Here is a 56,906-nt window from a genome sequence, read left to right as displayed (position 1 = left end):
GTTCGGCCACCATAACGCGGCGCATGTCCGGCGCCGGCGGGTTTTCGCCGGGCGCCGCGGCGTTTTACATCTGGCCGATCCGGGTTAAACCATTTGCCGGCTGAGTGCGACCAAGGCTTGGTGCGACGAGAGCTTGGTGCGATCAAGGAGCGGTCGCACAGACTGATCCCGTGGAGGGGTGCCCGAGTGGCTAAAGGGGACGGACTGTAAATCCGTTGGCTATGCCTACGCTGGTTCGAATCCAGCCCCCTCCACCAGCCTTCCAACTTCCAGCGCACAGAATTCTTGACCGGGCGGGACTTTGTACCGTCAGGCCCGCAGCGGCCTGGCGATGGCCGATGCTTCGATATAACGCGCGTGCCGGCGCGGCCGTCCATGGCCCGTATCGTCCGCGGCGGCTCTCACGGCAGGCTGCCGGTGACCGAGAGCCGAATTGTGCCCCGTCCGCCTGCATCGTCGGCGAAGGAAGCGAGGATTGCCGCGCACCTCGTCTATTGGCTGGTTGGCCGGAATCCAGCAATCTTGCCCCGCTGCAGCAGGGGGGCGCGCATGGATGCACAATCGGAGGTCCAGAAAAAATCACTCGCAATGCCGTTCGCATGGGTTGCGATCACCGGCGCCGCGTTTGCGACATCGATTTTCATGTATTTCCGCCACTCGCGACGGATGTCCGATGCTAAAGTCGACGCTCTTGTATCGGGCTTCAAGCTGGAGATGATCCAAAAGTCGCAAGACTTGATGTTCAGCACCAAATATTACACCGCGGGCATGGTTGTGGCGGGGGTTCTGCTTGCCTTGGCGCTTTTGTACCTGGCAGCGTCGCTTCATCGGGGGAGGGTCAGCGTGAGCAAATTGCTCGTCGCGGCATTTGGCATCTGGGTCTGGACTGGCTCCCTCGCGCTCGCTCAGGAGGAGGGACCGTATCCGGACACAACGGGCGCGAAATGCGTGGTTCTTGATATGACCGAGCGTCCGCCGACATACATAGGGCACGAACTCGGAAAAAAGATCGAACTCGGGCCAGAAGCCTTCTGGAAAAACGGTACGGTCACTTGCAACGAAAAGGGGACCTGGACCTTGACATGGCCCCAGCAGGACGGGCCGAGACCAGGCTGCGTCGTGTATTACCGGAAGCCACCACTCCATGCCTGGTTTGACCACACCGCGGCCGGTGTGAACTATCGCTCGCTCGCCTACGCATTTCGTTGTCAGCGAAACGGGCGATGGACCTTTGGGAAGGTCAGATGAAACAGGCAAGGCGGCGTTCGCTAGGGCACGGGAAGCAAGCGGACGGAGGAGGATATTCCTGTAAAGGGAACCGCTTCCACCAGCCTTCGCTCGCTTCAGCCTTCGCTCGCTTTGCGAGTTGCGGCTCGCCGGCCTGACCTGACCCCGGCCACACGCCTGTCCGCCGCAATCCGGTGTACACTCACCCCGAGCAACCATCAGGGGACCATCATGCAAACCTCCCGTCGCGATGTTCTGACCGCCATTTCCGGCCTCGCTGCCGCCCAGGCCCTTGCGGTTCTTCCATCCACGAGGTCCGCCGTGGCGCGGCAATCGTCATCTGGCGCGCCGCAGAGCGCGGCCGCAATCGTCGCCGCCATCCGGGAGAAGCGCATGACCGCGACCGATGCGGTGAAGGCGGCGCTTGCCCGCGCCGAGCAGATGAAACACCTCGATGCGTTCATCACCCTCAATGCCGATGGCGCGCTGGCTGCTGCGAAAAAGATCGACGACGCGGTCGCCGCCGGCCGGCCGTTGCCGCCGCTCGCCGGACTGCCGATTGTGGTGAAAGACAACATCAACACCGCCGATCTGCCGACCACCGGCGGCACCGAAGCGCTGCGCAACGCGCGGCCGAAGACAAACGCGCCCTCGCTGCAGAAGCTGATCGACGCCGGCGCCATCGTGCTCGGCAAGACCAACCTGCACGAACTCGCCTTCGGCATCACCTCGACCAACGCCGCTTCGTTCGCCGGACATGTGAAGAACCCGTACGACACAAGCCGCATCCCCGGCGGGTCTTCGGGCGGCACCGCCGCCGCGATCGCCGCCGGCATCGCACCCGCAGGTCTCGGCAGCGACACCGGCGGCTCGACCCGAATCCCAGCGGCGCTGACCGGCACCGTGGGATTGCGTCCTTCCGTCGGCAATGGCGGCGCGGAGCGGCGCTATCACGACACCCATGCGGTGGTGCCGATCAGCCGCACCCGCGATACGGTCGGACCGATGGGGCGGACGGTGGCCGACGTGGCGCTGCTCGATGCCGTGATTACCGGCACCCCGGTTGCGACCGCCGGATCGCTCAAGGGCAAGCGGTTCGGCATCCCGGCGTCGTTCTGGACCGGGCTCGATCCGGCGCTGGAGGCGGCAGCGAAGGCGGCGCGCGCCAGGCTGGAAGGCGCGGGCGTGGTTCTTGTCGATGCCGATTTGCCGGGGCTGGCCGACCTGAACGCCAAGGTGTCGTTCCCGGTCGCGCTGCATGAGCCGGTCGAGGATATCCCGGCCTATCTGAAAGCCTCCGGTATCGACGGCGTGTCGCTGGCCGACATCGCCGGCAAGATCAAAAGCCCGGACGTGCAGGGCGCGTTCGGCGCGATCCTGAAGGATGCTTTCGGCAAGGATTATCCGGATGCGATGAAGGTGCACCGGCCGGCCCTGCAGAAGCTCTACGCGGATTATTTCAAGGCCAACAATCTCGATGCCATGCTGTTTCCGACCACACCCGCACCGGCCGTGCCGATCGACGCGGAGAAGGGCTCGGGCGAGATGTCGATTGCCGGCGGCAAGCCGGCGCCGACCTTTTTCACCATGATCCGCAACACCGATCCCGGGAGCAATGCCGGCATTCCGGGGCTGTCGCTGTTTGCCGGGATGACGCCCGGCGGGCTGCCGGTCGGGATCGAGATCGACGGGCCGCTGGGAAGGGATCGGGACTTGCTTGCGCTCGGACTTGCGATCGAACAGGTCCTGGGGACGGCGCCGCTTCCAAAGGCGAAGTGAGCCGAGGCCGTCATTCCGCATCCGTCCTTCCGCCGCGGGGCGCAAAGCCAAGAAGGGTGGAGGCTGGGGCCGGTCCTGCGGCCTGTCGGCCGCTTTTCGGGCGCGGCGCTTCATGCGGTCTCGGAAACGACGCCGGGTCTTGTTTCCGGCGCCATTTTGTGAAACCAAGCGGGCCGCCGGACCGGCACGACGCGTTTCAAGCGCGGGTGTAGCTCAATGGTAGAGCAACAGCCTTCCAAGCTGATGACGAGGGTTCGATTCCCTTCACCCGCTCCAAAGCAAAATCAATAACTTGCGCTAGATTTGACCGAGCGCACTTCCCAGAAAAAGCCACCTGGGAAGCGGGCGTGGCCACCACGAAGAAAAAGCTCGCCAGCGAACCGTCAAGTCCTGAGGGCCAGTGCGGATAGACCGGGGGTGGCTATGCTATTCTCAGCCGATGACCAGCCAATAAATCCACTGGAGGGAAGTATGTTCTTTTCGGTCATTCGATATCTTGTGGCGGGCTCGGTCTGCATTATGTGCCTGCTTTCCACGGCCGTGGCGGCGCCGGCTGCTGACTGTGTAAAAAAGCACGCTGGCAGGTGGCAGATCACCGTGAGAGCGACGGGTCAAACCTATCCGGCCGACCTCTTCCCAAACGGCACCGGCGTCTCGCACTGTCCGGGCTGTGCGCCAGGTACATGGACATGCAGCGGCAATACGAGCACGGTTTTTGTTAACGGAATTACTGTTGTAACCACTCTTTCGCCCGATGGGCGCACAGGAACCAGCAGTTGCTGTACAAGCACGCGCATTGGCCAAGGTCCGAAGGTTGCCTCGCCGTCGAAGCAGATTGCCGCGAAGTCATCGCAGCCTGCCGAAGCAGGCCTGATCGAGGGTCCCAGTAGTCGAGGGATAATTCAAAACCCACGCAGACCGCTCGCGCTCGAACTCATCCCTCTACTTGTAGAAATGAACAAGGCATCGCTGGAAGAATGGAAACGAGACCATGCTCGTGATGCGCAGATTCAAGCGCTTATGGTACGATTGAACAATCTCAGAGACACAATGAGCAAAGCGGCTGAAGAAGGCAGATGGAACGTTGTTCAACGAACGATGCCTGTAGCGAAGAGGATTGTTGCCGAAGTTAGAGCGCTAAAGGCTCAAACGCGCTAACACGCCAGACAGCATTGAAGCACGAGGCGCGGACCAACACGAGGACCGCCGCGCCGATAAGTGTCAACGCCCCCGATATGCTCAAGGCGGCGGGTGTCCTTTGCGCATCACATCAACGATGTGCCGCGGGTGTCGGCTGGCGGGCTTGCCAGAGATCGGGATAGCTCATGATAGGTGCCCCGCCAACACAGCGGCAATTCAGCCAAGCAACGTCGCACCGGGCCCGCCGATCGGTTCAAACCAAACCTCGAACAAATGCGCTTTTATCTGGTTTGAGAATGCTTGAACGCATCGCAACACTGCCGCGCAACCCTCTACGGAGCGTAGGTAAGGACCAGAAGGGCCGCGGTGAAGGCCCCGACTGGTGCAGTCTGAATGCTCCAGGTCAGCGCGGCCGGTCTACACGACTTCGCTGCGGCGGCGTTTTCCTTTCGACGGGGTCTTGGACTTCTTGATGAAACTGATTTCCCCGTTGCCCTCCAGGCACGCGGTCTGGACGTCATCGATGGTTGCGATGCCCTGCTGGCGCGCCTGGCTTCTCAATTCATCCGCCGAGATCAGCTCCTGCCGCATGTTGCGGCGTAACATTTTCCCGTCTCTTATCAAGGGCAGCGGAGACGGCTTCACGAGCCAGGCAAAAAATCGGAAGCGGTAGGCGAGCCAGTCGAGCACGAAGTCCCAGAACACGATCGTCAGCACCAGTGTCATACCCTCGGGGATCGACTTGTATTCCCGGGAAAAGGCGTTCTGCGCGGCGTCCGCAATGATGACGATCACCAGGATGTCGGTCAGGCCGATCGCAGAGGATTGCCGGCCGATCATGAACCGGAAGATGACGAAGAGGCCGAGATACATCAGCGTGCCGCGAAGGATCATTTCGGCAATCGAATGCGTCGGCACGAACAATTCGTGCCAGTCGATGGTGAACAATGCCTGCGGCATCCCGCGTCCTGACCGCTTGAGACGATGGCGAATTAACGGAGGACCGTGCTTTGAAGTTCCAGACGCGGAGGTCCCGGGAAGCGCGTCGATTGCTGCTGCTGAGCGTGCGCGACGTGCTCCGTGGAGGGGCAGGCCGGCAATAGCAGTACGGTGCTGCCGGCCCATAGGATGGCGACCGCCGATAACGCCAGCAGCAGCAGCATGACCCGTCGCAGGAAGACGTGGGAATTCGGCCCGCGACCCAGAAGATCGCTTCGTCGCTGGCACCGGATCGCGAGGACCCCGATGGCCGCGAGCGCAACGATCGTGGCGGTTACGATCACCGGAAGCACCCCGGCGCCCGCGGCCTTTGCACAGATCACGGTCGTCGAACCGTAAATGACGAGCAGATGCGCTGCCCATATCAGCGGTCCCGCCAGCACCAGCAGCATCAGCGGAACAAGTGATTGCGAATTCTGCGGCGTGGCTTTGCTTGTGGTCATCGCGCTCATCCCATCACGCGCGGAAATCCGTGCACCAGGATCAGCCCAAGAAGCCCCTGGGCGGCTGCGTAGCATGCCAGCAGAGCCGTGTTGTCGAAGGTCACGCGCCGCTCTCGATCAAGCTTGCCGGCGACGTATCGCGCGGCCGTGAACATCGACATGATCAGCACCGCCAAGGCGACCTGGCCGGTCAGTACGCTCGCCATGTAGACCGATGCGGCATAGGAGCTGTCGGTCGGGCGCAGGCCCGCCTGCCAGTGCGCCGTCACTTCGGCGGCAATTCCGCCCACGAGGCATATCGTTCCGACCGCCAGCAGGATCATCGCGCTGATGCCACGCCGTGAAGGGCGAGGGAGCACGCGGCCGGCGCCGACGAAGGCGGTGATGCTGATGAGCAGCAGCAGACCGGAAATGACCGGCCACGTCGTTGCGGGGAGCCGCGCTGCCCCGTCGATCCAGGCCTGCGGGGACACGGTCCACAAATAGAGATAGGAAAACACATAAGACAGGAAGAGCGAGCCCGCGACCAGCATCAGCACGACCATTGCCCACCACGAATGCGATGCGGGACCGGTGGCGTAGACCGGAAGCTTGATGTTGCCGCCGATCGCGACGGGTCCGCGACCCGGACCTGGATCGAGCGACCAGGTCCAGACGAGGCAGGCAGCGATCGCGATCACTCCGCAGATCACCGCCGTCACCACCAGCTTGACGGTCAGCAGCAGGAAGAACGCGGCGGTGAACACCGCGGCGATGAAGTGGGTCCAGCTCGGCCCCGGCATCTGGATGATGTATTCCGGCTTCGCGTCGATCGGCGAAGTCACAATCGTTTCCCGCCCGCCGGTAGGCGCGTTCGGCAGATAGTAGTGTCCGGCTTCGACATCGGCCGCGAGATTGGGCTGGTCCCAGAGCGGCTCGCGGCTGGTGACGTGCGGGATGCTGCGTGTCGAGTAGACGTCGTTTGGCAGCCATTCCAGCGTTCCCGCGCCCCAGGGATTTCCGGCGCCGGCACCGGGCCGGAACCGGACGGCCAGGTCGATCAGAAACAGCAGCACGCCGGCGGCGAACGTGAAGGCACCCACGGTCGATATGGTGTTCAGCAGGTCCCAGCCGAGCATGCTCGGATAGGTCCAGACCCGTCTCGGCATGCCCATCAGCCCGGTCAGATGCATGGGGAAAAACGTGACGTTGAAGCCGACGAACATCAGCCAGAACACCCAGCGACCCAGCCGCTCCGACAGCGCGTTGCGGCTCACCATCGGCGCCCAGTAATAGAATGTCGCGAAGAGCGGAAACACCATGCCGCCGATCAGCACATAGTGGAAATGGGCGACCACGAAATAGGTGTCGTGAACCTGAAGATCGAAGGGCACCATGGCGACCATGACGCCGGTCAGGCCGCCGAGCGTGAAGATGAAAAGAAATCCCAGCACGAAAAGCGAAGGCGTGTTGATCCGGAACCGTTCCCGTCCGGCCGCGATCGTGGCGATCCAGGCGAACACCTGGATTCCGGATGGAATGGCAACGGCCATGCTGGCCGCCGAGAAAAAGCTGAGGCTGAGCGCAGGAATTCCGGTGGTGAACATGTGGTGCACCCAAAGCCCGAAGCTGAAAAACCCGGTGGCGATGAGCGCGACGACAATCAGGTGATATCCGACCAGCGGCGTGCGAGCCATGGTCGGAATCATCATCGAGACGAGTCCCGCGGCGGGCAGGAAGATGATGTAGACCTCCGGATGGCCGAAGAACCAGAACAGATGCTGCCACAGCAGAGAATCGCCGCCCTTGGCCGCGGTGAAGAACGGCCAGCCGAACGCCCGTTCGATCTCGAGAAGCATGGTCGCGAGGATGACCGCCGGAAACGCGAAGATGATCATCCCGGCAAAGATCAGCATGGTCCAGGCGAAGATCGGCATCTTGCCGAGCGACATGCCGGGCGGGCGCGTCCGCAGGATGCCGACGACGATTTCGATCGCGCCTGCGATGGCTGATATCTCGATGAAGCCGATGCCGAGCAGCCAGAAATCCGCATTGTTTCCCGGCGAATATTCGGTCAGCGTCAGCGGCGGATACATGAACCAGCCGCCCTTGGGCGCCATGTCGTAGAAGATCGTCGAGAAGAACACGAGTCCTCCGACGATGTAGGCCCAGATTGCGAATGCACTCAGCCTGGGAAACGGCAGATCGCGTGCCGCCAGCATCTGTGGAAGGAGCAACACCCCGAGCGCTTCGATCGCGGGCACCGCGAACAGAAACATCATCGTGGTGCCGTGGACGGTGAATATCTGATTGTAGAGTTCCTGGGTCAGGAACCGGTTGTCTCCGACCGCGAGCTGCGTGCGCATCAGCAGTCCGAGCACGCCGGCCAGCAGAAAGAACAGAAAGGCGGCGCCGATATAGATCAGGCCAACGACCGTGTTGTTCACGGCGGTGAGCTGCCGCAAACCTGTCGGCGTCGCCCAGATGCGCTTCAGTTCTTCGACCTCGCCTTGTGGACGCGGGTCGGGGTTCGGCAGGCCGGTTGGCGCGCGCTCGTTTGTCATGACGCGTCCCGCAAGGTGTAAAGCAGGACAAGTCCGCCGAAATACACGGCCAGAACGAGCGCCGAATCGACGCCCATGCGGAAAATGGTCCGGTCGCGGCGCTCGGCCAGCCCGATCACGAAAAGCGTCGTCACCGCAATGCCGAGCAGCGCTGCCACTGCCGAGAACCTGCCGGCGCTGTTGAGCACCGGCTCGCCGGCCGACACCGCATCGACCGCAAACAGCAGGCCGACATCAAACAGATTGGTTCCAAGAATGTCCGAAATCGCCATCGTGTAGAGGCCAAGCCGGACCGCCGACAGGACGGTGCTGATTTCGGGCAAGGACGTGGAGATGGCGACCAGCACGGCGCCCACGAAGCTCTGACCGAGGCCGGTCTGTTCAGCGATGATCTCGGCGGTGCTCGAAATGATATAGCCGGCGATCAGGATTGCCGCGGCGGCGACCGTCGTCTTGACGAGCACCGATGTCAGCGACTGCTGGGACTTGCGGGGGGCGCTGTCGGTGTTCTTGCTCGATCGTGACGTCTGTTTCAGATTGCTCGCAAGCCAGGGCTGGCGGCCTTCCGAGCGGGACAGCATGTACAGGCTCCCTATCGTCAGAGCGAGGATCGCCCAGCTCCAGGCGCCGACGCCGAAAATCGCCATATCGCCCACGAGAATTGCGGTTGGCACCAGTGTCAGCAACAATACGTTGAGCGATCCCTGCAGGATAACGACCGGGTCGGGCACGACCGAGGTCAGGGCACGCCGTCCGATGGCGAAGTCCGCGACTGCGAGGATGGCGACCTGCATGGTGACGCCCCCGAGGATGTTGTTGACCGCAAGCGCCGCACTTCCCGAAGCGGCCGCACTGAGACTCACCGCGAGTTCAGGCAGAGAGGTCACGCCGCCAAGCAGGAGAAGGCCGAGCAGCGCGTGCCCCAGTCCGGTATGGACGCTGATCTCGTCCGCGTAGCGCGCGATCCTGGTGCCTGCGATCCAGACCACGATGGCAGCGCCAATGAAGAGCCCGATATTTCCCGAAAGGTGGAGCTGCGCGAAGTCGATCATGGCTATTTCAATGCCGCGAGATAGCGGGCCAGGGACCTGAGTTCAGCCTCGCTGAAGATGCCAAACGGAGGCATCCGGTTGGTCGGCTTGATGTGCTGGTTGTCCGCGATCCAGCGCATGAACGCCTGCTCGTCGTTTGGCAGGGCGGCGGCGGCGAGCGACAGCCGACTGCCGACATGGGTCAGATCGGGTCCGATCCGACCCACTGCGGCGGTGCCGCGGATGGCGTGGCAGCCGCCGCAGCCATGCGAGAGGAAAAGCATCTGGCCGCCAGCTTGCTCCGTCTGGCTGGCGGCGTCGCTCGCCTCTTTCGCCAGCCAGGTGTCGAACTCCGCGGCCGGCAATGCGACGACGTAGAAGCTCATCAGGGCGTGGGCTCCCCCGCAATATTCAGCGCATTGTCCGCGGCTGACGCCGGCCTGTTTCGCGACCAGCGTCATCACATTGGTCCGGCCCGGAATCATGTCGAGCTTGCCGGCCAGCCTGGGTACCCAGAAACTGTGAATGACGTCGGCCGATGTCAGTGCGATGCGCACGGGCCGGCCGACCGGAATGCGCAATTCGTTGGCGCTTTCGATGCGCGTTCCGTCCGGGGCCGTGTAGGTGACGCGCCACCACCATTGCTCGCCGCGAATCGATACCTCGAGTGCGGGCTGATTTGCGGACGTGTTCGCCGCCGCACTCATCAGCATCACTCCGTAGCCGAGCAGAGCGGTCAGCGTGACGATCGGGAAGATGATGCCGCCGCCGACAACGAGCGCTTCGGTGCTGAGCCATCGCGGCCGTATTGCGATCGCAAGCCAGGTCAGAATGATCACGACCACCATGATGACCGAACCGCCGATGGTCAGGACCCAGAACAACGTCCACACGCGCTCCGACTCCACCCCATCCGGGGAAAGGACGGACTGCACCCCGTCGCAGCCGGAAAGCGCGACCGCCGAGAGTCCTGCGAGCAGCAGAGGCCAACTCGATGTCAAGCGAGCGCGCGGTTTCATGGACGTTGTCCCACGCGGGTGGTCGCGTCTCCGGCTGTCCTGGGCGCGCCGAGACTCTCGAAGAAGGCTGCGACATCGTCGATCTGTTGCCGGCTCAGCCGCTTTGCGATCGGCGCCATGATGGCGCCGGGCGCGCTGGTTGCGCGCAAGCCCTGTTGCCATACCAGCAGCTGGTTGACCGTGTAGCGTGCGTGCTGACCGGCCAGGAGCGGGAAGGTCGGGCTGCTGCCTGCATGGCATGCGAGACAAGCAGGAATGCCTGTCTCGGGCACGCCCAGCGTAGCGATCGCCTGACCGCGCGTGATTTGCTCGGGCGTTGCAATGGTTTCGCCTGCAAGCGCCGGAGAAAGTCCGGCATAATATTTCGACAGCAAGGATATGGCGTCGGCGTCCAGCTCGGCAGCGACCGGCTGCATGATGCCGCTTTCGCGATCGCCGTCCGCATACTGGCGCAGGGCGCTCTCGAGATAGGCCGCGGGCTGGCCGGCGATGATCGGGACGAGACTGCTGATGGGCGGTGATGTTTCGGAACCGTGGCACCGCGCACAGGCCGAGATTGCCTGACTGCCGCTGCCGACACGGGCACGCTCTTCGGCCCTGCGATTTCCGACCCGGTCCTGAGAGCGGGTGAGCTTGCGATAATCTTGCGCGCCCAGCTTTGGCAATGCGCGCAGAAACGCGACAACGGCCCAGACTTCGTCATCTCTCTTGAGAGCCACCCATGCCGGCATTCCGGTATACTTGATGCCGTTCCTGACGATCCAGAACAGCTCCTTGTCGGACCAGTCCTGAACGACGCGCGACAGCTCGGGCGGTGGCGGCAGCATGTGATAGACGATCGGGTTGCTGCGTTTGCCCGGCCCGCCATGGCAAGGCACACAGCCGCCGTGAAAATGACCGGCGCCGAGTCTGACGAGATTGTCGTCGCTCAGGCGGGGAGGCGAGCCTACCAACAGGCTATGCGTTGCAACCGATCGATGCATGCCGACCTTCAGAAGCCAACTTGTCCACGGGAAATGACCCCTGCTTGCCGCCACGCTGTACAGTCCTGAAACGGTCAGAAGCGCCGCCGCGAGCAGCAGCACAGTGATGGTCAGGGTGATCCAGATCAAAGCCTGCCGCGTTTCCCTTCGTGCGAACATCCTGCCGATCACGGCGCCGCTCGTTCGCTGAGTTGCGCGTCATCCGTTTCAAGCTTCCGCAGCGCTCTGGACGCCAGGACGATCCCCGCCAGAACGTAGCTGAACGGACAGGCAATGAGCATCATCAGTCCGGCGAGTTGCTGATCCTGCGATGCAGAGATCGCGGGATCGGCTCCGGTCGAGCAAATCTGCATTCCGGAATACAGCGCCCTGGGCGAAAAAACGAACAGCGCACCCAGCAGGCAGAACAGCTTTCCGGTCATCAACAGCGCGAACGAGCCGCGCCAGAATTCGCGCGGCGGCTGCGAAAGCACGGCGAGCCAGAACCAGAGGGCCACGAAAAAAAGCACGGCCTGCGCGAGAAAAAACGCGTGCGCGGAGAGTAGAGCGGCAGTGAGAAGCGCAGGCGAGTGAAGCGCCCATAGCGCGATGATCTGAACAAGGGTCGCAGCAAGCAGGGTTCTGCCAGCGACTGCGCCCAGCGTCGGTATGACCCCGAATCCGAGCAGGCCAAGCGCTCCCACCGGCGCAAGGACATTCATCACCACGATATGAAATGTCATGTGCGTGGCGAGTGATTCATGCGCATCCGCTGTGTCGGGAAACAGCGATAGTGACGTGGCCAGTGTCAGCACGAGCAACGGACGAGGCAGTCGGGTGCTGGAAACGCGCTCCGTCCGGGTCATGTCCATCCCCAAGAGAGCTGATGCCTCCGCAATGGCGGGCATCACCACACGACAATGAAATAAACGACGATCGCTCACGGCGAGTGACAGGCACCTGATCGAAGGAACGCCGGGGTTCCATGATCGTTCCCGGCAGGAGCATTGGCCGCACGCCTGGTCGCGCTTTCGGACGATTTCGGCGCGGTCCGGTCACGTCGCCAGCATGAAGCCGGCCGGAGCGCCTTCGGTTTTCGGGAAGGCATCAGGGAACAATTTGGCGCCACGCTGCTTTGGTTTAAACCGGGCTTGAGCCGTCTCCGACGCCAAACTGCGTTCAGTCGCATGTGATGTTGGAAAAACAGCCGTCTGGCGAGGCGCATTCACTTAGTCATTGGAGAAATCGTTGGACATCAAGAATTTGGAAAAGCGCGTCGTGGTGAGTTCGCGCTTTCTTTCCATTGTCGCTGTGCTGGGGACGCTGGCGGGCTCCATGTTGATGTTCGTTCTCGGCGCCATCAATATCTATGCCGCCTTCCGATTTGGATTTACAGACGAACACGGTGACGACGTGTTTGGCACGAGGGCCGTCATCAACGTCATTGAAGGCCTGGACCGCTTTCTCATTGCGATCGTTCTTCTGTACTTTTCGTATGGGGTGTATTCGCTGTTCATCCATCCCGAAGAGGGCGAAGAAGAGCTGTCCTTGCCGGGATGGCTTCGGGTAACACAGATCGGTCAACTCAAGCAGGTCGTCGCGGAGTTGATCGTCATCATCCTTTTCGTCTTGTTCCTTCGGCAGGCTCTTGAGACCTTTTCTGCTCCGAATGACTCCCTGACGATGAACGCCCTCGTCAGCTTGATGGTCTTGCCCGTGAGCACGCTGTTGCTGGCACTGGCTCTGAGATTGCTCGAACTGCATCCAAAAACGGGTCAGCAAAGCGCGTCGAAAATGCCGTCCGACAGCGACAAGCGCTGATCGCCTGGGCCTCCATCGTCACATTCGTCTCGACCGCTGCACCGATTCATTTCAACAGGAAGAGATATGTGACGGCCATCGCAATGACGGCCATCGTGATCGAGACCCATAATATTCGGCGGATTGCGCCACCTTTCACGATCCGTGCGCCGCGGGCCTCGTTGGCGCTCAAAGCGTCATCCGCGTCGCTTGAATGAGGATCCTGCACCTGCACTGGCCTCTCTGACCCATCGCAATCTTCGTTTCGCGTTAAAACCGGAATGGATCGTAACGCGGGGGTTCCACAATTGTTCCCAGCTCAGAATGTGATCCGAACTCCTGTCTCCGTCACCCGCCACGATCCTGTGGCCGGCGGGATATGCCGGACCCGCTATTGTCCCGCGAGCCCGACAGTAGCTTCACCAGCCATCCTGTGGTGCGGAAATGGTCGCCCGCGATCAGGAGAGTGGCGGTAAGCGGCACAGCGAGCACTGCGCCCGCGATTCCCCAAATCCAGGTCCATATCGCGATCGCGATGACGATGACGACGGCGGGCAGCGCGAGACGGTGGCCTTGCAGGGCGGGATACAGGAAGTTGCTGATCGCGATTTGCAGAATGGAAAATCCTGCAAACACGACGAGGGTGGTGGTCAGACTTTGGAACTGGATCGCCGCGTAAAGCGTGGGCGGCAATATTCCTATGATGTTTCCAACCACGGGTATGAAATTCAGCAGGAAATTCAGCAGCCCCCAGACGAGCGCCAGTTCGAGTCCGATCGTGAAGGCCCATAAGGCCGAGGCCAGGCCGGTGATCAGGCTGGTCAGGGCTGTGATGCCGACATATTGCCGAACCTTGATCGCAATCTCATCGATCGTGTCGATCAGTTCGCGCCGCTCGGCCGCGTTCAACGCCCGGCTCAGGTTGGCCCGCAATACCGGCACCGCGGGCAGTCCGAGGACGACGAGGATGGCAATGAATCCCAGATAGACCAGAACGGTGTAGACGTTGGACAGCAGCATCTGCCCAAAGTCGATCAGCCGATTGTAGCCCTCGAGCGCACCAAGCGTGTCGATACCCCATTGGCCGGCCCAGTCGGTCAAGGCCGAGTAGAATTGTTTGAACTGCTCCTGGTTGCTGGCGAATGCACGCACGATCTGGGCTGCGGAAAAGTAGACCGCGGCCATAAAGCCGCTGAAGACAAGAAGCAGAACAAGCAGCGTACCGATATAGCTCAGAGCTGAAGACATCGCCCTGTCCAGCCATTGCTTGAGCGGCCAAACGGCCGCGATGGTGACGGCCGCCGCAGCGAGCGGCATGGTGACGGAGTAGCTCGCGCGCAATCCGGAAATCACCAATATCGCGGTGATCGCAGCCAGCAGCTGGGTTCGCGCATCTGCATGCGGGCGAAGCGGGCTCATCTTGTACGCCTGTCGGATGCAGTCGTCCTGTTCCCGGAAACGTCGGAGTCGGATTCCGAGAGTCGGCGGAAGACGACGGCATTAAGCTCCGCGCCGAAGAGAACGGCGATGATCGAAATCCACACCCAGATCATGAACCCGACCACGGCGCTGAGCGATCCATAAAGTCGATCGAAGCTGCCGAAGGTGGTGACCATCCACTCGAACAGGATCGAAAATGATAACCACAAGAAGGCCGCGGCAATGCTTCCGGCAGATACCCACCGCCAGCGAGGCGACGTTTGCGTCGAACCAAAGCGGTAGATCACCGCCAGCAACAGGCCGATCACCACCAGCAGGACCGGCCATCGCAGCAGCCTCAGGAAAATCACCGAGGTCGCGTCCAGGTCCAAGGCATCGAGGGCCAAGGGCAGTACAAGAATCAGCGCAGAGGCGCCGACGAAAAATAGCAGAATGCCGATTGTGAAAGCCAACGACAGTGCGGTTCGTGTCACGAAGCCGTAGCTCTCCTCGGTATCGTCGATCGTATGGAGTGCGACGATGAGTGACGGCATACCCTTGTTGGCGCTCCAGAGGAGCATGCCGAACCCGAGTATGGTGGCCCAGTCAAAGGGGGCTTGCGTCGCTTGTTGCCGTTGCGCGATTTGCTTGATCTGGATGGAAATGAACTGGATGACCTGATCGGGAAGGATGGCCGGCAGCACCGAGAGTATTGGGGTGCCCTGACCTGGATTGGAAAAGACGCTGTACACCGACAGCGTCGCCGCCAGTCCCGGAAACATCGCAAGCAGCATGAAGAAGGCGACGCCCGCTGAAATCAGGGTGACATGATCGCGGCGCGCGCAAGCAATCGCGCGCCACAATATGTCGAATGAAGCGCCGAAATTCATTTGCCTTCCTTTTCAGGAGCGCCCGGGCTGGAAAAAAGTAGGCGCTGGTCAAGAATGGAAGTATCGGCCGGCGCCGCCCAATCTATGGACAAGGGCTGATACGAGAGCTTGTTCCATATTCAGCTCGAGAAGGGGGTGCTCGCGCCGGATGGGAGGCATCATGGATGCGACATATGGTCCGTTGCTCCGCTGGAACTGATGGAAATTCCTTCGGTTTGCCTCGTGCGAGACCGGAGGCCGGCGATCACTGAAATGGACCTTGATCTTCTTCGTGATCTCGATCGTTGCCGGCGTTTTCGGTTTCGCGGGCATCGCCGCCGGTGCCGCAACGATTGCAAAATGGCTCGCGTTGGCCGTCGATGCCTTGTTCTTCATTCTCGGCGTCCTGGCCGGGGAGGCCGCGTTCTAGAGTCGAACCAGGCAGAAACGCGTGGACTATTTCGAAATTTTTCCCCATGCGCTGGCGCTTGCTGCAGCATACGCGCTGGCCTTTCCCATCGGATGGGATCGCGAGAATGAAGCGCGCAGCGCCGGCTTGAGGACATTTCCTCTGGTAGCGGTAGCCAGTTGCGGGTTCATCCAGGCGTCCGAATCGATGCTGTCGCATTCGCCGGACGCGATCGCGCGTGTCGTCGAAGGCCTGATAACCGGAATTGGATTCATCGGTGGAGGCGCCATTTTGAAACACGGCAGTTCCGTGCATGGAACGGCGACCGCGGCGAGCATCTGGGCAACGGGTGCGATCGGAACGGCTGTGGGACTGGGCAGCTATGATGTGGCCGTTGTCGTCGCGGTATTCACGTTTCTCACTCTAAGACTTCTTCCACTTCTGAAGGAGTGATGAGGGTCGCCCGCAGGCGACGGATCCCGATCAGGGAAGCACAAAGACGAGTAACGCGGTTCAGGACGCCGCAGCCAGCCATTTTCGAACGAGTTCGCGGTCGGTCATGAGCCGCGCATGCAACTCCTCGAATTGTCGCAACAGCCCGATCACCGCCGTGGCATCCTGACCGTCGCGCAGCAGGTCTGCGACCAGCTCGCGCTGCTTGGCCAGATCCTCCTCGACGAGCGCGATATGGCGCTCGAGCTTCTCCGACTGGCCAAGGATTGTCGCGCGGTCCATGCCATCGACTCTATCAGCATGCGCCCGCCGCGAAACCCCCTGGGTCCAGGTCAGCAAAGGTTCCGCCGGCGGAGGTTGGCGGTGTGCGGGCCGCGATGAAAAAGGCCCCGGCGAAGGCCCCGGGGCCGAATCCCCGGGGAAGTCCGCTTGACGGACGCTCACGCGCCAGTTCCACCGCCGAAGCGTCAGCGCGACGCCGTCGGTGCCGGTACCGTACGCGGCGTGCCGGGCGAGGGCGCGGGGATGCGCGGATCCAGATTGAGCATCGGCACCGCGCCGCCCGGCAGCATCGTCACCGGCAGCTTGCCGTCCCATTTCTCGGCCTGAACCAGGTTGACGAGATTGGGATTGTCTCCGAGTGCGGCGCCCCGCGCTCGGATCGCGGCCGCTTCGGCCTCGCCGCGCAGCCGGATCGCCTCGGCCTCGGCCTGCGCGCGCTGGCGCACCGCATTGGCTTCCGCCGTCGCCTTGGTGACCACGATTTCGGCCTGCACCTTCTCGCGCTCGGCATTCTGCCGAAGCCGCTGAACCTCGACTTCGGCCAGCATGCGCTGCTCGATCGACTTCTCGTATTCGTTGCTGAAATCGAGATTCTCTATCTGCACGGATTCGATCACCACCGGTCCCTCGGCATGCTTGAGCACGGCGGCCATCACCTCGGCATTCAGACGGCCGCGTTCCTGAATCGCGGTCACGGCATTGAACTGGCCAAAAACGATCTTCGATTGCGACTGTACCGTGGGAAGAAGAATGCGGTCGGCATAGCCACGCACGCTGCCGAACTGCGAATACAGATCGTCGACCTTGTCCTCGGTGGCGCGGAAATTGACCGAGATCAGGAGGTCGGCCGGCTGCTGGTCGCGGCTGTAGGAATTGACCTTGTCGAATTGCACGCGCTGGGTTTCCAGCGAGATTTTCACGATTGAGTCGATGAAGGGAATCTTGAAGCCCAGCCCCGGCGTCGCGGTGCCGATCAGCTTGCCGTTGCGCAGGATGACGCCGCGCTCGCGCTGATCGATGGTGTACCAGCTTCCGAGCACGATGGAGAGGCCGAGAAGAACCAGAAGGCCGACCCCCAGCATGACGACGATGCTGCGGCCGCGGCCACCGCCGCTGCTTCCCGTCGCGGAGGATGTCATCTGCGAAAGCACTTTGTTCATGATCCTGTTCTCCCTTCTGCTGGCGCTGCGCAAGACCCGGCGTACGCGGGTTGCCGCGCTGACACCGATCCTTTGTCTTGGTCGCAGGTGAGCGCCGTGCGGTTCAATCAACGCACGGCGCAGGCAGATTGGCAGGATTCGGCCAAGCACGCACGACACAAGCTCGTGCCGGCATGGCCTCCGACCCGCGAAAACCGCGGGACGGATGGGTTCGAGAGGTTGTTGGCCGTAAATGGGCGGTCCGGATCACCGCTTCTTGGTGACGACACCCCAGACCAGCAGCAGGATGATCGCGCCGACGATGGCGCCGATCAGGCCCGCGCCTTCGCCTGCCGTATACCAGCCGATCGCCTGGCCGAGATAGGTGGCGAGGAAGGCGCCGACGATGCCGAGAATGGTAGTGAGAATGAAGCCTTTGGGTTCGTTGTCGCCTGGCATGAGGAATTTCGCGATCACGCCCGCGATGAAGCCGATGATGATGGTCCAGATGATGCCCATGCGCCGCCCTTCCTTCACTTGAGGCCGTGCCAAAACGCACGACCTCGATCCGGGTTCCATCATAACGGCAAGATGCGGTGATTGTCATTCCGGCGGCACCCCGTCCGCCGCCTCGAATCACCGTGAGACGGCCTCACGCCCTGCGGATCGCGAAACTGTCCACATATTCGTTCGGCCTGGACGGATCGAACGCCTTTCCCATCACCGTGAAGCCCTTGGTCGGGGAGGCGGGGACCGGAATTCCGGCATCCTTCATCGCCTTGCCCGCCTCGGTGGTGAGGAAGACCTTCTTGGCGATCCCGGCATAGTCCACGTCGCCCTTGACCTGTCCCCAGCGCTTCATCTGGGTCAGGATCCAGATCGCGAAGCTTTCATACGGGAACGGATCGAAGGTGACGCGGTTCGGATCCTTCTTCACGCCGCCGAGGCCGTCGGCATAAGTGCCGGTCAGCACCTGATCGAGCACGGTGACCGGCGCGTTGATGTAGTTTGCGGGCGCGATCGCCTCCGCGATCTGCTTGCGATGTTCGGGCTTCGACGAATAGGCGCTCGCCTCCATGATCGCGCGGAGCAATGCCGCGTAGGTGTTCGGCATTTCGGTCGCGAAGTCGGCGCGGGCCGAGAACGAGCAGCAGGGATGGCCGTCCCAGAGTTCTCGCGAGATCAGATGGATGAAGCCTGTTCCGTCGAACACCGCGCGCTGCACGATATTGTCCGGCGCGAGGAAACCGTCGACATTGCCGGCGCGCAGATTCGCGACCATTTCCGGTGGCGGCACCACGCGCAGTTGCACGTCCTGGTCCGGATCGATGCCGTTCTCGGCGAGGTAATAGCGCAACAGATAATTGTGGTTCGAATAGTCGAACGGGATCGCGAATTTCATTCCCTTCCAGGTCTTCGGATCGCGCCGGTCCTTGTGCGCCATGGCGAGGCAGATCGCCTGGCCGTTGATGTTCTCGATCGCGGGCACCGTGAAGGGGACGGTGGTCGAGCCGAGCCCCATCGAGATCGCAATCGGCATCGGTGCCAGCATGTGGGCGGCGTCGTATTCCCGGTTGATGGTCTTGTCGCGAACCACCGCCCAGCCGGCGGTCTTGACCACGTCGACATCGAGCTTCTGTTTCGCATAGAAGCCGAGCGGATGTGCCATGATGATCGGGGTGGCGCAGGTGATCGGGATGAAGCCGACCGCGAGCTTGGTCTTCTCGAGCGGGCCCGATTGCGCGAAGGCATCTGTCGCTGTCGCGATCGGGAAAATCTGCGACAGCGCTGCGGTGACGGTTGCGCTGCCGACGGCTGTCAGCAGTGAACGGCGCGTCATGGCATCCGGGAAGGCGGCGCGCAGCACCGCGGTCTCGACCCGGCCGCGCAAGCCGCTGTCACTCAAGCCGTCGCAGATGAAACTCGCATCGTGGTTATCGCCGCAGGCGCAGGCGCCCATGCGGGTCGAGGTATTGTCGGTCATGGATTTGCCTTGCGTGAGAGGAGACGGCGCGGCCGTCTGGCCGCGCCGGTCGGCGCGATTTCTCAGGCGGCCTTGCCCTGCATGGCTTTCGCGGCTGCCGGGTGGCCTTCCTCGATGGGCAACGAAGGATCGCGCGACCATTCGTTCCAGGAGCCGAAATACATCCGCACGTCCTTCACGCCGGCATTCTTGAGCGCGAGGAAGGTGTTGGACGCCCGCGCGCCCTTGAAGCAATAGAGATAGACCGGCGTTTCGGGCGTAATGCCGACCGTGGCGCATTCGGCCAAAATCTCTTCCGACGACTTGAATCGTGGCCCCTCGGCGGTCGGCTTCATCATGCGATACCATTCGAGCCAGACCGCGCCCGGGATGCGGCCCTTGCGCGGGCAGAAATCCTTGCCGTAGGGCGACGAACTTTCGCCGATCCATTCGTCGACGTCGCGCACGTCAAGCAGCGCGATCGGCTTGCCGAGCGCCGCCAGCATGGTCTTGTAATCAATGACGATTTCGCCGGCTTCGGGGACGATTTCGAACGACGAGGGTGTGGGTGAGGGGACTTCGGTCGTCACCGGCAGGCCCTGCATGGTCCAGGCGTCGAAGCCGCCGTGCAGCACCTTAATGCTCGGATAACCCAGCATGCTCAGCAGGAAATAGCCGCGGCAGGACTGCCCGAAGCCCGAGTTCATCGATTGCTCGTAGATGACAGCGGTCTCCTTGCCGGACAGGCCGGCGGCGCCGAAGGCGTCCGCGAATTTCGATTTCAGTTCCGCCATGCCCTCGGGCGTCGAGGTCGCGAGATAGGTGAAGATGTCGTGGACATTGACCGCGCCGGGAATATGGCCCGCGGCATAGGCGTCGGGGTTTCTGGTGTCGATCACGACGACAGGCTCACTCGCCATCATCGTCTTGAGGTCTTCCGCAGTAATCAAAGCCGCAGTCATGACGAACCTCCGTTGATGTTCTCTTCCGCAATGATCCCGGGCGTCCTCACCATTCTTATTGCGCGCCGTCGGCGAGCATTTTTTTCAACTGCTTGGTCGCCGGCGTGACGATGGCGACGAAATAGGCCTCGCGCAGGCGCCGCTGCGCGCGATGCGACTTCAGGTAGCCGCGCGCCCCGGCATGCAGCATCGCCGCATGTGCGGTCGCGACCGATGCCTCACCGAGTTGCAGACGAATTCTGACCACGCGTTCCCAGAATGCGGGGCTGGGGTCGTAGGGGGTGGCGGCGAGCGCCATCACTTCCTGCTCGGCTTCGGCGAGCAGGCGCTCGAAGTCTTCCGGCTGATGGTCGAGGAAGCGGTTGACATGCCCGAGCATCGGGCGAAGCTCTTTCATGATTGCGATGCAGTCGCGCATCACGCCGAGCCCCATGCCTGCCTGCAGCAGTACGAAGCCCGCGCGGATGCGCTTGACGAAGGGCATCGCGTTCTCGGCCAGGATCAGCCGGTCCGGCACGAAGGCGCTGCGGATTTGCACGGCGTAGGTGCCGGTGCCGTCCATCGCCAGGAAAGGCGGGCAGGGATGCAAGGTGATCTTCGGGTTGCCGCAATCGGCGAGGAACATCACGCGCTCACCAACTCCATTTGAATCCTGCGCATCCTCGCGTTCGAAGATGGTACCGAAAATGTGGCCAGGCCCGAGATTGGAAACCCAGGGCAGGGCGCCCTTCACGACATATCCTCCCTCGACCTTGCGGCCCTTCAGCTTGATGGTCTCGATCCCGAAGAAGGTCTTCATCGGGTTCGACAGGCCGGTGCCGCCGAGTTGTGTGCCGCTTGATACCGGGCCGAGCCATTGCGCCTTCAGCGCCGCATTCTGCGAATTGCCGACATACCAGGCGAGCGTGTCCTGGCACCACGCCATGAAGGCGGTGGCGCCGCAGGTCTCGCCGATCACCGACATTGCTGCGATTGCGGGCCGCAAATCGGCGTCGCCGTTCACCGGCATGTGGGAGGCGAACGCACCCCCGGAGCCGAAAGCGTGCAACGCCTCCTCGGGATAGAGTTCGCCCTTGTCGATGGCGTCGATGTGAGGGGCGAGCTTCACCTTCGCCACGGCGCGGACGCGCTCGCACAGATCCTCCGTCTCAGTCCGGGTCTCCAGCGCAAGCGCGGCCTGTGTCATGGCAAAGACCTTCCTTTCATGGGGAACACGATCAGCGGCTCACTTCGAGCCCGACCGGACGCGTGAAGGTGTTGGCGACCGGCGACCATTTCTTCACATGCGTAATCAGCGCATCGATTTCCTCGGGTGCGACGCCGTCGCATTCCATGTCGACCTTCACCCGCACATCGGTGAAGCCGACCGGCTTTTCGCTGACGTCTCCCGTGCCCCAGACCGCACTGATGTTGAGATCGCCTTCCAGCTCGAGCTCGAGCTTGCGAACGATCCAGCCGCGGTGCACGGCATTGGCGTGCAGGCCGACAGCAAGGCAGGAGCCGAGTGCGGCAAGCGAGGCTTCGGACGGGTTTGGCGCGGTGTCGTCGCCCAGCAGCGCCGGCGGTTCATCCACGATATAGGGCGGCAGATTTCGGATGAAGTTGAGGTGCCGGAACTTGCCTTCGGCGACGGTCTTGCACTTCAGTGTCTTGATGACCTTGGGGTTTGCCTTTCCGCTTTCGATCAGCTTTTCAAGTCCGCCCTTGTCGATCGGGGCGAGACATCCGGTGAGCACGACTTTTTCCGCGGCGACGGCCATGCGTTTCTCCAGGTTTCAGGTTCGGTTAGGCTACTAACCGGTCTGTTGCATTGCAGGGACCGTGCCAGCCGGCGTGGATACGGATTCGCAAGCAATCTCAATGAGCCGGCGCTCGGCGGCCGGCCTGGCCAGCCCGACGGATGCTCATTGCGGGGGCACAGGGACAGGAATTGAGCGCGGCGGCGCATGCTTTCGATGCAGCAGGCGGCGAGGCCAGATCGCTTTGCGTGCCGCGGATCGAACGCCCCATGCGCGGCCTCATGCAGAAACCCGCAAGCGAAGCAATTCCGTTCGGCGCGATCCTGCGCTAAGGAATGAATCATGAGTGGAAAGGGCGCTGCAGCCGAACTGGACCCGCGCGCGGCCAATGACGCCGAGAGCGCGCGCAAGCGGCTGCTCGATGCGGCGACCGAATTATTCTGCCGTTATGGAATCAATGCGACCGGTGTCGACGCGGTGATCGACGAGGCCAAGACCGCGAAGACCACGCTCTATCGCATCTTCGGTTCGAAGGAAGGACTGATCGAGGCGGTTCTGGAGAATGAGGGGCAGCGCTGGCGCGACTGGTTCATCGGCGGGATCGAAGCCGGACATGCGTCGCCCCGCACCAAGCTGTTGCGCATCTTTCCGTTGCTCAGGGAATGGTTTTCGGAGGAGCGCTTCTACGGCTGCCCCTTCATCAACGCCATCGGCGAGCACGACAAGTCGGACGAGCGCCTTCGCGCCATCACGATCCGGCACAAGACGGTGGTACTGGCGCGGATCGAGCGGGTCGCGGCGGAAGCGGCCTTGCCGAATCCGGCTGCGCTCGCGCACCAGATCGGGCTTCTGATCGACGGCGCCATCATCGCAGCGATGGTCACACGCAATCCGAAGGTGGCGGACGACGCTGGTTCGGTGCTGCGGGTGCTGATCGGGAACGACCAACCGCGCAAGGCGGCGCCGAGACGGCGCGCCGCGACCGCAGTCTAGTTGCCCTGCAGCGAGCGCATATAGGCGACCAGCGAACGCGCCTCGTGCTCTTTCATGACGAAGGCGGGCATTTGCGGATGTCCCGCCAGGACGCCGCCCTGCAGGCGATCGACCAGGTCATCGAGGTCGACCTGCGGCTCAAGACGGCGAAAAGCCGGGGCGCCCGAGATCGGACTTCGCTCGCCGCGGTCGATTGCGTGACACGCCGCGCAAAGCCGCTGAGCGAGGTCACGGCCCTCTTCGACCGACCCCGCGCCCAAGGCAGGCGGAGCCGCGAGCGACAGGCACAACAGGGCGGCTGTGACGGCTGCCGCACCGACTCGTGGTTCATACGTCAAAGAACACCGTCTCCTTCTCGCCCTGCAGGACGATATCGAACACGTAAACGATCTTGCCGCCGCGGCTTGTTCGCGTGGCGACCAGGGTCGCGCGGCGCTCTTCCTGTTCGATCAAGTTTAGCACGGGATCGGCGGCATTGGCTTCGGCTTCGTCGGAAAAATACATGCGGGTATGCAGACCGATATTGATGCCGCGCGACACGATCCAGACATTGACATGCGGGGCCATCATCCGGGTATGGCGGCCGATCACAGGGCCCGGCTTGATGGTGTGGAATGTGTAGAGGCCGGTGCTGAACTCGGCGCCGGTACGGCCCCAGCCGCGGAAATCCGGGTCGAGCGGCTTGCTCTGCCGGTCGGCGGGATGATTGTAACGGCCCTCCGCGTTTGCCTGCCATATCTCGACCAGCGCGTCGCGCACCGGCGTGCCGGTGCCGTCCAGCACGCGCCCCTCGATGGTGATGGGCTCGCCGTGGGTCGCCGCGCCGGCCAGCACATTCCCGAAATTGTTCTGGAAGATGTCGAAGCCCGCCATATGCGGGATCAGCCCGATATGGACGTAGGGACCTGCGGTCTGCGACGCGGTTTCCTTCAGGTATCCGAGCGCTTGCGGCATGATCAGTTTCCTTCCAGGCGATTCTCGAACAGCGTCGAGCGGCGGCCGCGCAGCACGATGTCGAAGCGGTAGGCGAGGAGGTCCATCGGGATCGCGGCGTTCATGTCGAGTGGCGCGATCAGCCGGTCTATGGCGGCCGGGTCGGGCACCGTATTGACAATCGGGCAGACCGCGATGAGCGGATCCCCCTCGAAATACATCTGGGTGATCAGGCGCTGCGCGAAGCCGGTGCCGAAGATCGAGAAATGGATATGGGCCGGGCGCCAGCTATTGACGTAGTTGCGCCAGGGATAAGGTCCCGGTTTGATCGTGCGGAAATAGTAATAGCCATCCGCGTCGGTCAGTGTGCGGCCGCAGCCGCCGAAATTCGGATCGATCGGGGCGAGATAGGTATCGTTCTTGTGCCGGTAGCGGCCGGCGGCATTGGCCTGCCAGAATTCGACCAGAGTGTTGGGGACCGGCTTGCGGTTTTCGTCCAGCACCTGACCGTGAACGATGATGCGTTCGCCGATCGGGTCGCCGTCCTTGGCGTAGTTCCTGATCAGGTCGTTGTCGAGCAGGCCGATGTCGTTGCGGCCGAAGACAGGTCCGGTGATTTCCGACAGCGAATTGTTCAGCGACAGCAGTGCGCGTCGTGGCGAGCGGCCGACACTCGTCTTGTAGCCGGGCGCATAGGCCGGCGGATGCAGCGAGCGGTCGCGCTGATAGAACTCTACGGGATGGATGGACGGCAGAAAGGCATCGTGCACCGGCTCCGATTCAGGTTCGGAGACCTGCTGTCTGACATTCATGGGCATCCTCCCGGCTTCTACCGACCGGAAGAAAGGTTAGAGAGGATGCAAGGTGCGCGGATTGACCCAAATCAAGCGACGGGCCGGTCCATGATCGGATCCGCACCGTAGGATGCGCGCACCACCTCGAGGCGAGGCCGTTCGCCGCGGGCCTTGCGGGCACCCAGCTCGGGCACGCTGGCGACACGGCTCAGCCGTGCTTCTTCGGCTTCGATCAGTGCCTTCCAGGATTCCAGCAGGCGCTGGTAGTTCTGCCGGACGACGTCGCTTTTCGTGTTGATGATGCGCGACGCACACTCTTCCGCACGCTTGCGATAGTGCCAGAGCATACGCACCCCCAAGGTCCGTATCGCCGCGTGTCGTGTCCGAATCGCGGGCCCGCAGGAAATTGCGGGCGGGAACCTTGTGCCGGAACAGGGTTAATGCGCGGTTAAGCGAGGTATCAGGAGCAGGTCGCGGCAGCCGCGATCAATGCACCGAGCCGACGAAGTTCTGCAATTCCGGCGTCCTGGGAGCCGCAAACAGCTCCTTCGGCGGGCCTTCCTCGTGCACCTTGCCCATATGCATGAACACGAGCTTGGTGCCGACGTCGCGGGCGAACCGCATCTCGTGGGTGACGAGAATCAGCGTGATGCCTTCCTTCGCCAGCCCCTCGACCACCCGCAGCACCTCGTTGACCAGTTCCGGATCGAGCGCCGAGGTGATCTCGTCGCAGAGCAGCACGTTCGGCCGCATGGCGAGCGCGCGCGCGATGGCAACGCGCTGCTGCTGGCCGCCGGAGAGCTGGGACGGATAGTTTCCGGCCTTGTCGGACAGCCCGACCTTGGCCAGCATCTCGGCGGCGAGTTCCTTCGCTTCCCCCGGCTGGACCTTGTTCACGACCGTCGGCGCCAGCATCACGTTCTCGGCTGCGGTCAGATGCGGGAAAAGATTGAATTGCTGAAACACCATGCCGACGTTTCTTCGCAGATCGCGCAGCTTGCCTTCCTTCGCGCTCAGGCCGACATCGATGCCGTCGACGACGATGGCGCCGGAATCGTAGGTCTCGAGCCCGTTGATGCAGCGCAGCAGCGTCGACTTGCCCGAGCCCGAGCGGCCGATGATCGCGACCACGTCGCCGCGCGCGACATCGATCGACACGCCCTTCAGCACTTCGACCGGACCGAAGCTCTTGCGGACGTCCACGATATCGACCAGCGGCGTGCTCGCGGGTGTCGTGCTGGCGGGCGACTTCTCAACGAGCGGCATGGAGTTGCCTTTCCAGACGATGCGCGTACCAGGACAGCGGGAAGCACAGCGCGAAATAGATCAGGGCCACCAGCGAATAGACCAGGAAGGGCCGGAAGGTCGCGTTGTTGAGCATGGTGCCGGCCTTGGTCAGATCGACGAAGCCGATGATCGAGGCAAGCGCGGTGCCCTTGATGACCTGCACCGAAAACCCCACGGTCGGCGCGATCGCGATCCGCGCGGCCTGAGGCAGGATCACGTAGCGCATCTGTTCGACATAGGAGAGCGCGAGCGAGTCGGAGGCCTCCCACTGGCCTTTCGGGATCGCCTCGACGCAGCCGCGCCAGATGTCGGTGAGGAACGCCGAAGTCCAAAACGTGAGCGCGAGCCAGGCGGCGATCCAGGGGTCGACATCGATCCCGAACAGTCCGAGACCGAAGAAGAACAGGAACAACTGCATCAGGAGCGGCGTGCCCTGGAAGAACTCGATGTACCAGCGCGTCAGCCGCTCGAGCCAGGCGTTGCCCGATACGCGGGCGAAAAGCAGCGCAAGTCCCACGATGCCGCCCGACACGAACGCGATCAGCGAGAGCAGGATGGTCCAGCGCGTCGCCAGCAGGAGGTTCGAGAGGATCACCCAGAAGGAGAAATCGCTCATCGTCTGGTCTCACGCCTTCGGAAACGCCCAGCGCCCGATGCCGCGCAGGATCGCGCGCAGCGAGATCGCCAGGAGGAGATAGAGCAGGGTGACGACGAGATAGACTTCGAAAGCGCGGAAGTTGCGCGACTGGATATAGTTGGCCGCATAGGTCAGATCTTCGGCAGAAATCTGCGAGACCACGGCAGAGCCCAGCATCACAATGATGATCTGCGACGACAGCGCCGGATAGATTTTCTGAAACGCCTGTTTGAGCACGACGTAGCGCAGGATCTGCATGCGCGACATCGCCAGGCTTTCGCCAGCCTCGATATGGCCCTTCGGCACCGCCTGGATGCCGGCGCGGATGATCTCCGTCGAATAGGCGCCCAGGTTGATCGTCATGGCGAGGAATGCCGCGGCCGTTTCGGACAATTTGATGCCCGCCGCTGGCAGCCCGAAAAAGATGAAGAAGAGCTGCACGATGAATGGCGTGTTGCGGATGATTTCGACATAGGCCCCGACCAGCCAGTCGGCCCATGCGGGCCCGAAGGCGCGCGCCGAGGCTCCGGCCGTCCCGAGCGCTACGCCTGCAACCGTCGAGACCGCCGTCAGCACGATGGTGAAGATCAGGCCGTGCAGCAGCACGTCCCAATAGGGCAGGAGGTCGCCGAAGGCGAGGGTGTAGCCCATGTCGGGGCCGGCGCGGTGTCTACAGGTTCGCCGGCAAGTCCGCCTTCAGCCACTTCTGGGAAATCTTGTTCAGTTCGCCCGACGACTTCGCCTTGGCGATGATGTCGTTGACCTTCGCCATCAGCTTCGGCTCATTCTTGTTCATGCCGACGAAACAAGGGCTGTCCTTCATCACGAATTTCAGGATCGGCGGACGCGCCTTGGACTTTTCGGCGACCACCGCCGCGACCACGTTTCCGGTTGCGATCAGATCGACCTGACCGGAGATGAAGGCGGAGATGGTGGCGTTGTTGTCCTCGTAGCGCTTTACCGTGGTGGAGGATGGCACCGCCTTGGAGATTTCCTGTTCCTCGATCGCGCCGCGTGTGGCGCCGATGGTCTTGCCGGCCAATTCGTCCACCTTGCCGACAGCAATCTCCTTGGTGCCGTAAACGCCGGAGAAGAACGGCGCATAGGCGGCCGAGAAGTCGATCACCTTTTCGCGCTCGGGATTCTTGCCGAGGCTGGAGATCACCAGATGCGCCTTTTTGGTCTGCAGATACGGAATCCGGTTGGCGCTGGTGACCGGGATGATCTCGACCTTCACCCCCAATTCCTTGCCGATCAGGTTGGCCATGTCGATGTCATAGCCGACCGGCTTCAGGTCCGGTCCGGCCGAGCCGAACGGGGCGAAGTCCTGCGGCACCGCCACCTTGATCACCTTGGCCTTCATGATGTCGTCAAGGGCATCGGCTTGCGCCGGCGGCGCGGCGATCAGGCTGGCGATGCCGAAAAATGCGGCACTGAATGCAAGGGTCGCAGGCTTCATGGCGGGCTCCCGGTCACGTGGAAAGGACTTGGGAACTCAAGGAGCAAGCCGCGTGCCGGTCCGAAGCGCGAAACGGCCGATTTCAATCAGATCATCCGCAAGTCATTCGCAAGTCATCGCCGGTTTTGTCGAAACTCGAAAACCGGAACGGGATGCTCCCTTAACTGGCGGCGCGCCAGTCTCGCCTCTCTCGGGATTTTCCAGTCTCGGGATTTTCCAGGAGGCGACCATGCGTATCGGATTGTCTGTCGTTGTGATGCTGGCCTTGGGCTCGGCGGCTGCTGCTCAGACGCAGCCGGCGCCGCAGCCTCGTCCGCAACTGGTGATCAGCGGCGATCAGCGCTACTGCCTGATCGAGCATGCGACCGGAATTGTCAGCTGTAACTTTGCGACCATGGATCAGTGTCAGCAGGCGCAGGCCACGGGGCGCGTCGGCGATTGCGAGAGCAATCCGCGGCTGACCACCGGGGTTCGGAGCCGCGAATAGCGCGCGTGCCGGGTGGGGGCCGGCGCTTACCGGCCTCCACCCTCTGGATGCGTGCTTCGCTAGACCTTCTTGACCGGCGGAATCTTCCACGATCCGTTGATGATCGATGGGTTCTTCTCGTTGGGCCAGTACAGGCGCAGCATCAGGATGAACTTGCCCTTCGGAGCCGGCAGCCAGTTCGATTCCTTGTCCTTCCCGGGTGACTCGTTCTGGATGTACAGCTCGGTCGAGCCGTCCGGATTGGTCTTCAGGCTCTGCCGCGGGCTGATCGAATACCGGTTCAGCGGATTGGCGACGAAGAAATAGTCGGCGTCATACATGGTCAGCGACCAGAAGCCGCTGACCGGCGGGAGCTGCCCCTTCGGGAAGCGCATCACATACTTGTACGCGCCGTCATAGGCGTGACCTTCGCCATCCTTCTGAGAAGTCGGATAGACCGCATCCTGCGGACGATTTGCACCCAGCCCGATCGCGGTGATCAGCGCGCGCATCAGATAGTCGGTGCCGTAAATTCCGGTCTTCGTGGTGAACGCGAACCCGTTGTCGTTCTTGACTGCCGGATTGATTTTGAACTGCAGCATGATCCGGTCCTGCGACACTTCCGGAATGCGCCTCGCAAAATCGGCGTTGAGCTTGCTCGCATCGAAATCCTTGCCCGGAACGATGCCGATCTTCTCGAACTTCTTCAGCGCCGGCGCATCCGCCGCAACCGGGGGATTGTCCTTCATCAGCTGGCAGAGACGCGTGAAGTATTCGACCGCGCTCATCTTGTTGACCTGATCGCGCACCGCGGTCTTCATGTCCTGCGCGGCATCGACGCTGCCGGCCGGCGGCGTATACGGCTTGCCGTAGGCGGAGAGGGGAACGAGTGTGCATTGATCCTGCAGCGCGTGCACGGCCTTGTAGTCCTCCGGCGTGCCGGTGCAGTAGATGCGGCCGAGAATCCAGACGATGTTGGTCGCCGACTTGTATTCCTTCACGCCGGCCGGGAGCGTTCCTTTCCAGCCGGGACCGGTGATCGCGTAAGTCTGCGCCTTGGTCCCGGTGGTGCGCTTGCCCGGGACCTGGAAGACGGTGGTCCAGCCGTCCAGCATCGGAAACAGGAAGTAGCGATCCTTCATGTCGGGGATGCCGAGGATCCATGGTTCCTTGTCGAGATCGACCCAGGCTGCCGTATAGAGCGTGTCGGCATTCGGCGCGGTCACGTCGCGGAAGGACGCGTCGGGGTAGCTGCGCGCCTTGACGAACTGGCCCATCGGCGCGCGCGTGCCTTCGGGCGCCGCAACGTTGGTCATGACGCGGCGCGTCATGTCCATTGTGACCAGAGGATAGCCGTAGATATAGGCGTCGGTAGCCAGCCAGAAATCCTCGATGCCTTCCCGGATGCCGAGGAAGGAGCCCAGTTCGGCGAGGGTGGGAGTGGCGGCGGCGGTGCTGGCGAAAAGGCTCAGTCCGCCCAGGGTGGCGGTACGACGCGTTACTTTCATGCGGTGCTCCCAATGTTCAAACGTAGAAGGATTGGGGGTTTACGGAAGGAATTTCTTTGGCTCATGCCATTTTAGGCCAACGCGGACCAAAATTTGCGCAAGCTTTGGTGATCGTGTGCGGTGACTTTTTCCCGACGGATCGGCTTTGGGCGGCTCGTCGATGCCGATAGGGTCGCGCAGCGCGGGTCGTGCGCGACCCTTGCAAAGCGCTTATCTGTCGGGCATATCCAAAAGGCGGCGGGCCTTGGGTCCGCCGCAGGCGCTTTGCGCTAGGAGTGTAGCTCAACTGGCTAGAGCACCGGTCTCCAAAACCGGGGGTTGGGGGTTCGAGTCCCTCCACTCCTGCCAGGCGACAAAGCAGCTAAATATTTGAACTTCCCAGACAATTCAGATGGGGCACGAGTTCGTCGGTACGTTCGCCGCGGACGGAGCGGTCATTGCGGTGCAGTCTCGTCCTGTTCGTGAATAACGCCCTTATCGAGGCGCAAGCACAGTTCGACGAAAAGTGAAACGGCCATGTAAAGCACGATACCGGCCAGGATCAGGACAACGCATTCCTCCATGAAGCCCCCGTTCTGCTCGACCCGAAACCCACAATCCTCTTTCCTAATCGAAAGAAGCAAAAATAGGGTGATGAACAGGCCACAGTCGCCGACAACGGGGGATTGCCTGCCGCCGCCCAACGCCGGGATGAGCCGTATTTCTCTCGTTTTATCAGAGGGTTGGTACTTTTATGCCGCATTGCTCTGCGCCGCCCCGGATCGCATGTGGCGGGAAATCCGCGGGGGCCGGGCCGGCCAGGAGGTCCGATCGGGGGTTTGCCTTGATTTCCGGTGGCTTTGGCAGTAGCTAAGCGCCACGCTTCGCGGCCCGGCGACGGACATCCGCGGCGACGGCACCCCCAAAAAACAGGGCCAAATCCCGGCTTGTCCACGTCATGGATCGGCTGCAGGAGGGCTTGTTTGGACCTAAAGCAATGGCGAAATTCAGCCCGTTCAAGTTCCTGCAGGAAGTGCGTGACGAGACCGACAAGGTCACGTGGCCGACCCGGCGCGAAACCGCGATCACCACCATCATGGTGTTCATCATGGTTGCGATCTCGGCCGTGTTCTTTCTGCTGGCGGACCAGGTGATCCGCCTTTTCATCACCACCGTATTGTCGATCGGGCGCTGAGCGCACGGAACGGATCCGAACAGACATGGCCAAGCGCTGGTACATCGTTCACGCCTATTCGAATTTTGAAAACAAGGTCGCGGAATCGATCCGCGAACAGGCGAAGCAGCGCGGGCTGACCGAGCAGTTCGAAGAAGTCATGGTGCCCAAGGAAAAGGTCACCGAGGTTCGGCGCGGCCGCAAGGTCGATACCGAGCGCAAGTTCTTTCCGGGCTATGTGCTGGTGAAGGTCGATCTCACCGACGAGGCTTATCACCTCATCAAGAATACCCCGAAGGTCACCGGCTTTCTCGGCGCCGACAACAAGCCGATGCCGATTTCCGAAACGGAAGCCACGCGGCTCATCCAGCAGGTCCAGGAAGGTATCGACCGGCCGAAGCCGTCGGTATCGTTCGAGGTCGGCGAGCAGGTGCGGGTGTCGGACGGACCGTTCGCGTCGTTCAACGGCACGGTCGAGGAAGTGGACGAGGCGCGCTCGCGGGTGAAGGTCGCGGTCTCGATCTTCGGCCGCGCGACGCCGGTGGAACTGGAATTCGCGCAGGTGGAGAAGGTCTAGGGACGCGATAGCGAAATAGCGGATAGGAAGAGGCGGCTAGCGACCACTCGCTGTTCGCTGCTCACTATTCGCTTCATCAGCCGTGGGAGGTGAGGGCGGCCGCCAACCGTCCAAGTCCGCACCACGGCACCTGAACCGGGCCGGCATCTTGCGGGATGCGGTCCAAAACGACAGGAGAAGTCATGGCAAAGAAGATTACCGGCTACGTGAAGCTACAGGTGCCGGCCGGCGCCGCCAATCCGTCGCCGCCGATCGGCCCCGCGCTCGGCCAGCGCGGTCTCAACATCATGGAATTCTGCAAGGCCTTCAACGCGCAGACTGCCAAGCTCGAAAAGAACATGCCGATCCCGGTGACCATCACGGTCTATGCGGATCGCTCCTTCACCTTCGAGATGAAGCAGGCACCCGTGTCCTATTTCATCAAGAAGGCGGTGAAGATCGACAAGGGCTCCAAGACGCCGGGCCGCGACAAGGCAGGCAAGATCACGCAGGCCCAGATCAAGGAAATCGCCGAGCAGAAGATGAAGGATCTGAACTGCGACACCGTCGAGGCCGCAGCGAAGATGATCGAAGGCTCCGCCCGCTCGATGGGCATCGATGTGGTGGGAGGCTGACATGGCGGGCAAGCGTCACAAAAAGGCCATCGAAGGCGTCGACCGCGACAAATTCTACCCGCTCGACGAGGCGGTGAAGATGATCAAGGACCGCGCCAAGGCGAAGTTCGACGAGACCATCGAGATCGCGATGAATCTCGGGGTCGATCCGCGTCACGCCGACCAGATGGTGCGCGGCGTGGTGACCCTGCCGAGCGGCTCGGGCCGTACCCAGCGCGTCGGCGTATTCGCGCGCGGCGCCAAGGCGGAAGAGGCGAAGGCCGCGGGTGCCGACGTCGTCGGCGCCGAGGATCTGGTCGAGAAGGTCAATAGCGGTCAGATCGACTTCGACCGCTGCATCGCCACCCCCGACATGATGCCGCTGGTCGGCCGTCTCGGTAAGGTGCTCGGTCCGCGCGGCATGATGCCGAACCCGAAAGTCGGCACCGTGACCATGGATGTCGCCAACGCGGTGAAGGGTGCGAAGGGCGGATCGGTCGAGTTCCGCGTCGAGAAGGCCGGCATCGTGCAGGCCGGCGTTGGCAAGGCCTCGTTCTCGCAGGATGCACTCGTTGCCAACATCAAGGCTTTCGCGGACGCTGTACAGAAGGCGAAGCCTGCAGGCGCCAAGGGCACCTTCGTGCAGAAGGTGTCGCTGTCGTCCACGATGGGCCCGGGACTCAAGGTCGAACCAAATTCGGTGTTCGCGCAAAGTTGATTGCGCGCCCATAATGAGAGCAGTTGATGAAAAGCCCGGCAGCGATGCCGGGCTTTTTGTTTGCCTTTCAGCGCAGCGCCGCCTGCGGTGGTAACGTGCTGGCGATCCTATTTTATTCCCGGCGCCGGCACTTCATTCCGAAAAACCAAAGTCTAGACCTTGGGGCGGCAGGAACTGTTCGCTGCCCACTGGTTGTCGCAAAACCGGTGTTTAAATCCGTTCCAATCGGCCGCGGCTCTGGCGAGTGCATGCGGCCAGTCACGGTTCCGGAGAGAATGCATGGCGGCCTATTCGTTGCTGATCAACGGCCAGACACGCGCCGTTGATGTCCTACCCGACACACCCCTGTTATGGGTGATCCGAGACACGATAGGCCTGACTGGAACGAAATTCGGATGCGGCATCGCGCAATGCGGCGCCTGCACCGTGTATCTCGATGGCCAGCCGCTGCGGTCCTGCAGCCTTCCGGTCTCCGAAGTCGGCGACGCCAAGATCACGACCATCGAAGGCATCGCCGGCCGCGAAGCCGAAGCCGTGCAGAAGGCGTGGCTCGCCCACGACGTGCCGCAATGCGGCTATTGCCAGTCCGGTCAGGTAATGAGCGCGGTCGCGCTCCTGCAGGACAACAAGAAGCCATCGGATGACGACATCGATCTCGCGATGAACGGCAACCTCTGCCGCTGCGCGACCTATGTCCGCATTCGCGCCGCCATCCACGACGCCGCCAAGTCGCTGGAGGGCTGACGCATGACGATCCATCAGCGCAAGCTCTCGCGCCGCTCGCTGCTGCAGGGCGCCGCGGGCCTCGTGATTGCCTTCCACCTGCCGCGCGAGGTGCGCGCGCAGGCGTCGCCCGCGCCCGCCGCGCCAGACGCGGTTTTCGCGCCCAACGCCTTCATCCGCATCGCGCCCGACAACACCGTCACGATCCTGTCGAAACATATCGAGTTCGGGCAGGGGCCGTTCACCGGACTTGCGACCATCGTCGCCGAGGAGCTTGACGCCGACTGGTCGCAGATGCGGGCGGACCATGCGCCGGCCGATGCGAAGCTCTACAACAATACCGCGTTCGGTCCGATCCAGGGCACCGGCGGCTCGACCGCGATTGCCAATTCCTGGGACCAGTTGCGGCAGGCCGGTGCGACCGCGCGTGCGATGCTGGTGCAGGCCGCCAGCAATGAATGGAAGGTGCCCGCCGCCGAGATTACGGTTGAGGGGGGTGTCATCCGTCATGCGGCGACCAAACGCGAAGGCCGCTTCGGTCAGTTCGCCGATGCGGCGGCGAAACTCCCGGCACCGGAAAATGTACGCCTCAAGGATCCTGCGAATTTCAAGCTGATCGGCAAGGACGGCGGGCTGCACCGGCTCGACACCGTCGCGAAAACCAACGGCACCGCGCAGTTCACCATCGATATTCGCGAGCCCGACCTGCTGACGGTGGTGGTGGCGCACCCGGACCGTTTCGGCGCCAAGGTCGCGAAGGTCGACGACACGGAGGCGCGCAAGGTACCGGGCGTCGTCGACGTGAAGGTGCTGCCGAGCGGAGTTGCGGTCTACGCCAACGGCACCTGGCCGGCGATCAAGGCGCGCGATCTGCTGAAGATCACCTGGGACGACAGCGCTGCCGAGAAGCGGGGGACTGCCCAGATTATTGAGGATTATCGCGCGCTCGCGCGGAAGCCCGGGCTGGTCGCCGGCAAGCACGGCGACCTCGAAGGGACCCTGTCAAAGGCCTCGCGGGTGATAGAGGCGGAATATGTGTTCCCGTATCTCGCGCATGCGCCGATGGAGCCGCTCGATGGCTATCTCCGATACGGCGACGGCAAGGCACTCGCCCGGTTCGGCAGCCAGTTCCAGACCTTCGAACAGGCGACGATCGCGGGCGTGCTCGGCCTGAAACCCCAGCAGGTCGAGATCCAGACCATGCTGGCCGGCGGCAGCTTCGGCCGTCGCGCGCAGACCACCTCGCATTTCGTGGCCGAACTCGCCTCCGCGGCGAAGGCGATCGGACCTGCGCGTCCGGTCAAGCTGATCTGGACCCGCGAGGACGATCTGCGCGGCGGCTATTACCGGCCGCTGTTCGTGCACCGCATGCGCGGTGCGGTCGAGAACGGCCGGATCGTCGCGTGGTCGAACACCATCGTCGGCCAGTCCTTCATGAAGGGCTCCCCGCTGGAGTCGTTCATGATCAAGGACGGCATCGACGCCACCTCGGTCGAAGGCTCGAAGGAAATCCCATACGAGGTCGCGAATTTCCAGTGCGACCTGCATACCCCCGACGTGGGCGTTCCGACGCTGTGGTGGCGCTCGGTGGGTCATACCCATACCGGCTATGCGGTGGAATGCTTTATCGACGAATTGCTGCAGGCGGCGGAGAAGGACCCGGTCGGCGGACGCCTCGAACTGATGGGCAAGCATCCGCGCGCCGCCAATGTGCTGCGCGAGGTCGCCAGGCTTGCGAAGTGGAACGGACCCGGACCGGTCGAAGGCCGGGCGCGCGGGGTTGCCGTGGTCGAAAGCTTCAACTCGTATGTCGCTCAGATCGCCGAGGTGTCCGACGGCAAGGACGGTCCGCGCGTGCACAAGGTGTGGTGCGCGGTGGATTGCGGGGTCGCGGTCAATCCGGACGTGATCCGCGCGCAGATCGAAGGCGGCATCGGCTACGGTCTCGGCCACATCCTGTTCGCGGAGGTGACGCTGGATCAGGGCCGTCCGGTGCAGGGCAATTTCGACACCTACCGGTCGCTGCGCATCAATGAAATGCCGGCGGTCGAGGTTGCGATCGTGTCTTCCACCGAAAAGCCGACCGGCGTCGGCGAGCCCGGCGTGCCGCCGATCGGGCCTGCGGTCGCCAACGCGATGGCGCGGCTCGGGCTCGGGCGACCGCGCCAGTTGCCGTTCGTGAAGGGCGTGGCGTGATGAGGCTGGCACTCGTTGCGGCGGTCTCTTCGGGAGCGATCGCGGCCATCGCGATTGTTGTCGGTGTGCAGCAAACGCTTGGCCAGCCGCGCGCTCCGCTGGAGCGCCAGACCTTGCAGCCGGCTTCGGCCTTCAACCGGATTTCCGATACCGAGCGGCGCTCAGTCGCGCTGTTCGAGGAGGCCGGCAAGGTGCTGACGCATCCGCGCTGCGTGAACTGTCATCCGCGCGGCGACCGGCCGTTCCAGACCGACCTGATGCGGCCGCATCAGCCGCTCGTGGTGCGCGGCGCGGACGGTCACGGCGTTCCGACGCTGCAATGCGCGACCTGCCATCACAACGCGAATTTCGATCCGGCCCGGGTGCCGGGCGATCCGCACTGGCATCTCGCGCCACGGGAGATGGCGTGGGAGGGCATGACGGTCGGCCAGATCTGCGCGCAGCTGAAGGACCCGGCGCGCAACGGGAAGCGCGATCTGCAGGCGATCCTCAAGCATGTGCGCGAGGATTCGCTGGTCGGCTGGGGCTGGAATCCAGGAGCGGACCGCACGCCGGCGCCGGGCACGCAGGCGCAGTTCGCCGATCTGATCGAAGCGTGGATCGATACCGGCGCGCATTGCCCGGCATCCTGATGCGTGTGCCGCATCGCTCGCGATGATGTCGCTTTGGCCCGACAGGCCCGGAAAGCTTCGGAGCCGCTGCTCAAGATGATTTGAAGTCTGGCCACCGTAAGCTGCGATTCGAAAAACGCGGCTTCATGGTATTCCTCGGGGCGGAGAACCCACGGGGAGCGTCGCCGTGCTCGCGAAATTCATCTTTGCGGTTCTTACCTGCGTCTTGGTGGTGGCGACGGCAACGCCCGGTTATGCGCAGAAGCGCGTGGCGCTTGTCATTGGTATCAATGACTATCCGAAGCTGAAGACGCCGGAAGATCCCACCGAAGGCCAGCTGCTCAAGGCAATCGCCGACGCCGAGACCATGGCATCCGTACTGGCCAAGTTGGGCTTCGATGTCCAACTTGCGCGGAACGTCGATCGCATCGGATTTCTCACGGCCATCGATAGCGTCAAGCGCAAGCTCACCGCCGGCGATACGTTTTTCTTCTTCTTCGCGGGTCACGGAGTAGCGTTCCGAGGCTCGAACCTTCTGCTCCCTGCTGACGTTCCGCCGGTCGATCCCGAGTCCGAAGCGCTCGTTCGCGGCGTGGCGATCGCGGAAACGGATGTCATCGCGGCCGCGCGCGATGGCGGTGTCGCGCTCACGGTTCTCGCGCTGGACGCCTGCCGGAACAACCCGATCGAGGACTTCAGGCGCAAGCAAGCGCGTACGCGCGGACAGGCATTCCGCAGCTCTAATGCGATGAGGTCCGTCGGCCTTGTGGGACTGCAGGCGAGTGGCGTGTTCTCGATCTATTCGGCCGGTATCGACCAGAGGGCAGTCGACAGCGCGGGCGACAAGGACGAGAACCGAAATTCAGTATTCACCCGGGTCTTCGCGCGCAAGCTGGGTGAGCCAGGGCGGCATCTCGGGGACGTGATGGAGGAGGTTAGGGAAGAAGTCGCGCTTCTTGCTGCAACACTGCTCGATGATAAGACGCAAAAGCCGCACCAGCAACATCCCGCCTATTACAACGAGACTCGGGGTGGACGAATCTATTTGGCTGGGCGCCCGTCCGAAAAGCGAGCTGAGCCGGAGTCGCCCTCGAAGCTCGGTTCGAAACCTCAGCCCGATCCGCAACCGCAGGCCACTCCGCCGCAGTCCGACTCAAAGGCCGGGATCGTGAAGGACCTCATGCGGGAGGTTACCTTCGACGTAAAATTGAAAAACGGCAGATCTGACCAAACGCCAACTGTCAAGATATATCGTGATGTTCTCGTCTGGAGCGATGACGAGGGATTGCGTAACAGCGGGCGTTCTTTGACCTGTCGTGCCAGCGCAAGGATGGCCGCCCCTAAGGTCGGAAGTCGTGCATGTAGCTACACCCACGACCGCGATAGCTACCGCATTCGCTATTGGCGCAGTTGGGAAACGAGCTTTGGAACAACAATGACGACGACGGCTGTCCTTTCGTTTGATGTGCGCGAAAGCAGGTGCAGCGTGCTTCACTACGAGAACGATACATCGCTCGAAGGGTTTATCACCGGCCCCAGCGTCGTAGCTTCCGCGACTTGTCAGGTCGCAATCAAGCAGAGTGATTTGCGGCCGTAACCGCCGATTGGTTAGTCCAGTGCGTCGTATTGGCCGCTAGACCAGGTATCGCTTGCCGAGCGTTGGCTACTCGATCACCTGGTCTGCGCGAGCAAGGAACGACTCCCGTATCTTCAGGCCCATCGCCTTTGCCGTCTTGAGGTTGACGACCAGCTGGAAAGTGGTTGGCTGCTCCACCGGAAGATCAGCCGGCCTGGCGCCCTTCAGGATTTTGTCAACGTATATCGCAGCATGCCGATACATGTCCGGCAGCGCCGCTCCATAAAACAACAGGCCACCGGTTTCGACGAACGAGCGATCCGGATACATCGCCGGCACGCCAATCGCCGCCGCGGTATCGATGATTTGCTGCCGATGGGTCACGAAAATGATGTCAGCCAGGACCAGCAGGGCACCGGCGCGGACCGCCTTGATGCGATCGAAGGCACCTGGAATGTCGGACGCGTCCCGCGCCTCTGCAAGATGAAGTTCAACGCCGAACGCGCGAGCGACGCGGTCTCGGTTCTCGTTGAACTCGCTCGTGTATGGCGAGCCGGGATTGACAAGCACGGCGATGTCCTTGAGTCCGCCGGACATATCCTTGAGTAATTCGACGCGCTTGGCGTTCAGTTCGCCGCCCAGCAGCGTGATGCCGGTCAGGTTGCCGCCCGGGCGGCCAAGGCTCTGAACGATGCCGGCTGCCACAGGGTCTCCCGTCGTCACGAAGACGACGGGAATGTCGCGGGTCGCGGATTTTGCGGCGAGCGCTCCCGGGTTCGAGCCTGTGACAATGACATCGACACGTTCGGCCACGAGTTCTGCGGCGAGCGCCGGAAGCTTTTGGATTTGTCCGTTGGCGACCCGCAATTCGTAGGCGATATTGCGGCCCTCCACCCAGCCAAGCTCTGCAAGACCGCGCCGCAATCCATCCAGCATAGGCCTTTCGGATGGCTCGGACAGCGGTGAGAGGCGTCCGATCCGGGCCGTTCTGGCAAGCTGCTGCGCCCATGTCGTGGCGGGCAGCAGTGTGAAGCTTCCGACGGAGAGGATGAAGTTGCGGCGCCTCATGTCGGCCCCCGGCCAGATCACCTAAGAATAGCCGGTTGGGACGGCTTGCGGAAGGGTTCATGCAGGACCCGTCACGCCGCGCTGCGCTTGCCCCACAACTCCGCGCTCGCGATCCGTGCGCCTTCTGAGAGCGAGCGCAACTTCGCCCACATGATGCTCTCGTGCACCCGTTTGGCGAACGGGCTCTGTGCGAAGCCGCAATCGGTGCCGGCCATCACGTTCTCGCGGCCGACCAGCCTGGCGAGCCGCACCAGCCTCTGAGCCACCAGTTCGGGATGCTCGACGATGTTGGTTGCGTGGCTGACGCAGCCGGGGATCAGTGTCTTGCCTTCCGGCAGCTTCACGCTCTCCCACACCGTCCATTCGTGCTCGTGACGCGGATTGGCGGCCTCGTATTGATAGCCGCCGGTCTTCACCTTCAGCATCAGGTCGACGATGTCCTTCATCGGCACGTCGAAGGCATGCGGTCCGTTCCAGCTTCCCCAGCACAGGTGATAGCGCGACTTCTCTTCGGGGATGCCGCGCAGTGCGTGGTTGAGCGCGTCAATGCGAAGCTCGGCCCATTTGCGGTATTCGCCAAGCGACATCGGCGGCACCATCTTCTCGTACCAATAGGGCAGGAACGCATCGTCGACCTGCACGGTCAGCCCGGCCTCCACGATCGCGCGGTATTCCGCGTTCAGCGCGTCGGCGAGCGCGAACAGGAACGACTCGTCGTCCTTGTAGAATTCGTTCTTGCCGCCGGGCAGCGCGCTTGCGGGCGCCACCACGGGCAGGAAGGCGCCATTGGCGTTCGCCTTCTTCGCCGCCGATTTGAGGTTGTCGATGTCGCGACCGACCTGCTTCTGTCCGACATATCTGATTTCGCCGTTGCAGACGAAGCGATTGCCCAGCCGTTTGCTCAGACCGCTCGCAACATCGTATTCGGCGTAGAATTCCGGAAAGGCCTTGCGGTCGTTGCCGCCGCCCGCCTGGGTCAACGGGTCCTTCGCTTCCTCGGCGGTGAGGGGGCGCGTCGAAAGCCCGGACAGCCGGTCGTGGATGTAGAAGGCCCAGTTGCGTCCCTTGGAGAATTCGCCGTCGCTGACGATGTCGATGCCGGCATCGACCTGCTGCTTCACCACCTCGTCGATCGAGTCCGTCAGGCAGGTCTCGTAGGCGTCATCGTCGCGAGCCTCGCCCGCCTCGATCCTGCGCAGGACATCGACCAGTTTCGGCGGACGGATCAAGCTGCCGACATGAGTGACCAGGATACGGCCGGGATGGGCGGGCATGGTTCCTCCTGCATTTTGGTTGTTCTCGCCATCATACGGGTGGGGCCGCTCCGCACCACAGCGGGCAAGGTATTTCGGACTTGCATTTCCCGGCCATCGCTTTACTAGAGCGCGTGTAAGGCGTGCCGGTTGCCGGCGCGCCTTTGCGCGTTCCGGTCCAATCGACTTTTTGCTGGGCCTGGCGCGTTCCTGTCCGAGACTGCCGGTGCGGGGTCGCCCCGCTTAATCGCCGCCATCGCAGGATGACGGCTGCCAGCATAGACGGGTGAGAGACGAGATCGGGCTTCAGGCCTTTACGGCAAAGCCTTGATCCGGTTCGAACCTTTCGTTTCCACGCACGCTTTGGCGGCGCGGAGGGCAGGGCACTGGCAAACGCCATTCTGCCCTCGAAATCCTTTTTCCGGGGCCGGATGGCAACAGCAACCGGCGGGACCTCGCGGTTCCGCCAACCGGAGAGAGCTTGTGAATCGAGCGGAAAAATCCGAGTCGGTCGCTTCACTGAAGGAGGTCTTCGATGCCTCCAAGGTGGTGGTGGTGGCTCACTATTCCGGCCTCAGCGTGGCCCAGATGCAGACCCTGCGACAGCAGATGAAGCAGGTGGGTGCGCAGGTGAAGGTCGCGAAAAACCGTCTCGCCAAGATCGCTCTTGATGGCTCCGATGCCGCTTCCATCGTGCCCCTTCTGAAGGGGCCGACCCTGATCGCTTACTCCGTAAACGATCCGGTCGCGGCACCGAAGGTCGCCACCGATTTCGCCAAGGCCAACGAGCAATTCGTGATCCTCGGCGGAGCGATGGGCAAGACCGCCCTGGACGTGAATGCGGTGAAGCAGCTCGCTTCGCTGCCGTCGCTGGACGAACTGCGTGCAAAGCTCGTCGGCCTGATCCAGGCGCCGGCCACCAAGATTGCGCAGGTCGTCAACGCACCGGCCGCCAAGGTCGCTCGCGTGATCCAGGCCTATGCCAGCAAAGACGCGGCGTGACATCTTTAACAATCAGGTTCGAACAATAGGATAAGACCATGGCTGACTTGCAGAAAATCGTCGACGATCTCTCGTCGCTCACCGTCCTTGAGGCGGCCGATCTCGCCAAGATGCTCGAAGAGAAGTGGGGCGTCTCCGCCGCTGCGGCGGTGGCCGTAGCCGCTGCTCCGGGCGCCGGTGGCGGCGCCGCGCCGGCTGAGGAGAAGACCGAGTTCACCGTCGTGCTTGCCGCGGCTGGCGACAAGAAGATCGAAGTCATTAAAGAAGTGCGTGCCCTGACCGGGCTTGGCCTAAAGGAAGCCAAGGATCTGGTCGAAGGCGCGCCGAAGCCGGTGAAGGAAGGCGTCAACAAGGAAGAGGCCGAGAAGATGAAGGCCACTCTGGAGAAGGCGGGCGCGAAGGTTGAGCTGAAATAGCCTTCAGCGGACCGGTACCCTGATCCGGCCCAGCGGACGGCGCGGGGATATCGTCAGAATTGACGCCAATGTGAGTGGAGCCGGCGCGGAAATTTTCATGTTTCCGGCCGGATTTCCGCGATTGGCCCTAGACATCGGGGGTGCGGGCGCCATATACGGTCCCACATCCCCTTATAGCGCTGCCAGGCAGCGGCTTATGCTTTGGTTCGAGCTGGCCTCGAATCATCTAGAACGCAGGCACCCCGACGCCTGTCCTGATGGTCGCGATTGATGGCGGCCGTTCGGAGAGTCGTCCCGGCTGTCTCATAGCGACAGACGAGAGAAAGAGAAACATGGCGCAGGCGCAGACGTTTATCGGTCGGAAGCGCGTAAGGAAGTTTTTCGGAAAAATCCAGGAAGTGGCGGAGATGCCGAACCTCATCGAGGTTCAGAAGGCATCCTACGACCAGTTTCTGCTGGTGACGCCGCCTCCCGGCGGACGGCCCGACGAGGGCCTGCAGGCGGTCTTCAAATCCGTCTTTCCGATCAAGGATTTTTCCAACACCTCGCAGCTCGATTTCGTGAGCTACGAGTTCGATCCGCCGAAATATGACGTTGACGAGTGCCGTCAGCGCGGCATGACCTATGCGGCACCGCTCAAGGTGACGCTGCGTCTGATCGTGTTCGATGTGGACGAAGAGACCGGCGCCCGCTCCGTCAAGGACATCAAGGAGCAGGATGTCTACATGGGCGACATCCCGCTGATGACCAACAACGGTACGTTCATCGTGAACGGCACCGAGCGCGTCATCGTCTCCCAGATGCATCGCTCGCCCGGCGTGTTCTTCGACCACGACAAGGGCAAGACGCATTCGTCCGGCAAGCTCCTGTTCGCCGCCCGCATCATTCCGTATCGAGGCTCCTGGCTCGACATCGAGTTCGACGCCAAGGACATTGTGCATGCGCGCATCGACCGCCGCCGGAAGATTCCGGTGACGTCGCTGCTCTACGCGCTCGGCATGGACGGGGAGGAAATCCTCAAGACTTTCTACAAGATCGTTCCCTACAAGCGCGCCAAGGATGGCTGGCGCGTGCCGTTCGATGCCGACCGCATGAAGGGCTACAAGGCGATCAACGATCTTGTCGATGCCGACAGCGGCAAGGTCGTGGTCGACGCCGGCAAGAAGATCACCGTGCGTCAGGCGCGTCAGCTCGCGGAGAAGGGCCTCAAGGCGCTGCGCATGACCGACGAGGAACTGCTCGGCCATTACATCGCCGAGGATCTCGTCAACGCGAAGACGGGCGAAATCTACGCGGAAGCCGGCGAGGAGATTACCGAAAAGCTGATCGAGACGATCAACGAACTCGGCATCAAGGAATTGCCAATCCTCGACATCGATCACATCAATGTCGGCGCCTATATCCGCAACACGCTGACGGTGGACAAGAACATGACGCGCGAGGACGCGCTGTTCGACATCTATCGCGTCATGCGCCCGGGAGAGCCGCCGACCGTCGACACCGCGTCGGCGATGTTCCAGTCGCTGTTTTTCGACGCCGACCGCTACGACCTCTCTGCCGTCGGCCGCGTCAAGATGAACATGCGGCTCGACCTCGATGCGCCGGACACCCACCGCGTGCTCCGCAAGGAAGACATCCTCGCGGTGGTCAAGACCCTCGTGGATCTTCGCGACGGCAAGGGCGAGATCGACGACATCGACAATCTCGGCAATCGCCGCGTGCGTTCGGTCGGCGAACTGATGGAGAATCAGTATCGCATCGGCCTTCTGCGCATGGAGCGCGCGATCAAGGAGCGCATGTCGAGCGTCGACATCGACACCGTCATGCCGCAGGACCTGATCAATGCAAAGCCTGCCGCCGCCGCGGTTCGCGAGTTCTTCGGCTCCTCGCAACTGTCGCAGTTCATGGATCAGACCAATCCACTGTCCGAGATCACGCACAAGCGGCGTCTCTCGGCGCTCGGGCCGGGTGGTCTCACCCGCGAACGCGCCGGCTTCGAAGTGCGCGACGTGCATCCGACCCATTACGGCCGCATCTGTCCGATCGAGACCCCGGAAGGTCCGAATATCGGGCTGATCAATTCGCTCGCGACCTATGCGCGGGTGAACAAATATGGCTTTGTCGAAACGCCGTATCGCAAGGTGAAGGACGGCCGCGTCACCGACGAGGTCATCTATCTCTCGGCGATGGAAGAGGCCCGCTATACGGTCGCGCAGGCCAATGCCCCGATCGACAACAAGGGCCGCTTTACCGAAGACCTCATCGTCTGCCGCCATGCCGGCGACGTCGCGCCTTACCCGCGCGACAAGGTCGACTTCATGGACGTGTCGCCGAAGCAGCTCGTCTCGGTTGCGGCCGCGCTGATCCCGTTCCTCGAGAACGACGACGCCAACCGCGCGCTGATGGGCTCGAACATGCAGCGCCAGGCGGTGCCGCTGGTTCGTGCCGAGGCGCCGTTCGTCGGCACCGGCATGGAAGGCGTGGTGGCCCGTGACTCGGGCGCTGCGATCGGCGCTCGCCGCGCCGGCGTGGTCGATCAGGTCGACGCGACGCGTATCGTCATTCGGGCGACCGAAGAGACCGACCCGACCAAGCCGGGTGTCGACATCTATCGCCTGATGAAGTTCCAGCGCTCCAACCAGAATACCTGCATCAACCAGCGTCCGCTGGTGCGGGTCGGTGACGCGGTGAAGAAGGGCGACATCATCGCCGACGGTCCCTCGACCGAACTTGGCGAACTTGCGCTCGGCCGCAACGTGCTGGTCGCGTTCATGCCGTGGAACGGCTACAATTTCGAGGATTCGATACTGCTGTCCGAACGCATCGTGCGCGACGACGTGTTCACGTCCATCCACATCGAGGAATTCGAGGTGATGGCGCGCGACACCAAGCTCGGGCCGGAAGAGATCACGCGCGACATTCCGAACGTGTCGGAAGAGGCGCTGAAGAATCTCGACGAAGCCGGCATCGTCTATATCGGCGCGGAAGTGCGTGCGGGTGACATCCTGTGCGGCAAGATCACGCCGAAGGGCGAAAGCCCCATGACGCCGGAAGAAAAGCTTCTGCGCGCCATCTTCGGCGAGAAGGCTTCCGATGTCCGCGACACGTCGCTTCGTGTTCCGCCCGGCGTCCAGGGTACGGTCGTGGAAGTGCGCGTGTTCAATCGTCACGGCGTCGACAAGGACGAGCGTGCACTCGCGATCGAACGCGAGGAGATCGAACGCCTCGCCAAGGACCGCGATGACGAGCAGGCGATCCTCGACCGCAACGTGTTCGGACGTCTGGCCGAGCTGCTGGAGGGTCGTCAGGGTATCGCGGGGCCGAAGGGCTTCAAGAAGGATACCAAGATCACCCGCGCGGTCCTGGATGAATATCCGCGCTCGCAATGGTGGCTGTTCGCCTCGCCCAACGACAAGCTGATGGCCGAGATCGAGGCCATGCGGAAGCAGTACGACGAGTCGAAGAAGATGCTCGAGCAGCGCTTCCTCGACAAGGTCGAGAAGCTGCAGCGCGGCGACGAGCTTCCGCCCGGCGTGATGAAGATGGTCAAGGTCTTCGTCGCGGTGAAGCGCAAGATCCAGCCGGGCGACAAGATGGCCGGCCGCCACGGCAACAAGGGCGTGGTGTCGAAGATCGTGCCGATCGAGGACATGCCGTTCCTGGAGGACGGCACCCATGCGGACATCGTGCTCAATCCACTCGGCGTGCCGAGCCGCATGAATGTCGGCCAGATCCTGGAGACGCATCTCGGCTGGGCCTGCGCGGGCCTCGGCAAGCGCATCGGGCAGGCGGTGGATGCCTATTACGGCAAGCAGGATACCAAGCCGCTCAAGGAGACCCTGAAAAAGGTCTATGGCGACGACGATACGATCAAGTCTCTTGACGAGAAGGGGATCATAGAACTCGGCACCAATCTGCGGCACGGTGTTCCGATCGCGACACCGGTCTTCGACGGTGCCAAGGAGAAAGACATCGAGGACATGCTGGATCTGGCGGGTCTCGATCACTCCGGGCAGGTGACGTTGCATGACGGACGCACCGGCGACCAGTTCGACCGCAAGGTGACGGTTGGTTACATCTACATGCTGAAGCTGCATCACCTCGTGGACGACAAGATCCACGCCCGCTCGATCGGCCCTTACTCGCTCGTGACCCAGCAGCCGCTGGGTGGCAAGGCGCAGTTCGGAGGCCAGCGTTTCGGCGAAATGGAGGTGTGGGCGCTCGAAGCCTATGGCGCCGCCTACACGCTGCAGGAAATGCTGACCGTGAAGTCGGACGACGTGGCCGGCCGCACCAAGGTCTATGAGGCGATTGTCCGCGGTGACGACACGTTCGAAGCGGGTATCCCCGAAAGCTTCAACGTGCTGGTCAAGGAAATGCGCTCGCTCGGCCTCAATGTCGACCTGCACAACTCGAAGGTCCAGCGGCCCGGCGAATTGCCGGAAGCCGCGGAGTAATTCGCGAACGAGACGGGACGGCGAGGGCGCCGTCCCGAGTCCATGGCGAAACGATTGACGGCTGAAGGCCCCGGGACGCCGGCGCCATGGCCGAGGAGAAGACGATGAACCAAGAAATCATGAATCTGTTCAGCCCGCAGGTGCCGGCTCAGGTCTTCGACCAGATCCGCATCTCGATCGCGAGCCCGGAGAAGATTCAGTCCTGGTCGTATGGCGAGATCAAGAAGCCGGAGACCATCAACTACCGGACCTTCAAGCCGGAGCGTGACGGGCTGTTCTGCGCGCGCATCTTCGGTCCGATCAAGGATTACGAGTGCCTGTGCGGCAAGTACAAGCGCATGAAGTACAAGGGCATCATCTGCGAGAAATGCTCGGTCGAGGTGACATTGTCGCGCGTGCGGCGCGAGCGCATGGGCCATATCGAGCTGGCCGCGCCGGTCGCTCACATCTGGTTCCTGAAGTCGCTGCCTTCGCGCATCGGCATGCTGCTCGACATGACGCTGAAGGACCTCGAGCGGATCCTGTATTTCGAATATTATGTGGTGCTGGAACCGGGCCTGACGCCGCTGCAGGACCGGCAATTGCTGTCCGAAGAGGACTATCTCAAGGCGCAGGACGAGTATGGTCAGGACAGCTTCACCGCCATGATCGGCGCCGAGGCGATCCGGGAAATGCTGAAGGCGCTCGATCTCACGAAGCTGCAGGGCGACCTGCGCGCGGAGATCGCCAATACCGAGTCGGACATCAAGAAGAAGAAGCTCGCGAAGCGCGTGAAGCTGATCGAGGCGTTCATTGAGTCCGGCAACAAGCCGGAATGGATGATCCTGACGCATGTGCCCGTGATCCCGCCGGATCTGCGTCCGCTGGTGCCGCTGGACGGCGGGCGCTTCGCGACGTCGGACCTGAACGATCTCTATCGCCGCGTCATCAACCGCAACAACCGCCTGAAGCGGCTGATCGAATTGCGTGCCCCGGACATCATTATCCGCAATGAGAAGCGCATGCTTCAGGAGGCGGTGGATGCGCTGTTCGACAACGGCCGTCGCGGCCGCGTCATCACCGGCGCCAACAAGCGACCGCTGAAGTCGCTTGCCGACATGCTGAAGGGCAAGCAGGGCCGCTTCCGGCAGAACCTGCTGGGCAAGCGGGTCGACTATTCCGGCCGCTCGGTGATCGTGGTCGGTCCGGAGCTGAAACTGCACCAGTGCGGTCTGCCGAAGAAGATGGCGCTCGAATTGTTCAAGCCGTTCATCTATTCGCGGCTGGACGCGAAGGGGCTGTCGACCACCGTGAAGCAGGCGAAGAAGCTCGTTGAGAAGGAGAAGCCCGAAGTCTGGGATATCCTCGACGAGGTGATCCGCGAGCATCCTGTGCTGCTCAACCGCGCGCCGACGCTGCATCGTCTCGGCATCCAGGCCTTCGAGCCGGTGCTGATCGAGGGCAAGGCGATCCAGCTTCACCCGCTGGTCTGCGCCGCATTCAACGCCGACTTCGACGGCGACCAGATGGCCGTGCACGTTCCGCTGTCGCTGGAAGCGCAGTTGGAAGCGCGCGTGCTGATGATGTCGACCAACAACATCCTGCATCCGGCGAATGGCCAGCCGATCATCGTGCCGTCGCAGGACATCGTCCTCGGTCTCTATTATCTCTCGCTGATGCGCGAGGGTGAGCCCGGACAGGGCAAGGTGTTCGGCAATATCTCCGAGATCGAGCACGCGCTGTCGCAGAAGGCGGTCACGCTGCACACCAAGATCAAGTACCGCTGGAACGGCATCGACGCCGGCGGCAATCTTGTTCAGAAAGTCTACGATACCACGCCCGGCCGCGTTCTGCTCGGTCAGGTGCTGCCGAAGAGCGCCATCGTGACCTTCGAAGTCGTCAACAAGCTGATGACCAAGCGCGAAATCTCCAACATGATCGACACCGTCTACCGCCATTGCGGCCAGAAGGACACGGTCATCTTCTGCGACCGCATCATGGCGCTTGGTTTCCATCATGCTTTCAAGGCCGGCATCTCGTTCGGCAAGGACGACATGGTGGTTCCCGCCGCCAAGTGGAAGATCGTCGACAAGACCCGCGAGGAGGCCAAGGACTTCGAGCAGCAATACAATGACGGCCTGATCACGCAGGGCGAGAAGTACAACAAGGTAGTCGACGCCTGGTCGAAATGCACAGAGGCGATCGCGGCCGAGATGATGACCGAAATCTCGACTACCAAGAAGGATGCGAAAACCGGCCGCGAGGCACCGGTCAATTCCATTTACATGATGGCGCATTCCGGTGCGCGTGGCTCGCCTGCGCAGATGCGCCAGCTTGCCGGCATGCGCGGCCTGATGGCCAAGCCCGACGGCTCGATCATCGAGACGCCCATCGTGTCGAACTTCAAGGAAGGCCTGACCGTGATGGAGTATTTCAACTCCACCCACGGCGCCCGCAAGGGTCTGGCCGATACGGCGCTCAAGACCGCGAACTCCGGCTATCTGACGCGCCGGCTTGTCGACGTCGCGCAGGACTGCATCATCACGTCATATGATTGCGGAACCGACGCCGGCATCAAGGTGCGCGCCATTATCGACGCGGGCACGGTGGTGGCTTCGCTCGGCATCCGGATTCTCGGCCGCACCACGGCCGAGGACGTGAAGGACCCGGCGACCGGTACCGTCGTTGCGAAGAAGGGCACGCTGCTCGGAGAGGCCGAGGTCGAGAAGATCATGGCTGCGAATGTGCAGGAAGTGCGCATCCGTTCGGTCCTGACCTGCGAGTTGAGCAATGGCGTCTGCGGCGCCTGCTACGGTCGCGATCTTGCCCGCGGCACGCCCGTCAATATGGGCGAGGCGGTGGGTGTCATTGCGGCTCAGTCGATCGGCGAGCCGGGCACCCAGCTCACCATGCGTACCTTCCACATCGGCGGTGCGGCGCAGATCAACGAGCAGTCCTTCATCGAGTCGAATTTCGATGGGACGGTGCGGTTGAAGCTCAAGGACAAGCTGGCCAACGCCGTCATCAAGAATTCGGAAGGTTCACTGATCGTGATGAGCCGAAACGTCACGCTGGCGGTCGTCGATCCCGACGGCACCGAGCGGGCGACCCACCGTCTTCCGTTCGGCGCGCGACTGCGTGTCAACGAAGGCGATCTGGTCAAGCGCGGCCAGCGCATGGCGGAATGGGACCCCTATACCCGTCCGATCATCACCGAGGTGGATGGCCATGCCGAACTGGAAGATCTGGTCGAAGGCCAGTCGGTTGCGGAAACGCAGGACGAATCCACCGGCATCACCAAGCGCGTGGTGACCGACTGGCGGACGTCGCAGCGCGCGGCCGACCTGCGTCCCGCGATCGCGATCAAGGACAAGGAAGGCAAGATCCTCAAGCTCGCGCGCGGCGGCGAGGCGCGCTATCCGCTCGCCATCGATGCCATCCTGTCGGTAGATCAGGGTGCGGCCGTCTATGCCGGCGACGTCATCGCCCGCATCCCGACCGAGAGCGCCAAGACCCGCGACATCACCGGCGGTCTGCCGCGGGTGGCGGAGCTGTTCGAGGCTCGGCGTCCGAAGGAGGCCGCGGTCATCGCCGAGATTTCGGGGACGATCCGCTTCGGCCGCGACTACAAGAACAAGCGACGCATCTCGATCGAACCTGCCGACAAGGATGTCGAGCCCGTCGAATATCTGATCCCGAAGGGCAAGCACATCCATTTGCAGGACGGTGACCTGATCGAAAAGGGCGATTCCATCGTCGAGGGCAACCCGGCCCCGCACGACATTCTGGCGATCAAGGGCGTCGAGGAACTCGCCGCCTATCTGGTCAACGAAATCCAGGAGGTCTACCGGCTTCAGGGCGTGGGCATCAACGACAAGCACATCGAGGTGATCGTCCGTCAGATGCTGCAGAAGGTGGAGATCGACGATGCTGGCGAGACCGACCTGATCCAGGGCGAGCAGCTCGACCGCGTCGAGATGGACCAGATCAACGAAAAGGCGGTCGAGCAGGGCAAGAAGCCGGCGAGCGGACATCCGGTGCTGCTTGGGATCACCAAGGCCTCGCTGCAGACCCGCTCGTTCATCTCGGCGGCGTCGTTCCAGGAGACCACGCGCGTGCTCACCGAGGCCGCCGTCAACGGCAAGTCCGACACGCTCGATGGGTTGAAGGAAAACGTCATCGTCGGCCGGCTGATTCCGGCCGGCACCGGGGCGATGATGAGTTCGCTGCGCGAGATCGCCACCAAGCGCGATACGCTCATTCTGGATGAGCGGGCGAAGGAGGCGGCAGCCAAGACGGCCGAACCTCCGGTCGCGTTGCCGGTGCCCGCGGCGGAGTAGGTTTCGCTCCGAACGAACGTGCAAAAGCCGCCCAATGTCGCGTTGGGCGGCTTTTGCTTTTGATGCGGATCACGGCGCCTTTCGGCGGGTTGTGAGCCTCGCGGTCGCATGGTTGACGATATTTTCCATGATACTTTTTTTGTGAGGAAGATGCCTGTCGTGGTGGGGCGCTTGACGCTGTGTCGAAAGCTGCGGCGAAGTCCGTCGCGGCTCCGGCGCTGCCGGCGGCGGAATAGCGATCATTTTTAGTAAAGACGAAAAGGGGCGCGTTCGCGCGATCCATTGCGCTTTTCCGGCCTTGTTCAAGGTCGCAACGGTGTGGTTCACTGGATGATCGAAGTTTTTGCTCGGGGAAGCAGGATGTCGAAAGCGATTTCTCGCTTCGGTGCATTCGTGATCGTTGCTGGCGCGACGGCGTGGTGGGCCACACCGGGACTATCGCAATCCTCGCTGGAAGACGAGAAACGTTGCGAGGATCTGACGCTGGTCGATGCTCGAATTGCGGCCTGCAGCAACCTGATTGCCTTGGGCAGCAGTCGCGGCTGGAACGTGACTGGTGCCTACAACAACCGCGGCCTTGCCTATGTCAGAAAGGGGGACTACGTCCGCGCTCTGGCGGACTATGATCGCGCGCTTCAACTGGATCCGAAGTATGCTGCTGTCTATACCAACCGCGGCCAAATGTTTCTTGAGCAGGGAGACGATGCCCGAGCCGCTGCAAACGCACGCCAGTCAATCGAGCTAAGACCCAACAATTTCCGCCCATACGTCGTCCGCGGCAGAGCGCTTTCCAATATGGGCGATCAGGATGGGGCCATTGCGGATTTTGACCGGGCGATACAACTCGAGCCGGGCCATCCGTCCGCATACACCATGCGCGCTCGGGCGTTCTATCGGAAACGCGACTACGACCGCGCTATCACTGATGCTGATCGATCGCTTCAGCTTGAGCAAAACCCCTTTACATTCAACCTGCGTGCCGCGGTGTTCGTTGGCAAGGGGGAGTACGATCGCGCCATAGCAGATTATGAACGCACGGTTCGTATCGATCCGAACAATTTCGTTGCGTATAACATGCTTTGTTGGATGTTCGGTATCGTGGTTCGACTCGACGACGCGCTCAAGAACTGCAGCGAAGCGGTTCGGATCGACCCGGACGATATCGATACGCGCGACCGTCGTGGTCTTGTTTACCTGAGGCTGCGTCGTTTTGACGAAGCGATTGCCGACTACAACGCGGCGCTGAAGATCGATGCCAAACGTGCCCACGCGCTGTACGGACGCGGCCTTGCCAGAATGCGCTCCGGCGACCGCAGCGGCGGAGAGGCCGATCTGGCTTCCGCTCAAGCCATGGATGCTGACGTCATATCGAAATACGAGCGCTACCGCATACCCTGAGCGGCAGCGGAGGCGCTCCGGCGCACCCCACAACCCTTGCGGGAACTCTTGGGACCGTCCGTCTCGGCAGGCATTTTTGAAGCGACAGAGGGCGCACCAACTTGCAAACGTGGGAACGAGACCTCGGTTCGACCGGTGCAAGGCTTGGTTGGATCGCTAGAGTTTGTAACCGCTGAGTTGAAATCAAGTCTGGGACGTGGGGCTGATGGCTTCCTTTTTTGGCTGGTTTGTTCGCCGGGAGGGGGGTGACCGAGGCCAGGGCCACGCCTTCTGTCGTCCGATGCGCATGAAACGCCCGCAAATGCTGGACTTCTTCGCTTGACTTGAGACCCCCACGCCGATACATACCGCCCACTTTCGGCAGGCGGTGAGCATCGCCTCGTCGGCACGGCATCCTGAAAGCGAGTCTTTAAGCCTTTGAGTTCACAGCTCATTTGGCTCTCGTGGACAGCGACCCAAAGCCTCGACGAATGATTCTCAGACGCTGCCGCTGACGGCAAGAAGCCAGTTGGAAAAGTCACGACCGCGGGGCGAAAGCCTTCGTGGTCCTCTGCATCGTGAAGCGCCTATCCGCAAAAGCCGGAGCGGATGGCGTGTTTTCGTTTTGCGCGTGTGAACGCGCGGTCCGGCGAGGGTCCGTTTCCGGTGCGGTTTCGGGCTCGTACGGTGAGGATAAAGGCTTAAATCGGATGCCGACGATCAACCAGTTGATCCGCAAGGGCCGGGTCAAACCGACTTACCGCAACACGGTGCCGGCTTTGCAGGCCGCGCCGCAGAAGCGTGGCGTTTGCACGCGCGTCTATACGACGACGCCCAAGAAGCCGAATTCGGCGCTGCGCAAGGTCGCCAAGGTGCGCCTCACCAACCAGTTCGAGGTGATCGGCTACATCCCGGGTGAGGGTCACAACCTCCAGGAGCATTCGGTGGTGATGATCCGTGGCGGCCGGGTGAAGGACCTTCCGGGCGTCCGCTACCACATCCTGCGCGGCGTGCTCGACACCCAAGGGGTCAAGAACCGCAAGCAGCGCCGTTCCAAATACGGCGCCAAGCGTCCCAAATAAGGATTTGCGCGATGTCCCGTCGTCACTCTGCCGAGAAGCGCGAGATCAACCCGGATCCGAAATTCGGCAATCTCGTCGTCTCCAAATTCATGAATTCGCTGATGTATGACGGCAAGAAATCGGCCGCCGAGCGGATCGTCTATGGTGCCTTCGACATCATCGAGGGCAAGACCAAGTCGAATCCGCTGCAGGTGTTCCAGCAGGCGCTCGACAATGTCATGCCCTCGATCGAGGTGCGCTCGCGACGCGTCGGCGGCGCCACCTATCAGGTGCCGGTCGAAGTGCGCTCGACCCGCCGTCAGGCGCTCGGCATCCGCTGGCTGATTTCGGCGGCGCGCGACCGCAACGAAAAGACCATGATGGACCGGCTTTCGGCCGAGCTCCTCGATGCATCGAATAACCGGGGGAATGCTGTCAAGAAGCGCGAAGACGTGCATCGCATGGCCGAGGCCAATCGCGCCTTCTCGCATTATCGCTGGTAAAGGATCCGCAATGCCCCGCAAACATCCGATCGAGGACTACCGCAACTTCGGCATCATGGCCCACATCGATGCCGGAAAGACCACGACCACGGAGCGGATCCTCTATTACACCGGCAAGAGCCACAAGATCGGCGAGGTGCATGAAGGCGCCGCGACGATGGACTGGATGGAGCAGGAGCAGGAGCGCGGCATTACCATCACCTCCGCTGCGACCACCGCGTTCTGGAACGACAAGCGTCTCAACATCATCGATACTCCGGGCCATGTCGATTTCACCATCGAGGTGGAGCGTTCGCTGCGCGTCCTCGACGGCGCCGTCGTTGTGCTCGACGGCAACCAGGGCGTCGAGCCGCAGACCGAGACGGTATGGCGTCAGGGCGACAAGTATCGGGTGCCGCGCATCGTTTTTGCCAACAAGATGGACAAGATCGGCGCCGATTTCTTCAAGTGTCTCGACGACATCGTGAAGCGCCTCGGCGCCAAGCCCGTTGCGATCCAGCTTCCCATCGGTTCCGAGAATCAGTTCAGGGGCCTGATCGATCTCGTCCGCATGAAAGCGGTGGTATGGGACGACGAGGCGCTCGGCGCCAAATATCACGACGAGGAGATTCCGGCCGATCTGCTCGATCAGGCCAAGGAATATCGCGAGAAAATGGTCGAGGCCGCCGTCGAGCTCGATGACGACGCCTTGACTGCGTTTCTCGACGGCAAGGAGCCGGACGAGGCAACACTGAAGCGCCTGCTGCGCAAGGCGGTGCTGACGGCGGCGTTCTTCCCGGTGCTGTGCGGTTCGGCGTTCAAGAACAAGGGCGTGCAGCCGCTGCTGGACGCGGTGGTCGATTATCTGCCGAGCCCGATCGACGTGCCGGCCATCAAGGGCGTGGACGACAAGGGCAACGAGATCGTGCGCGAGCCGAGGGATGACGCGCCGATGGCGCTGCTCGCCTTCAAGATCATGGACGACCCGTTTGTCGGCACCATCACGTTCTGCCGAATCTATTCCGGGACGCTGACCAGCGGCACCGGCGTCATCAACTCGACCAAGGACCGCAAGGAGCGGATTGGCCGCATGTTGCTGATGCATGCGAACAACCGCGAGGACATCAAGGAAGCCTATGCCGGCGACATCGTCGCGCTTGCCGGTCTGAAAGAGACCAGGACGGGCGACACGCTGTGCGATCCCGACAAGCCGGTGGTTCTGGAGCGGATGGAATTTCCGGAGCCGGTTATCGAAATCGCGATCGAGCCGAAGTCGAAGGCCGACCAGGAAAAGCTTGGCGTCGCCCTTGCGAAGCTCGCGGCGGAGGATCCGTCCTTCCGCGTGTCGACCGATCAGGAAAGTGGCCAGACCATCCTGAAGGGGATGGGCGAACTGCATCTCGACATCAAGGTCGACATCCTGAAGCGCACCTACAAGGTCGATGCCAATATCGGCGCGCCGCAGGTGGCGTTCCGCGAGCGCATCACCAAACCGGCGGAAGTCGACTACACGCACAAGAAGCAGACCGGTGGTACCGGCCAGTATGCGCGCGTGAAGTTCGTCGTGGAGCCCAATGAGCCGGGCAAGGGCTTTGAATTCGAGTCCAAGATCGTCGGCGGCGCGGTTCCGAAGGAATACATCCCGGGCGTGGAAAAGGGCCTCAACAGCGTGCTGGGTGCGGGCGTGGTGGCCGGCTTTCCGGTGGTCGATGTGAAGGTGCAGCTGGTCGACGGCGCCTATCACGAAGTCGATTCGTCCGCGCTGGCCTTCGAAATCGCTTCGCGTGCGGCTTTCCGTGAAGCCCTGCAGAAGGGCAAGTCCGTCCTTCTGGAGCCGATCATGAAGGTCGAGGTGGTGACTCCGGAGGACTATACCGGCTCGGTCATCGGCGACCTGAATTCACGGCGCGGGCAGATTCAGGGCCAGGACATGCGCGGCAACGCCAATGTCATCAATGCCATGGTGCCGCTCATGAACATGTTCGGTTATGTGAACACGTTGCGCTCGATGTCTCAGGGGCGCGCCACCTTCACCATGCAGTTCGACCATTACGCCGAAGCGCCGCGTAACGTTTCGGAAGAAGTGCAGAAGAAGTTCGCCTGATCCTAAAAGCTGAAACGACCAACCGTCAGAAAGACCCGGAAGGGAGAGTTTTATGGCTAAAGAGAAATTCAACCGCAGCAAGCCGCACTGCAATATCGGCACGATCGGCCATGTCGACCATGGCAAGACGTCGCTGACGGCTGCGATCACGAAAATTCTGGCGGAGACCGGCGGCGCCACGTTCACGGCCTACGATCAGATCGACAAGGCGCCGGAGGAGAAGGCGCGTGGCATCACGATCTCGACCGCGCATGTCGAATACGAGACCGCCAACCGCCACTATGCCCACGTCGACTGCCCGGGCCACGCCGACTATGTGAAGAACATGATCACCGGCGCCGCCCAGATGGACGGTGCGATCCTTGTGGTGTCGGCTGCCGACGGCCCGATGCCGCAGACCCGCGAGCACATCCTGCTTGCCCGTCAGGTCGGCGTGCCGGCACTGGTCGTGTTCCTGAACAAGGTCGACATGGTCGACGATCCGGAACTGCTCGAGCTGGTCGAGCTCGAGGTGCGCGAGCTGCTTTCGAAGTACCAGTTCCCGGGCGACAAGATTCCGATCATCAAGGGCTCTGCCCTGATGGCGCTGGAAGACAAGGACCCCAAGCTCGGAAAGGACGCCATCCTCGAACTGATGAAGGCGGTGGACGAGTACATTCCGCAGCCGGAGCGTCCGAAGGACCAGCCGTTCCTGATGCCGGTCGAGGACGTGTTCTCGATCTCGGGCCGCGGCACCGTCTGCACCGGCCGAGTCGAGCGCGGCGTGGTGAAAGTCGGCGAGGAAGTCGAGATCGTCGGCCTGAAGCCGACCACCAAGACCACCGTTACCGGCGTCGAGATGTTCCGCAAGCTGCTCGATCAGGGCGAGGCCGGCGACAACATCGGCGCGCTGCTGCGCGGCACCAAGCGCGAGGAAGTCGAGCGCGGCCAGGTGCTGTGCAAGCCGGGTTCGGTGAAGCCGCACA

General features: G+C 62.3%; 53 protein-coding genes and 3 tRNA genes. 28 read left to right on the top strand and 28 right to left on the bottom strand.

What is annotated here, in order from left to right:
• Positions 1-172: 172 nt before the first annotated feature.
• The 5 genes from AB7F49_RS08095 to AB7F49_RS08075 all read left to right on the top strand — a co-directional run bounded on the left by AB7F49_RS08095 (position 173) and on the right by AB7F49_RS08075 (position 4,164).
• Positions 173-257 (top strand) — tRNA-Tyr (locus AB7F49_RS08095).
• Between the two features lie 292 nt (positions 258-549).
• Positions 550-1,248, top strand: coding sequence for a hypothetical protein (locus AB7F49_RS08090; protein ID WP_428521322.1), 699 nt, complete (start codon positions 550-552; stop codon positions 1,246-1,248).
• 210 nt (positions 1,249-1,458) lie between these two features.
• On the top strand, positions 1,459-3,006 hold the full coding sequence (gene iaaH, locus AB7F49_RS08085; protein ID WP_428521321.1) for an indoleacetamide hydrolase: 1,548 nt from the start codon (positions 1,459-1,461) through the stop codon (positions 3,004-3,006).
• Positions 3,007-3,208: 202 nt separating this feature from the next.
• Positions 3,209-3,282, top strand: a tRNA-Gly gene (locus tag AB7F49_RS08080).
• A gap of 195 nt (positions 3,283-3,477) precedes the next feature.
• Positions 3,478-4,164: a hypothetical protein gene (locus AB7F49_RS08075; RefSeq protein ID WP_428521320.1), complete on the top strand. Its 687-nt coding sequence runs from the start codon at positions 3,478-3,480 to the stop codon at positions 4,162-4,164.
• A 399-nt stretch (positions 4,165-4,563) separates the two neighbouring features.
• On the opposite strand, the gene AB7F49_RS08070 is transcribed toward AB7F49_RS08075, so the two are convergent.
• The 7 genes from AB7F49_RS08070 to AB7F49_RS08040 are packed head-to-tail and all read right to left on the bottom strand — an operon-like array spanning position 4,564 to position 12,009.
• Entirely contained in the window at positions 4,564-5,106 is a 543-nt protein-coding gene (locus AB7F49_RS08070) for a DUF421 domain-containing protein (protein ID WP_428521319.1), read from the bottom strand.
• A 32-nt stretch (positions 5,107-5,138) separates the two neighbouring features.
• Positions 5,139-5,588: a hypothetical protein gene (locus AB7F49_RS08065; RefSeq protein WP_428521318.1), complete on the bottom strand. Its 450-nt coding sequence runs from the start codon at positions 5,586-5,588 to the stop codon at positions 5,139-5,141.
• Between the two features lie 5 nt (positions 5,589-5,593).
• Positions 5,594-8,131: a cytochrome c oxidase subunit I gene (ctaD, locus tag AB7F49_RS08060; protein WP_428521317.1), complete on the bottom strand. Its 2,538-nt coding sequence runs from the start codon at positions 8,129-8,131 to the stop codon at positions 5,594-5,596.
• Positions 8,128-9,183 carry a sodium:calcium antiporter gene (locus AB7F49_RS08055; protein WP_428521316.1) on the bottom strand — a complete coding sequence of 352 codons (1,056 nt, stop codon included), beginning with the start codon at positions 9,181-9,183 and terminating at the stop codon, positions 8,128-8,130. The genes ctaD and AB7F49_RS08055 overlap by 4 nt, the downstream gene beginning before the upstream one ends.
• A gap of 2 nt (positions 9,184-9,185) precedes the next feature.
• Positions 9,186-10,181, bottom strand: a complete 996-nt coding sequence (gene coxB, locus AB7F49_RS08050) for a cytochrome c oxidase subunit II (protein ID WP_428521315.1) — start codon at positions 10,179-10,181, stop codon at positions 9,186-9,188.
• The gene (locus AB7F49_RS08045) at positions 10,178-11,323 is read right to left on the bottom strand and encodes a c-type cytochrome (RefSeq protein ID WP_428521314.1); all 1,146 of its coding nucleotides are present in this window, start codon (positions 11,321-11,323) and stop codon (positions 10,178-10,180) included. The genes coxB and AB7F49_RS08045 overlap by 4 nt, the downstream gene beginning before the upstream one ends.
• An 8-nt stretch (positions 11,324-11,331) precedes the next feature.
• The gene (locus tag AB7F49_RS08040; protein ID WP_428521313.1) at positions 11,332-12,009 is read right to left on the bottom strand and encodes a cytochrome c oxidase assembly protein; all 678 of its coding nucleotides are present in this window, start codon (positions 12,007-12,009) and stop codon (positions 11,332-11,334) included.
• A gap of 382 nt (positions 12,010-12,391) precedes the next feature.
• Here AB7F49_RS08040 and AB7F49_RS08035 point away from each other — a divergent pair, with 382 nt between their 5' ends.
• Complete coding sequence (locus AB7F49_RS08035) at positions 12,392-12,964, top strand: YqhA family protein (RefSeq protein ID WP_428521312.1); 573 nt, start codon at positions 12,392-12,394, stop codon at positions 12,962-12,964.
• Positions 12,965-13,291: 327 nt separating this feature from the next.
• Here the strand turns inward: AB7F49_RS08035 and AB7F49_RS08030 are convergent, their stop codons facing one another.
• Positions 13,292-14,362 carry an AI-2E family transporter gene (locus AB7F49_RS08030; protein WP_428521311.1) on the bottom strand — a complete coding sequence of 357 codons (1,071 nt, stop codon included), beginning with the start codon at positions 14,360-14,362 and terminating at the stop codon, positions 13,292-13,294.
• The gene (locus AB7F49_RS08025; protein WP_428521310.1) at positions 14,359-15,225 is read right to left on the bottom strand and encodes a YihY/virulence factor BrkB family protein; all 867 of its coding nucleotides are present in this window, start codon (positions 15,223-15,225) and stop codon (positions 14,359-14,361) included. The genes AB7F49_RS08030 and AB7F49_RS08025 overlap by 4 nt, the downstream gene beginning before the upstream one ends.
• A gap of 274 nt (positions 15,226-15,499) precedes the next feature.
• Here AB7F49_RS08025 and AB7F49_RS08020 point away from each other — a divergent pair, with 274 nt between their 5' ends.
• A complete protein-coding gene (locus tag AB7F49_RS08020) occupies positions 15,500-15,661 on the top strand; it encodes a DUF1328 family protein (protein ID WP_428521366.1) in 162 nt (53 codons plus the stop codon).
• A gap of 21 nt (positions 15,662-15,682) precedes the next feature.
• Positions 15,683-16,093: an MgtC/SapB family protein gene (locus AB7F49_RS08015; RefSeq protein WP_428521309.1), complete on the top strand. Its 411-nt coding sequence runs from the start codon at positions 15,683-15,685 to the stop codon at positions 16,091-16,093.
• A 60-nt stretch (positions 16,094-16,153) separates the two neighbouring features.
• Here the strand turns inward: AB7F49_RS08015 and AB7F49_RS08010 are convergent, their stop codons facing one another.
• The 7 genes from AB7F49_RS08010 to AB7F49_RS07980 form a co-directional block, all read right to left on the bottom strand.
• Positions 16,154-16,375, bottom strand: a complete 222-nt coding sequence (locus tag AB7F49_RS08010) for a hypothetical protein (protein ID WP_428521308.1) — start codon at positions 16,373-16,375, stop codon at positions 16,154-16,156.
• A gap of 185 nt (positions 16,376-16,560) precedes the next feature.
• The gene (locus AB7F49_RS08005) at positions 16,561-17,457 is read right to left on the bottom strand and encodes a prohibitin family protein (protein WP_428521365.1); all 897 of its coding nucleotides are present in this window, start codon (positions 17,455-17,457) and stop codon (positions 16,561-16,563) included.
• A gap of 324 nt (positions 17,458-17,781) precedes the next feature.
• On the bottom strand, positions 17,782-18,033 hold the full coding sequence (locus AB7F49_RS08000; protein ID WP_428521307.1) for a GlsB/YeaQ/YmgE family stress response membrane protein: 252 nt from the start codon (positions 18,031-18,033) through the stop codon (positions 17,782-17,784).
• A gap of 133 nt (positions 18,034-18,166) precedes the next feature.
• Complete coding sequence (locus AB7F49_RS07995; RefSeq protein WP_428521306.1) at positions 18,167-19,498, bottom strand: CmpA/NrtA family ABC transporter substrate-binding protein; 1,332 nt, start codon at positions 19,496-19,498, stop codon at positions 18,167-18,169.
• A 62-nt stretch (positions 19,499-19,560) separates the two neighbouring features.
• On the bottom strand, positions 19,561-20,439 hold the full coding sequence (locus AB7F49_RS07990) for a sulfurtransferase (RefSeq protein WP_428521305.1): 879 nt from the start codon (positions 20,437-20,439) through the stop codon (positions 19,561-19,563).
• A 55-nt stretch (positions 20,440-20,494) separates the two neighbouring features.
• A complete protein-coding gene (locus AB7F49_RS07985; RefSeq protein WP_428521304.1) occupies positions 20,495-21,625 on the bottom strand; it encodes an acyl-CoA dehydrogenase family protein in 1,131 nt (376 codons plus the stop codon).
• A 31-nt stretch (positions 21,626-21,656) separates the two neighbouring features.
• Complete coding sequence (locus tag AB7F49_RS07980; RefSeq protein ID WP_428521303.1) at positions 21,657-22,199, bottom strand: OsmC family protein; 543 nt, start codon at positions 22,197-22,199, stop codon at positions 21,657-21,659.
• Positions 22,200-22,520: 321 nt separating this feature from the next.
• On the opposite strand from AB7F49_RS07980, the gene AB7F49_RS07975 reads away from it, so the two are divergent.
• Positions 22,521-23,171: a TetR/AcrR family transcriptional regulator gene (locus tag AB7F49_RS07975; protein ID WP_428521302.1), complete on the top strand. Its 651-nt coding sequence runs from the start codon at positions 22,521-22,523 to the stop codon at positions 23,169-23,171.
• On the opposite strand, the gene AB7F49_RS07970 is transcribed toward AB7F49_RS07975, so the two are convergent.
• The 8 genes from AB7F49_RS07970 to AB7F49_RS07935 all read right to left on the bottom strand — a co-directional run bounded on the left by AB7F49_RS07970 (position 23,168) and on the right by AB7F49_RS07935 (position 28,281).
• Positions 23,168-23,509 (bottom strand): c-type cytochrome, encoded by a 342-nt coding sequence (locus AB7F49_RS07970; RefSeq protein WP_428521301.1) that lies wholly within the window; start codon positions 23,507-23,509, stop codon positions 23,168-23,170. The two genes, AB7F49_RS07975 and AB7F49_RS07970, sit on opposite strands and share 4 nt — an antisense overlap.
• Positions 23,499-24,125 (bottom strand): protocatechuate 3,4-dioxygenase subunit alpha, encoded by a 627-nt coding sequence (gene pcaG / locus AB7F49_RS07965; RefSeq protein WP_428521300.1) that lies wholly within the window; start codon positions 24,123-24,125, stop codon positions 23,499-23,501. Before pcaG ends, AB7F49_RS07970 begins: the two co-directional genes overlap by 11 nt.
• A 2-nt stretch (positions 24,126-24,127) precedes the next feature.
• On the bottom strand, positions 24,128-24,916 hold the full coding sequence (gene pcaH / locus AB7F49_RS07960; protein ID WP_428521299.1) for a protocatechuate 3,4-dioxygenase subunit beta: 789 nt from the start codon (positions 24,914-24,916) through the stop codon (positions 24,128-24,130).
• Between the two features lie 71 nt (positions 24,917-24,987).
• On the bottom strand, positions 24,988-25,245 hold the full coding sequence (locus AB7F49_RS07955) for a hypothetical protein (protein ID WP_428521298.1): 258 nt from the start codon (positions 25,243-25,245) through the stop codon (positions 24,988-24,990).
• 139 nt (positions 25,246-25,384) lie between these two features.
• Complete coding sequence (locus AB7F49_RS07950; RefSeq protein ID WP_428521297.1) at positions 25,385-26,164, bottom strand: amino acid ABC transporter ATP-binding protein; 780 nt, start codon at positions 26,162-26,164, stop codon at positions 25,385-25,387.
• Positions 26,151-26,801 carry an amino acid ABC transporter permease gene (locus AB7F49_RS07945; RefSeq protein WP_428521296.1) on the bottom strand — a complete coding sequence of 217 codons (651 nt, stop codon included), beginning with the start codon at positions 26,799-26,801 and terminating at the stop codon, positions 26,151-26,153. Before AB7F49_RS07945 ends, AB7F49_RS07950 begins: the two co-directional genes overlap by 14 nt.
• 9 nt (positions 26,802-26,810) lie before the next feature.
• Positions 26,811-27,473, bottom strand: a complete 663-nt coding sequence (locus AB7F49_RS07940) for an amino acid ABC transporter permease (RefSeq protein WP_428521295.1) — start codon at positions 27,471-27,473, stop codon at positions 26,811-26,813.
• Between the two features lie 19 nt (positions 27,474-27,492).
• Positions 27,493-28,281 (bottom strand): transporter substrate-binding domain-containing protein, encoded by a 789-nt coding sequence (locus AB7F49_RS07935; RefSeq protein WP_428521294.1) that lies wholly within the window; start codon positions 28,279-28,281, stop codon positions 27,493-27,495.
• 229 nt (positions 28,282-28,510) lie between these two features.
• Between AB7F49_RS07935 and AB7F49_RS07930 the strand changes: the two genes are divergently transcribed.
• Positions 28,511-28,768 (top strand): DUF3551 domain-containing protein, encoded by a 258-nt coding sequence (locus tag AB7F49_RS07930; RefSeq protein WP_428521293.1) that lies wholly within the window; start codon positions 28,511-28,513, stop codon positions 28,766-28,768.
• A gap of 59 nt (positions 28,769-28,827) precedes the next feature.
• Here AB7F49_RS07930 and AB7F49_RS07925 read toward each other — a convergent pair whose 3' ends face one another.
• Positions 28,828-30,255: a DUF1254 domain-containing protein gene (locus tag AB7F49_RS07925; RefSeq protein ID WP_428521292.1), complete on the bottom strand. Its 1,428-nt coding sequence runs from the start codon at positions 30,253-30,255 to the stop codon at positions 28,828-28,830.
• A 271-nt stretch (positions 30,256-30,526) separates the two neighbouring features.
• Between AB7F49_RS07925 and AB7F49_RS07920 the strand changes: the two genes are divergently transcribed.
• A tRNA-Trp gene (locus AB7F49_RS07920) sits at positions 30,527-30,603 on the top strand.
• 86 nt (positions 30,604-30,689) lie between these two features.
• Here AB7F49_RS07920 and AB7F49_RS07915 read toward each other — a convergent pair.
• Positions 30,690-30,938 (bottom strand): hypothetical protein, encoded by a 249-nt coding sequence (locus tag AB7F49_RS07915; protein ID WP_428521291.1) that lies wholly within the window; start codon positions 30,936-30,938, stop codon positions 30,690-30,692.
• 293 nt (positions 30,939-31,231) lie between these two features.
• Between AB7F49_RS07915 and secE the strand changes: the two genes are divergently transcribed.
• The 8 genes from secE to AB7F49_RS07875 all read left to right on the top strand — a co-directional run bounded on the left by secE (position 31,232) and on the right by AB7F49_RS07875 (position 38,423).
• Positions 31,232-31,429 (top strand): preprotein translocase subunit SecE, encoded by a 198-nt coding sequence (gene secE / locus AB7F49_RS07910; RefSeq protein ID WP_428521290.1) that lies wholly within the window; start codon positions 31,232-31,234, stop codon positions 31,427-31,429.
• Between the two features lie 25 nt (positions 31,430-31,454).
• Positions 31,455-31,985 carry a transcription termination/antitermination protein NusG gene (gene nusG, locus AB7F49_RS07905; protein WP_428521289.1) on the top strand — a complete coding sequence of 177 codons (531 nt, stop codon included), beginning with the start codon at positions 31,455-31,457 and terminating at the stop codon, positions 31,983-31,985.
• A gap of 182 nt (positions 31,986-32,167) precedes the next feature.
• A complete protein-coding gene (rplK, locus tag AB7F49_RS07900; protein WP_428521288.1) occupies positions 32,168-32,599 on the top strand; it encodes a 50S ribosomal protein L11 in 432 nt (143 codons plus the stop codon).
• Position 32,600: 1 nt separating this feature from the next.
• Positions 32,601-33,296, top strand: coding sequence for a 50S ribosomal protein L1 (rplA, locus tag AB7F49_RS07895; protein ID WP_428521287.1), 696 nt, complete (start codon positions 32,601-32,603; stop codon positions 33,294-33,296).
• A 279-nt stretch (positions 33,297-33,575) separates the two neighbouring features.
• A complete protein-coding gene (locus AB7F49_RS07890) occupies positions 33,576-34,040 on the top strand; it encodes a (2Fe-2S)-binding protein (protein WP_428521286.1) in 465 nt (154 codons plus the stop codon).
• 3 nt (positions 34,041-34,043) lie between these two features.
• Complete coding sequence (locus AB7F49_RS07885; RefSeq protein ID WP_428521285.1) at positions 34,044-36,215, top strand: molybdopterin cofactor-binding domain-containing protein; 2,172 nt, start codon at positions 34,044-34,046, stop codon at positions 36,213-36,215.
• On the top strand, positions 36,215-36,847 hold the full coding sequence (locus AB7F49_RS07880) for an Isoquinoline 1-oxidoreductase subunit (RefSeq protein ID WP_428521284.1): 633 nt from the start codon (positions 36,215-36,217) through the stop codon (positions 36,845-36,847). Before AB7F49_RS07885 ends, AB7F49_RS07880 begins: the two co-directional genes overlap by 1 nt.
• 166 nt (positions 36,848-37,013) lie before the next feature.
• On the top strand, positions 37,014-38,423 hold the full coding sequence (locus AB7F49_RS07875; protein ID WP_428521283.1) for a caspase family protein: 1,410 nt from the start codon (positions 37,014-37,016) through the stop codon (positions 38,421-38,423).
• A gap of 66 nt (positions 38,424-38,489) precedes the next feature.
• Here the strand turns inward: AB7F49_RS07875 and AB7F49_RS07870 are convergent, their stop codons facing one another.
• Entirely contained in the window at positions 38,490-39,470 is a 981-nt protein-coding gene (locus AB7F49_RS07870; RefSeq protein ID WP_428521282.1) for an ABC transporter substrate-binding protein, read from the bottom strand.
• A gap of 71 nt (positions 39,471-39,541) precedes the next feature.
• Positions 39,542-40,744 carry an epoxyalkane--coenzyme M transferase gene (locus AB7F49_RS07865; RefSeq protein ID WP_428521281.1) on the bottom strand — a complete coding sequence of 401 codons (1,203 nt, stop codon included), beginning with the start codon at positions 40,742-40,744 and terminating at the stop codon, positions 39,542-39,544.
• Between the two features lie 462 nt (positions 40,745-41,206).
• On the opposite strand from AB7F49_RS07865, the gene rplJ reads away from it, so the two are divergent.
• The 9 genes from rplJ to tuf form a co-directional block, all read left to right on the top strand.
• Complete coding sequence (gene rplJ, locus AB7F49_RS07860; RefSeq protein ID WP_428521280.1) at positions 41,207-41,725, top strand: 50S ribosomal protein L10; 519 nt, start codon at positions 41,207-41,209, stop codon at positions 41,723-41,725.
• 38 nt (positions 41,726-41,763) lie between these two features.
• Complete coding sequence (gene rplL / locus AB7F49_RS07855; RefSeq protein WP_428521279.1) at positions 41,764-42,141, top strand: 50S ribosomal protein L7/L12; 378 nt, start codon at positions 41,764-41,766, stop codon at positions 42,139-42,141.
• Positions 42,142-42,473: 332 nt separating this feature from the next.
• Positions 42,474-46,598, top strand: a complete 4,125-nt coding sequence (gene rpoB, locus AB7F49_RS07850) for a DNA-directed RNA polymerase subunit beta (RefSeq protein WP_428521278.1) — start codon at positions 42,474-42,476, stop codon at positions 46,596-46,598.
• A 104-nt stretch (positions 46,599-46,702) separates the two neighbouring features.
• Positions 46,703-50,917: a DNA-directed RNA polymerase subunit beta' gene (gene rpoC, locus AB7F49_RS07845; RefSeq protein WP_428521277.1), complete on the top strand. Its 4,215-nt coding sequence runs from the start codon at positions 46,703-46,705 to the stop codon at positions 50,915-50,917.
• A 360-nt stretch (positions 50,918-51,277) separates the two neighbouring features.
• The gene (locus AB7F49_RS07840; RefSeq protein WP_428521276.1) at positions 51,278-52,315 is read left to right on the top strand and encodes a tetratricopeptide repeat protein; all 1,038 of its coding nucleotides are present in this window, start codon (positions 51,278-51,280) and stop codon (positions 52,313-52,315) included.
• Positions 52,316-53,004: 689 nt separating this feature from the next.
• Positions 53,005-53,376 (top strand): 30S ribosomal protein S12, encoded by a 372-nt coding sequence (rpsL, locus tag AB7F49_RS07835; protein WP_325703758.1) that lies wholly within the window; start codon positions 53,005-53,007, stop codon positions 53,374-53,376.
• A gap of 11 nt (positions 53,377-53,387) precedes the next feature.
• Positions 53,388-53,858 (top strand): 30S ribosomal protein S7, encoded by a 471-nt coding sequence (gene rpsG / locus AB7F49_RS07830; protein WP_428521275.1) that lies wholly within the window; start codon positions 53,388-53,390, stop codon positions 53,856-53,858.
• A 10-nt stretch (positions 53,859-53,868) separates the two neighbouring features.
• A complete protein-coding gene (gene fusA / locus AB7F49_RS07825; RefSeq protein WP_428521274.1) occupies positions 53,869-55,941 on the top strand; it encodes an elongation factor G in 2,073 nt (690 codons plus the stop codon).
• A 52-nt stretch (positions 55,942-55,993) separates the two neighbouring features.
• Positions 55,994-56,906, top strand: a 913-nt coding sequence (gene tuf, locus AB7F49_RS07820) for an elongation factor Tu (RefSeq protein WP_428521273.1), incomplete at its 3' end; no start/stop codon positions are given.

Source organism: Pseudorhodoplanes sp., from assembly GCF_050250235.1.
Lineage (GTDB): Bacteria > Pseudomonadota > Alphaproteobacteria > Rhizobiales > Xanthobacteraceae > Pseudorhodoplanes.
Note: the sequence above shows the minus strand (reverse complement) of the source record. Positions and strands in the feature narration are given on the sequence as shown.

Excerpts from the sequence above, each read along its gene's own strand:
- AB7F49_RS07865 (WP_428521281.1), bottom strand. The coding sequence starts at position 40,744 with ATGCCCGCCCATCCCGGCCGTATCCTGGTCACTCATGTCGGCAGCTTG.
- AB7F49_RS07890 (WP_428521286.1), top strand. The coding sequence starts at position 33,576 with ATGGCGGCCTATTCGTTGCTGATCAACGGCCAGACACGCGCCGTTGAT.
- AB7F49_RS07940 (WP_428521295.1), bottom strand. The coding sequence starts at position 27,473 with ATGGGCTACACCCTCGCCTTCGGCGACCTCCTGCCCTATTGGGACGTG.
- rpoC (WP_428521277.1), top strand. The coding sequence starts at position 46,703 with ATGAACCAAGAAATCATGAATCTGTTCAGCCCGCAGGTGCCGGCTCAG.
- rpoB (WP_428521278.1), top strand. The coding sequence starts at position 42,474 with ATGGCGCAGGCGCAGACGTTTATCGGTCGGAAGCGCGTAAGGAAGTTT.
- iaaH (WP_428521321.1), top strand. The coding sequence starts at position 1,459 with ATGCAAACCTCCCGTCGCGATGTTCTGACCGCCATTTCCGGCCTCGCT.
- AB7F49_RS07950 (WP_428521297.1), bottom strand. The coding sequence starts at position 26,164 with ATGCCGCTCGTTGAGAAGTCGCCCGCCAGCACGACACCCGCGAGCACG.
- AB7F49_RS07840 (WP_428521276.1), top strand. The coding sequence starts at position 51,278 with ATGTCGAAAGCGATTTCTCGCTTCGGTGCATTCGTGATCGTTGCTGGC.
- AB7F49_RS08030 (WP_428521311.1), bottom strand. The coding sequence starts at position 14,362 with ATGAGCCCGCTTCGCCCGCATGCAGATGCGCGAACCCAGCTGCTGGCT.
- rplA (WP_428521287.1), top strand. The coding sequence starts at position 32,601 with ATGGCGGGCAAGCGTCACAAAAAGGCCATCGAAGGCGTCGACCGCGAC.
- AB7F49_RS07990 (WP_428521305.1), bottom strand. The coding sequence starts at position 20,439 with ATGACTGCGGCTTTGATTACTGCGGAAGACCTCAAGACGATGATGGCG.
- pcaH (WP_428521299.1), bottom strand. The coding sequence starts at position 24,916 with ATGAATGTCAGACAGCAGGTCTCCGAACCTGAATCGGAGCCGGTGCAC.
- rplL (WP_428521279.1), top strand. The coding sequence starts at position 41,764 with ATGGCTGACTTGCAGAAAATCGTCGACGATCTCTCGTCGCTCACCGTC.
- AB7F49_RS08045 (WP_428521314.1), bottom strand. The coding sequence starts at position 11,323 with ATGTTCGCACGAAGGGAAACGCGGCAGGCTTTGATCTGGATCACCCTG.
- AB7F49_RS07945 (WP_428521296.1), bottom strand. The coding sequence starts at position 26,801 with ATGAGCGATTTCTCCTTCTGGGTGATCCTCTCGAACCTCCTGCTGGCG.
- AB7F49_RS07925 (WP_428521292.1), bottom strand. The coding sequence starts at position 30,255 with ATGAAAGTAACGCGTCGTACCGCCACCCTGGGCGGACTGAGCCTTTTC.
- AB7F49_RS07930 (WP_428521293.1), top strand. The coding sequence starts at position 28,511 with ATGCGTATCGGATTGTCTGTCGTTGTGATGCTGGCCTTGGGCTCGGCG.
- nusG (WP_428521289.1), top strand. The coding sequence starts at position 31,455 with ATGGCCAAGCGCTGGTACATCGTTCACGCCTATTCGAATTTTGAAAAC.
- AB7F49_RS08065 (WP_428521318.1), bottom strand. The coding sequence starts at position 5,588 with ATGACCACAAGCAAAGCCACGCCGCAGAATTCGCAATCACTTGTTCCG.
- fusA (WP_428521274.1), top strand. The coding sequence starts at position 53,869 with ATGCCCCGCAAACATCCGATCGAGGACTACCGCAACTTCGGCATCATG.
- AB7F49_RS08000 (WP_428521307.1), bottom strand. The coding sequence starts at position 18,033 with ATGGGCATCATCTGGACCATCATCATCGGCTTCATCGCGGGCGTGATC.
- AB7F49_RS08055 (WP_428521316.1), bottom strand. The coding sequence starts at position 9,183 with ATGATCGACTTCGCGCAGCTCCACCTTTCGGGAAATATCGGGCTCTTC.
- AB7F49_RS07885 (WP_428521285.1), top strand. The coding sequence starts at position 34,044 with ATGACGATCCATCAGCGCAAGCTCTCGCGCCGCTCGCTGCTGCAGGGC.
- AB7F49_RS08005 (WP_428521365.1), bottom strand. The coding sequence starts at position 17,457 with ATGCTGGGGGTCGGCCTTCTGGTTCTTCTCGGCCTCTCCATCGTGCTC.
- AB7F49_RS08010 (WP_428521308.1), bottom strand. The coding sequence starts at position 16,375 with ATGGACCGCGCGACAATCCTTGGCCAGTCGGAGAAGCTCGAGCGCCAT.
- AB7F49_RS07985 (WP_428521304.1), bottom strand. The coding sequence starts at position 21,625 with ATGACACAGGCCGCGCTTGCGCTGGAGACCCGGACTGAGACGGAGGAT.
- AB7F49_RS07980 (WP_428521303.1), bottom strand. The coding sequence starts at position 22,199 with ATGGCCGTCGCCGCGGAAAAAGTCGTGCTCACCGGATGTCTCGCCCCG.
- rplK (WP_428521288.1), top strand. The coding sequence starts at position 32,168 with ATGGCAAAGAAGATTACCGGCTACGTGAAGCTACAGGTGCCGGCCGGC.
- ctaD (WP_428521317.1), bottom strand. The coding sequence starts at position 8,131 with ATGACAAACGAGCGCGCGCCAACCGGCCTGCCGAACCCCGACCCGCGT.
- AB7F49_RS07880 (WP_428521284.1), top strand. The coding sequence starts at position 36,215 with ATGAGGCTGGCACTCGTTGCGGCGGTCTCTTCGGGAGCGATCGCGGCC.
- AB7F49_RS08075 (WP_428521320.1), top strand. The coding sequence starts at position 3,478 with ATGTTCTTTTCGGTCATTCGATATCTTGTGGCGGGCTCGGTCTGCATT.
- rpsG (WP_428521275.1), top strand. The coding sequence starts at position 53,388 with ATGTCCCGTCGTCACTCTGCCGAGAAGCGCGAGATCAACCCGGATCCG.
- pcaG (WP_428521300.1), bottom strand. The coding sequence starts at position 24,125 with ATGCCGCAAGCGCTCGGATACCTGAAGGAAACCGCGTCGCAGACCGCA.
- AB7F49_RS08070 (WP_428521319.1), bottom strand. The coding sequence starts at position 5,106 with ATGCCGCAGGCATTGTTCACCATCGACTGGCACGAATTGTTCGTGCCG.
- AB7F49_RS08040 (WP_428521313.1), bottom strand. The coding sequence starts at position 12,009 with ATGACCCGGACGGAGCGCGTTTCCAGCACCCGACTGCCTCGTCCGTTG.
- AB7F49_RS07935 (WP_428521294.1), bottom strand. The coding sequence starts at position 28,281 with ATGAAGCCTGCGACCCTTGCATTCAGTGCCGCATTTTTCGGCATCGCC.
- AB7F49_RS07870 (WP_428521282.1), bottom strand. The coding sequence starts at position 39,470 with ATGAGGCGCCGCAACTTCATCCTCTCCGTCGGAAGCTTCACACTGCTG.
- secE (WP_428521290.1), top strand. The coding sequence starts at position 31,232 with ATGGCGAAATTCAGCCCGTTCAAGTTCCTGCAGGAAGTGCGTGACGAG.
- AB7F49_RS07955 (WP_428521298.1), bottom strand. The coding sequence starts at position 25,245 with ATGCTCTGGCACTATCGCAAGCGTGCGGAAGAGTGTGCGTCGCGCATC.
- AB7F49_RS07975 (WP_428521302.1), top strand. The coding sequence starts at position 22,521 with ATGAGTGGAAAGGGCGCTGCAGCCGAACTGGACCCGCGCGCGGCCAAT.
- AB7F49_RS08090 (WP_428521322.1), top strand. The coding sequence starts at position 550 with ATGGATGCACAATCGGAGGTCCAGAAAAAATCACTCGCAATGCCGTTC.
- rpsL (WP_325703758.1), top strand. The coding sequence starts at position 53,005 with ATGCCGACGATCAACCAGTTGATCCGCAAGGGCCGGGTCAAACCGACT.
- coxB (WP_428521315.1), bottom strand. The coding sequence starts at position 10,181 with ATGAAACCGCGCGCTCGCTTGACATCGAGTTGGCCTCTGCTGCTCGCA.
- AB7F49_RS07995 (WP_428521306.1), bottom strand. The coding sequence starts at position 19,498 with ATGACCGACAATACCTCGACCCGCATGGGCGCCTGCGCCTGCGGCGAT.